We start from the raw sequence: 55,221 nt of genomic DNA, 5'->3' as shown, positions 1-55,221 counted from the left end.
CGACCTCGCGTACGAGTCGAGCGGTACCCGCACGTGGATCGGTCTCATCGGCCCCGTCGTCACGACCTTGGCCGAGGGCGGGGTGCTGTGCGTGGACGAACTCGACGCCCGGCTCCATCCGTATCTGGTCGATGCGCTGGTCGGCATGTTCCAGTCGGCCGAGACCAATACGACGGGCGCACAGTTGATCTTCAGCACGCATGAGGCGGCGCTGCTGGGGAGGAACGCCCGCACCGAACTGTTCCGGGACCAGATCTGGTTCACGGAGAAGGATGCTCGGACTCTGGCCACGCGGCTGTTCCCGCTGACCGAGTTCGCGGTGCGTCAGTCCGGCGACAACCTGGAGACGCGCTACCTGGGCGGGCGCTACGGAGCGGTCCCGCATCTGGACGACGACCTGCTGCGGGATGTCACCGCGGCGTTCCGGCACGGGGGTGGGCGTGAAGCGGGGAAAGTCGCTGAAGCGGACGAAGGGCGCGCGACCGGAGCAGCGTAGATTTCTCATCTACTGCGAAGGCGAGCGCACCGAGGACCTCTACTTCAAAGGGCTGCGCGCGGACTTGCGGAGCCTTCCCGTGGCCATCTGCCTGGGAGGCGAGCACGGGGAGCCCCAGTCCTTGATCAGGGCGGCGATCGAGCACCAGCGGCGTGCTCCGACGTCACCCCGGGACCGCCGGACCGCGTACGACGAGGTCTGGTGTGTGATCGACGTCGAAGCGCCCACGCCGCACCGGGGGCTGGACGAGGCGTTGGGCCTTGCCCGGAAGCACGGCGTGAGCGTCGCGCTCACCAATCCGTGCTTCGAGCTGTGGCTGATGCTCCATTTCACCGACGTCACGCGGTACAGCACCTCCGCCTCGGCGCAGAAGGACCTGGAGAAGCTCGGGATCTGCGGCTACACCGCGGCCCGGAAGCACGTGGAGTACGACGCCGTGCGTGCGGGTTACGACGAGGCCAGGAAGCGGGCGCAGGCGCTGCGGCAGGGGGCGGCGGAGGGGCACCGGCGGAATCCCTGGACCGATGTGGATGTGCTGATCGAGTCCTTGAGAGAGGCCAGGCGGGCCTGAGAGGGAAGACGCGGCGGACGTGCGCTCGACATGTCCGGCCGCGCTCCCCTCGGGCCCGGATCCCTAAGCCTCCTCCGCCAGTTCCGCCACGCCCGTGATCCGGTGCAGCGGGTAGGTGCGGATCTCGTCGGCCGTGTGGTCGTACGCCGTGACGAAGCCGCCCTCCACGCGGACCGGGGCGATCACGCGTTGGCTGGCCGCGCCCTCCGCGTTGACGTAGCCGATCCAGACCGTCGAGCCCGTCATCGCGGCCGCCTGGACCGTGGCCAGGGTCTCGGCGGGGGTGGTGCGGGGGAGGGCGCCGGAGGGGCCGGGCGACGACGGGGAGTCCGGGGTCTCCTTGCGGGCCACCGTGGCCGCCGTGTCGCCCGCGCGGATGGCCCGGACCGCCGCGCCGAGCAGGGTGTCGTCCGGGACCGGGGGGCCTTCGGGGACCGGGACGGGAGGGGTGCGGGGCGGGGTGCGGCGGGCGCCGGCGCGGGTGATCAGGACGTCGCCGTCGGCGGATTCGGCGGCCGGGGCGTACCCCATGTCGCGCAGCGCTTCGAGCAGCGGGCCGGGGTCGGCCTGGGAGGCCAGGACCGTGGGCGCGAGGCGGCGCAGCCGCAGGCCGGTGGAGCGGCGGTCGGCCAGGATCTCGTTGAGGACCGCCTCGTCGTCGCAGCGCACGTACGCGGAGGCCGCCCCGATCCGCAGGTGGCCGTGGCGGCGGGCCACGTCGTCGATCAGGTAGCTCAGCGGCTGCGGCACCGGCGTACGGCTGTGCGCGGCGAGGAACGCGTGCAGGTCGGTCGCCGCCCGCCCGGCGTCCAGGGCGCGGCGCACCGAGCCGGGCGTGAAGCGGTACACCGTCGCCCCGCCCTTCGACTCGACGTCGGCCAGGACCGAGAGCATGTCGGCCAGCGGGCGTTCCAGCGGGCCCGGCGCGACCGCCGTCAGGTCGGCCTGGAGCAGGACGTGGTCCAGGGGTTCGGGGAGGAGGGGTGCCAAAAAGGCCGCCGCCGCCTTCTCGCCCTCCTCCAGCAGGGCGCGGGCCTGCGCGGACAGGGCGCCCCGGCCCGTGATGCCCAGCAGCTCCGCCTCGTTGAGCGTCCACAGGGCGAGGCGCGAGCGCAGGTCCGTCCCCTCCGCGCCCCCTCCCGACGTGGTGCCTCCCGGTGACGGGGCGGCGGGCGCCGCCGGGGCCGGGCCGCCGCGCAACGGGCGTTCCCAGCGCAGCCGTCGCAGCAGCGTCTCCGGGTCCGGCGCGGTGCCCGGCGGCAGGCCGGCGAAGAGGGCCAGCACCCGGCGGCGTACGTCGGGGGCGGCCGAGCGGTCCAGCTCCGGGCCGAGCGCGGACAGCGCCCGCCCCTTGGCGTCCTGGCCGCCGACCAGCCCCGGTGTCCGGGTGGCGGCGAGCCAGGCCGTGGCCAGGTGCGTCCAGCGGTCCGCGGCGGGCAGATCGAGCCACTCGTCGGACGCGGGCGTCGGCGCGTACCGCTCGTCGGTCTCCCCGTCGGACGCCAGCAGCCCCGCACCGTAGGCCAGTTCGACCCAGAAGGCGGCGATCGGCTCCGGCACGTCCAGCGCGGTCGCGGTGCGCTTCAGCTCCCGTACGCTCAGGCCGCCCGCGCGCAGGATCGTGGGGCCGCCGCCGTTCCAGAGCTTCAGCAGCTCCTCGACCGTGGCCAGCGCCGTGAACGCCTGGCCCGCCGCCGCCCTGTCCACAGCCTGTGGATCGCGTTCGGCGACCGCCGCGAGGGCCGGGGGCACCGGCTCCGGTACGCGGTGGGCGCGCCCGGCCCGCAGGTGGAGGGCCGCCTCGCGCGGCAGCACCACCGTCCGCGTCGACACCGGCAGCAGCAGGCCCCGGTCGCGCAGCCACTTCACGGGCGGGGTCGGGTTCGGGGTGACCTCTCCGTACGGCGGCCCCCACACCAGCCGGTCCAGCACCGACAGCGCCTCCACCGGGGCGCTGTCCAGCAGTTCCGCCATCCGCGTCCGGTCGGTGAAGAGGGCGGAGAGCGAGGCCACCGCCGAGACCGGGTCGTGCGTGGCGGGCAGCCCGGTCGCCGTCAGGATCTCCTGGAGCCGGCCCGGCGACATGCCCGCCGTCGCCTCCGCCACCGTGGGGCCGAGGCCGGTGGGGGAGGGGTGCTGCGGGGACGGGGCGAGCAGTTCGCGGGCGGTGCGCACCAGCCGCAGCCGGTCGTCCTCGCCCCAGACCAGGGCCTGTTCGCGCAGCGTCGCCAGCGCGCCCGGCAGCGCGGCGGTGATCGCCGCCCCCGCGTCGTCGTGCTGCTCGCCGTCGTCGAGCCCGTCGCCGGTGAGGAGGGACAGGAGCGTCTCGTACGGGGCCGGGTCCGGGGCCACCGCCAACGCCTCGGCGGTCTGCAGCGCGAACCGGTCCAGGTGCTCCAGCGCCCGCACCACCGAGGCCCGGGTCCCGGCCCGGGTGGCGAGCTGGGTGATGTCGTTCGGCACCGGGTTCAGCAGGTCGGGGCGGGCGCGCAGCAGCCCGGCCAACGAGTCGTCGCCCCGGGCGCGCAGGGCTTCGGCGAGCGTGCGCGGTGGTGTGGTCGTCCCCATCCGTCCCACGGTAGCCGCTGGAACGCTACCGTCGGGGCAGGGCCGGTAGAGGGGATGCACCGCAGTGGGGATCGAGAGCGACCAGCTCGTCTACGACTACCTGAGCCGGGTCGGCGACCTGGCCCAGCGGCAACAGCTGTCCTCGGCCGCCCGGATGCGGCTCGTCTCGTCGCTCCGGGGCGAGATCGACCGGCAGCGCGGCACGGCGGGCGCGGACTCCCCGGCGACCGTGCGGCGCATCATCGGCAGGCTGGGGAGCCCGGACGAACTGGTCGCCGCGGCGGCGGAGTCCGGCGACGGCACGGTCCCGCTGCCCACCACCGGGCCGGGCACGGGGGCGGGCCCGGACGAGCCGCCGCGGCGCGGCCTTCCCCGGCCCCGGAGCGGACTGCTGCGCAAGGAGCCGTGGGGCCGGAAGGAGCCGGACGCGCCGGGGGAGCGGGGTGAGCGGCCGGAGGGCCGGGGCCCCGGGAAGCCGAAAGCCGGTTTCGGGTGGGGCGCGTCGCGCCGCGCCGCCGGGGACGCAGCGCAGGACGGCCGCCGCGCGGCGGGCGCGGATACGGAGGCGGAGGCCGGCCCCTCCGTGCCCCGGCCGGCGCCCGCCCGCGACGACGACGGAACCCCGGCCGACGGCGCCCGCGCCCCCGCCGGCCACTGGCCCGACCCCTCCGCCCCGCACATGCTCGGCCAGGACCAGCAGGGGGACGGCGGCGACGCGGCCGACTGGTGGCGGCTGGAGCCGGGGCCGTTCGACGAGGGGACGGCCATCCCCGGGTTCTTCGGCGGCATCGAGGCCCCGGAGCTGCTCGGCAGGCGGCCGAGGCCCGTCCAGACGGACAAGAAGGACGAGCGGGGAGAGAAGGGCGAGGGGGCGGACGCGGAGGACGGTCCGGAGGGCGCGGGCGACGGGAAGGGCACGCAGGCCGATGCGTCCGGGTCCGGCGAGGCCGCCGCCCGCCGCCGCGCCCTGCGCCTGGTCAGGCTCCGCCGCCGCAAGGCCGCCCCGGTCGTCGCCGAGCCCGCGGCCGTCGCGGCCGGACCGCGCGGCGGCTTCGCCCACCCGCTGCTGCTTCTGGCCGCCGTCCTGCTCGTCGCCGGGGTGGTCACCGGCTCCTGGCTGCCGCTGGCGGGCGGCTGGCTGATCGCGTACAGCTCGCGCACCCTCTCCCGTACGGAGGCGAAGTGGGCGGCGCTCGGCCTGCCGGGCGTGGTGGCGACTGGGGCGATCGTATGGATCTGGGGGCGGATGGAGGGGCGCTGGGGCGAGCCGATCCGCGAGGGCGCGATGCGGGACGTCTTGCTGGAGGCGTGGCCGGTGGTCGTCCGCGTCGCGGCCGTCGCCTCCGCGCTCTACCTGGTGTGGCGCGCACGGCGGAGGGCGTGACCGGAACCGGACGGGGCAACGGAACCGGCCCTGCCTCGGGCAGCGGAACGGGCCCTGCCTCGGGCTCCGGCATCGCGATCGGCCCCTGTCACGCCGACAGAACCAGAACCAGAACCGGAACCGGAACCGGAACCAGAACCGGAATCAGCTCCGCCTCAGCAACCAGAACCGGAATCAGCCTTGCCTCAGCAACCGGAAGCAGGGCCGGAAGCAGAGACGGAGGGGGAACGGGTCCGGTCTCCGGTGGGCCGGGAACAGGCTTCGGGGTCCGCCCTCACGCCGTGCGGCGGCACCCGGCGAGCAGGATGGCGACCATGCGCCGGGCGTCCTCCCGGTCGTAGTCGGGGCCGGTGATGCAGAGATTGCCGATGGCCCGCATCAACGTGTACGCGGTGATGCCGGGGTCGGTCTCCCCGGCGGCGGTACAGGCGTCGAGCAGGGCCGCGCAGGCCGGGACCAGGGTGTCGAGCATCAGGGCGTGCAGGTTCTCCAGCCCCGGGTCGCCGGACCCCAGCGCGGCGCCCAGGCCGTGCTTGGTGACCAGGAACTCCACGAACGCCTCCACCCACGCGGTCAGGGCGGTGAACGGGGACGCCGACTCCGCCAGGAGCCGGGGCGCGAGCGCGCCGCAGGTGTCGATCTGGTGCCGGTAGACCGCGGTGACCAGGTCCGCCCGGGTCGGGAAGTGGCGGTAGACCGTCCCGATGCCGACGTCGGCGCGTTCCGCGATGTCGCGGATCGGAGCCTGGACGCCCTGGTGCCCGAAGGCCGCGGCGGCGGCTGCCACCACCGTCTCGCGGGTGCGCTGCGCGCGCGCCTGGCGCACTCCGAGTGATTCCGGCACGGGGCCTCCCTTTACTCGCGGAACATTGTTCCGCTACTTTGGCGGAACGGCGTTCCGCCAAAGTATGGCAGTGCGCCCTCCGGAAGAAAGCGTGGCCCCCTCATGTCCGCATCCCTGCCCGCGTCCCCGTCCACACCCCTGTCCGCAGGCTCGTCCCCGTCCCCGCACGCCCCCTTGCCCGGCGCCCGGAACCCGGACCGGCCGGTCGTCGCGGTCAAGCCGATCACCGTCCCCGCCCCCGGCCGGGGCGTGGAACTCCAGGTGAAGGTCACCGCCCCGGTGACCGGCCGGAACCTTCCCGTCATCGTGTTCTCCCACGGCAACGCGTGGTCCATGGACGGGTACGAACCCCTCGTCGACCGGTGGGCCGCCGCCGGGTTCGTCGTGGTCCAGCCCACCCACCTGGACTCCCGTCGCAACGGCATCGGTTGGGACGATCCGCGCTTCCCCACCGTGTGGCGCGTGCGGATATCCGACCTCCACGCCGTGCTGGACGGCCTCGACGGCATCCTCGGCCGGGCGGCCGATGTGGGGGACCGCGCCGACCTCGGCCGGGTCGCGGTCGTCGGCCACTCCTGGGGCGCCCAGACCGCCGGCGCGCTCTTGGGCGCCCGGGTGCTCGACGCCGACGGGGCGCCGGGGGAGGACTTCACGCACCCCGCGGTCGCGGCCGGCGTCCTGATCGCCGCGACCGGCACGGGCGACTCCCTCACCCCGTTCGCGGTCGAGCACCTTCCGTTCATGCGGCCCGACTACACCACGATGACCACGCCGGCCCTGGTGGTCGCGGGCGGCCGGGACCGGTCCCAGCTCTCCACGCGCGGGCCGGACTGGTTCACCGACGCCTACCGGATCGCCCCGTCGCCGAAGAGCCTGCTCACCATCGAGGAGGGCGAGCACACCCTGGGCGGTCTCGCCGGGGAGAAGGTCGCGGAGACCACCGACGAGGACCCGGCCCGTGTCGCCCTCGTCGCCGACGCCGTCTCCGCGTACCTCCTCGAAGCCCTCGGGCTCGACGCCTCCGCGTGGGCGGCCTGGGAGAAGGCCGCCGCCGCGAACGACGCCTGGGACGTCACCGGAAAGTGAGCCGGGGCGTCACCGGCGCGTACGCGTACCGGATGCCCCGGAAGCCGGCCCGCCGGGAGCGGGGAGCGGGTCCGCCGGGAGGCAGGGAGTGGGAAGCGGGCCCGCCGGGAGAGTGAAGCGGTCCGCGCCCTCACCCCGCCGGGTCCCCACATCGCCAGGTCGCCGGGTCGCCGGGCCCCCACATCGCGTGGCCACCAGGTCGTCAGGTCTCCACATCGCGTGGTCACCTGGTCGTCAGCCCGTCAGCCCGTCAGCCCGTCAGTCCGTCAGTCCGTCAGCCCATCAGGCCGGCCCGCAGCTCGTCGAGGATCTTGTCGGCCGCCGTGTAGCCGATGCCCTGGATCCAGAGCTGGTCGTCGACCGGGAAGACCTTGCCGTTCTTCACCGCGTCCATGTTCTTCCACAGGCCGCCGCCCGTGGTCTCCGTCTCCTTGGCCTTCTTCGGGTCGCCGTACGTCGAGTGGAAGACCGCGTCCGCGTCCGCCAGGTCGATCTTCTCGGGGCTGACGTCGTACGAGAACCCGTCCTTGGCCTTGTCCACGATCGCGGGGCGGCCCAGCCCCACGTCGGCCAGGATCGTCGCGATGTAGTTCTTCCGGCCGTAGATCCGGATGTCCGCGCCCTCGACGAAGCGGACCATGTTGACCTCGGTCGCGGCGGCCTTCTCCTTGCCGCCGAGCGCCTTCGTCACGTCCGCCACGTGCTGCGCGTAGTCGGCGGTGACCTTCTTCGCCTCGGCCTGCTTGCCGAGGGCCTCGGCGTGGAGCCGGAAGTTCTCCTTCCAGGGGTAACCGGTGTTCTCCGTCATCACGGTCGGCGCGATCTTGGACAGTTCGGCGTACTTGTCGCCGTGCCGGACCTTGCTCGTGAGGATGAGGTCGGGCTTCAGGGCGGCGATGGCCTCCAGGTTCGGGGTCATCATCTGGCCGACGTCCTCGATGCCCGCGACCCGGTCCTTCGGCAGGTAGTCGAGGAAACCGGACGTCACGTCCGCGTGGGTCGAGCCGACCGGCTTCACGCCGAGGGTGAGGGCCGAGTCCAGCTCGGCGGTGTCCAGGACGACCACCCGCTCGGGCGCCTCCCGGACCTCCACGTCGCCCATCGCCGTCTTCACCGTACGGGTGGAGCCGGAGCCCGGAGCGGAGTCGGAACCGGAACCGGAACCGGAGTCGTCGGACGAGCCGCAGGCGGACAGCGAGAGCGCGGCGACCGTCGCCAGGGAGACGGCGGCCAGGGAGCGGGGGCGGAGACTGCGCAGGGTCATGGGTCAGAGGACCTTTCCGGTAGTCGGAGCTGAGGCGGAGTCGGAGCCGGAAGCAGAAGCAGAAGCAGAAGCGGGAACCGAGGTGGAGGAAGAGGCGGACGGCGCGGGCGACCACGGCGCGCCCGGGACGACGAGCGGCGAACCCGTCACCGGATCCGGCACGATCACCGCGTCCAGGCCGAAGACCTCGCGGACCAGTTCGGCGGTGACGATGTCCCCGGGCCGCCCCTCGGCGACGATCCGGCCCTCCTTCATCGCGACCAGACGGTCCGCGTACCGGGCGGCCTGGTTGAGGTCGTGCAGCACGGTGACGACGGTACGGCCCCGGGTGCCGTCAGCGGCAGGGGACGCCAACTGGCGTACCAGGTCGAGGACTTCCACCTGGTGGGCGATGTCGAGATACGTCGTCGGCTCGTCGAGCAGCAGCAGGTCGGTGTCCTGGGCCAGCGCCATCGCGATCCACACCCGCTGGCGCTGCCCGCCCGACAGCTCGTCCACCGCCCGGCCGGCCAGCGCCGTCACGTCCGTACGGGCCATGGCGTCGGTCACCGCCCGCTCGTCCTCGTCCGACCACTGCTGCCACCAGCTCTGGTGCGGCTGACGGCCCCGCGCGACCAGGTCGGAGACGGTGATCGCCTCCGGCGCGACCGGGGTCTGCGGGAGCAGCCCGATGGACCGGGCGATCTGCTTCGTCGGTATCCGCGCCAGCTCCGTGCCGTCCAGCAGGACCGCCCCGCCGCGCGGCTTCAGCAGCCGGCCGAGCGCCCGCAGCGTGGTGGACTTGCCGCAGGCGTTCGGGCCGACGATGACGGTGACCTGCCCGTCGGGCACCGTGAGGTCGAGTTCCCGGACCACGGTGCGGTCCTCGTACGCGAGGGTCAGGGCGCGGGCGGCGAGCCGGCCCTCGCCCGCCCCGGGCGCGGTGGCGGTGGCGGACGCGGGGCCTGCGGCCGCGTCGGACGTCGTCGGGCTCATGCGGTGCCTCCACTGCGGCCGCGGTGACCGCGGATGATCAGCCAGATCAGATACGGGGCGCCGACCGCCGCCGTGAGGACCCCCACGGGCAGTTCGGTCGGCGAGAACAGCCTGCGGGCGAGCAGATCGCCGCCGACGACGATCACCGCGCCCAGCAGCGCCGAGGACAACAGGGGGATCTGCGCGGTCCGGGTGGTGCGCCGGGCGATCTGCGGGGCCAGCAGCGCCACGAAGTCCACCGGGCCGGCCGTGCCCGTCGCCACGGAGGCCAGGACCACGCCGAGGGCGACGAGCCCGAGCCGTACGCGCCCCAGGCGTACGCCCAGCGCGGTGGCCGTGTCGTCGTCCATCGAGACGGTGCGCTGGGCGCGCGCCGCCCAGACGACCGCGGGCAGCAGGAGCAGCAGCGTCCAGCCGATCGGGGCGGCCTCGGGCCAGCCGCGCCCGTTCAGCGAACCGGTCATCCAGATCTGCGCCTGCTGGGCGACCAGGTAGTCGCCCTTGGTCAGGAACAGCGTGGTCACCGACCGCAGGGCGATGGCGAACCCGATGCCGATGAGGACGAAGCGCGTCGCATGCAGCCCGCCGCGCCACGCGAAGACGTACACGAGGGTCGCCGCCGCGATGCCGCCGACGACGGAGAAGTACGGCAGGAAGGTGTACGAGGTGACGCCGAAGGTCAGCGCGCCGACGGTGAGGGCGCTCGCGCCCTGGCTGACGCCGATGATGTCGGGGCTGGCCAGCGGGTTGCGGGCCACGGTCTGGATCAGCGCCCCGGCGATGCCGAACGCGACCCCGACCAGCAGCCCGACGACCATGCGCGGCAGCCGGAGCGTGCCCACGACCAGTTCGGCCGACGACGGCTGGCCGAGGATCACCTTCACGACCTCGCCGGGCGCGACGAAGCTCTCCCCGACGCAGAGGTAGGCGACGCAGACGGCGGCCAGCAGGAGCACCAGGGCCGCCGCGACGACGCAGGAACGCCGGTGCAGCAGGAACCGGCCGCGCGGGCCGGCCTTCAGGACGGCGTAACCGGAGGGCCGGACCCGTACGGGCTTCACAGGCTTCTCGGTCTTCTCGGGCGCGGTGGCGGGCGCGTCGGCCGTCATGCGGGCACCGCCTTCCGGCGGACGAGGGCGACCAGGAACGGCACCCCGATCAGGGCCGTCGTCACCCCGGCCGGGACCTCGCTCGGCGGGAACACGATCCGGCCGACGACGTCCGAGACCAGCAGCATCACGGGCCCGAGCAGCGCCGCCATGGGCAGCACCCAGCGGTGGTCGGCGCCGACGACGGCGCGGGCGATGTGCGGGACGGCGAGCCCGATGAAGGCGATCGGTCCGGCGGCGGCGACCCCGACCCCGGTCAGCACGGTCGCCCCGATCCCGCCGACGATCCGGACCGCGGCGACGTTCTGCCCGAGGCCCTTCGCCACGTCCTCGCCGAGCGCGAGCGCGTCCAGGCCGCGGGCGACGGAGAGCACGAGCACGGCCCCGACCAGGAGGAACGGCCACACCTGCTGGACCACGTCCGCCTCCCGGCCCGCGATCGAACCGACCTGCCAGAAGCGGAACTCGTCCAGTGCGGACGCCTTCGTCGTCAGCACGCCCATCGTGACCGACACCAGTAGCGCGTTGATCGCCGCGCCGCCGAGCGCGAGCTTCACCGGGGTCGCCCCGCCGCGCCCGCGCGCGGCGATGGCGTACACGGCGACCGAGGCGAGGGCCGCGCCGCCGAAGGCGAACCACACGTACCCGGTCAGCGTGTGCACCCCCGCGAACGCGATCGCCACCACGACCGCCACCGACGCCCCCTGGCTGATGCCGAGGATGCCGGGGTCGGCGATCGGGTTGCGGGTGATGCCCTGGAGCGCCGTGCCCGCGAGCGCCAGCGCCGCGCCGACCATCAGCCCGATGAGCGTGCGCGGTACCCGCATCGAGCGGATCACCTCGGCGGCGTCGGAGTTCCCGCCGTGCAGCAGGGCGTCGACCACCTCGCCCGGCGGGATGGAACGCGCGCCCACGGCGAGGCTCAGCAGGACCGCCAGCAGTAGGGCGACGACGGCGGCGGCCGTCGCGGCGGCGCGCCGCGAGAGGCGGGGCGCCGGGGACGGGCCGGGCGGCACCCCGGGTGGCGCGGCGGTCCGCACCGGCGCTGACGCTGACATCTGACCCCATCGAGAACGGCCCCGGGCACGGACGCGGCACGTGGGAGGACGGGACGGGCACGGGCCACGCGGGTAAGGCTTGGCTAAGTACGCGCCTCAGTCTAGGCGGCGGCTCCCCGCCACCGGCCCCCGGGCGGCTCGGGCCCGGTCGGCACAATGGCAGGCATGGCATCCACGGATCAGCACCCCGACCAGCACCCGCAGCGGCACCCCCTGACGGTCGGCTTCGACCTCGACATGACGCTCATCGACACCCGCCCCGGCATCGCCGCCGCCTTCCGGGTCCTGGCCGCGGAGACGGGGACGCCGATCGACGTGGACCTGGTGGTGAACCGGCTCGGCCCGCCGCTGGAGACGGAGCTGGCGCACTGGTTCCCGGCCGAGGCGGTCCCCGCCGTGGCCGCCCGCTACCGCGAGCTCTACCCCGACCACGCGATAACCCCGAGCACGGCCCTCGCCGGCGCGCGCGAGTCGGTGGCCGCCGTACGGGCGCTCGGGGGTCGCGCGATCGTCGTCACCGCGAAGTACGCGGAGCACGCGAAGCTCCATCTGGCCCACCTCGGCATCGAACCGGACGCCGTGATCGGCTGGCTGTGGGCGGAGGCCAAGGGCGAGGCCCTGCGCGAGCACGGCGCTCACGTGTACGTCGGCGACCACCTCGGGGACGTGCGCGGTGCGCGGGTGGCCGGAGCGCTGTCGGTCGCGGTGACGACCGGCCCCTGCGACGCGGCGGAGCTGCGGGCGGAGGGCGCGGACGTGGTGCTGGCCGACCTGACGGGCCTCCCGGCCTGGCTGGCGTCCTACGACGCGGACCGGGCGGCCCCCGAGGATCAGCCGACGGCGACGTCGGTGAGGACGGCCCCGGACTCCGCCAGCCGTTCGACCGCGTAGGCCGGGTCGAGCAGCGCCTCGGGGGTGTGCAGCCCCGGCGCGACGGCCGCACCGCGCAGCCCGACCAGCCGCTCGACGCCGAGGGCCACGCCCGTCGCGGTCACCGGACGCTGCCCCGACGGGTGGGTCAGACGGCGGAGCGTCCTCGTCGGCGTGCCCGCCCGGTCGGTCCCCTCGATCTCGATACCGGCCTCGAAGGACACGGGTCCGCCGAGCCGTCGCCCCGTGGATTCGCCGACGGCGAAGTCGAAACGGACGTCGGGCGCGTCCGTCGCGAGGGCGAGGCTCGGCACGTCGAGGACCGCGATGCTGCGGCCGGGCAGACCGGTGCCGTCGGCACGCCGCACCTCCGCCTCGGCGTCGGGGCCGTCGACCCAGGTGAAGACGCCGTCGCGGCGTACGAGCCCTGCCGTGGTCGCCGTGGACCACCGCTCCAGATCGGCCGCTCCCGCAGGCCCGCCGGTGTCCTGTTCGTCCAGTACGGCGCCGATGCGGACGGTGTCGATCCGGTCGAATTCCCGGGCCGCGTGCAGGGCCGCGAGGACGACGGCGCCGGCGCAGAAGTGGCTGGCCACCAGGATCGGCGCGGCCTCCGCCCGCTGGGCGCCCGCGACGATCTCCGGCGCGATGTCCACCAGACCGCTGGAGATGCTGAGGTAGGGCACCCCGCGCTCCTGTGCGTAGCGCAGCCCGTGCAGGCGGTCGTCCCAGAGCGCGGCGACCACCGCCGAGCAGGCGGTGGTGGCCGGGAGGCCGAGGCCGCGGCGTCGCAGGTCGACGGTGGCGGCCGTCGCGTGGCCGAGCTCGTCGGCCAGCCGCCGCGCGCGTTCCGGGTCGCGGCCCGCGATCGTCAGCGGCAGCGTCGGATGCCACCGGCGCAGGAGGGCGGCGGCCCCCGCGCCCGCCTGGCCCGTGCCGCCCAGAATCAGTACCGGTTCCCGCTGTCCCATGGTGGCGCCCCTCCACATCAACGAAGCTACATTTTGTAGCCTACGTTTTGTAGCTTAAATTGGGAGGAGACCGCAAGGGAGTGCCCATGGCGACCACACCGACCCGCCTGTCGAAGCAGGCCAGGCGGGAGCAACTGCTCGACACCGCCGTGGCGATCGTGCGCACCCGGGGCGCCGACGGCCTGACGCTGGTCACCCTCGCGGAGGAGGCCGGGGTGAGCAGGCCGGTCGTCTACGGCCACTTCGCCACCCGCCCCGGCCTGCTGCTCGCACTCCACCGGCGACTCGACGAACGCCACCGGGCCGCCGTCACCCGGGCCCTGCGGAGCGCCGCGACCGGCGCCGACGCGGTCGCCCGCGCCATCAGCACCGCCTACTTCGCCTGCGCCACCGACATGCCCGAGCTGGGCGCCGTCACCGCGGCGCTGAAGGGGAGCCCGGAGATGGAGGCGGTGCGGCACGATTCGGCCGACCGCTACGCGGAGCTGATGGCCACCGTGTTGCGCCCGTACTCCCCGCTCGCACCGAAGGACCTCGGGCTGCGGTGCGCCGGCGTACTGGGCGCGGCCGACGCGCTCGCGGCCGAGCTGAACCGGCGGCGGGCGACCGACGACGAGACGGTCGCCGCGCTAACCGGCCTGATCATGGGCAGTCTCGGGGGCGGGGCCGGGCGCGGGGCCGAGTCCGGTGCCGGGCCCGCCGAGACCGAGGCCGGGGCCGGGCCTGCCGAGGCCGAGACCGAGGCCGGGGCCGGGGCGTGAGGCCGGGGCCGCGAACTCCCGGCCAGCTCCGGCGTACGCCCGGCTAGGAGTTCGCTGCTCGTTTCGGCGAGTTCGCCCAGACCGAGCGCACCACGCCGGCCGCCGCGATCAGGAATCCGACGCCCATCAGCATGGAGACCGCGTACGCGATCGACGGGAACGGGTCGGTGCCCAGGAACAGAGGGGCGACCGTGACCAGCGTGGCCAGGGCGCCGACGAAAAAGACGATCGCGCCGACCTGAACCAGCCGATCGCCCGCGCCTGAAGGAGTAGTACTCACCCGACCAGGGTAGTTCCCAGCCCCGAGGAACTCTCCGGCGACGTCTTGTCACCGGACGCAGGGCCATTAGCCTGGGACCGAGCGGGTCACGGTGACCCGCTGTATTGCTATCCGGAGCCGTTGTCCTGCTGGAGGACCGGCTCTCCCGCGCACCGACGAGTACGAGGACGAGGACAGACGTGCCCACCGGCAAGGTCAAGTGGTTCAACAGCGAGAAGGGCTTCGGCTTTCTCTCCCGCGACGACGGCGGCGACGTCTTCGTCCACTCGTCGGTCCTCCCTGCCGGGGTCGACGCGCTCAAGCCCGGCCAGCGCGTGGAGTTCGGCGTGGTCGCGGGCCAGCGCGGCGACCAGGCGCTCTCCGTGGTGATCCTCGATCCCACGCCGTCCCTCGCGGCCGCGCAGCGCCGCAAGCCCGACGAGCTGGCGTCGATCGTCCAGGACCTGACGACGGTCCTGGAGAACATCACCCCGCAGCTGGAGCGCGGCCGCTACCCGGACAAGGCGGCCGGCGCGAAGATCGCGGGCCTGCTGAGGGCCGTCGCCGACCAGCTCGACGTGTAGCGGCGGGCCGCCCGAAGCGGATCGGCCAGGCGGCGGGACCGCCCGGCCCTCCTGCCCGGCGCCCGCCCACTCGCCGTCCGCCCGCTCGACGCCGTCCGGCAGACGTCCGCCCGCCCGCTCGGTGCTCCGCCCGCCCTCCGGCCGGCGGCAGCCGACGGTCCGGCTCGTCGTCACGCCTGGCTCTCCGCGAAGAGCCGGGTCGACCGTCCCAAGGCCGCGCGCACCGCGCCCGAGCGGGTCAGCGGCGCCCGGTCCACCCCGGCGAACAGCACGGCCAGGGAGATGTCGGCGGCCACGGCGCGGCCCGTCGTCCGGACCGTCAGCCGTTTGCCGCCGAACCCCGACAGCCTCGCCGTGAGGGTGACCCCGGCGTCCTCGTCGTCGGCCCGCCGGACCAGGACGAACCGCTTCCGGTTCACTGCCCGCAGCAGGTACTGGTCGCCGCCGTATTGGAAGCGCAGGGCGCGGGCCCGGTGCGTCAGGCCGAAGCGGTTGCGCCGCAGGTACACCATGGCGTCGCCGACCCGGAGCGTCGACCCGTTGAGCGTCGGCAGGTCGGTGGCCTCCGTGTGGATGCCGCGGGTCTCGAACACCGCCGTGGGTATCGAGGGGCCCCGCACCTCCGAGATCAGGCTGCCCGGCGTGTGCTCAAGGGGCAGCGGCGCGGTGAGCACGACCTCCCCGAACCCGGGCACCGTGCCCCGGAGCCCGGACCGCCGCTCGTGGGTGCGGCCTTCCTTCCAGAACTCCAGCGTGAACTCGCCGACCGCTGTGTGCACCGCCCGCATCCTCCCCCGTTGCTGACCGCTGACCCGCAGGCCCGATGACCCGCTGACCGCACCCCCGGAGCCCGGCCCCCGACCGTGACCCCGCGCCCGCTCCGTCCCGCCCGCTCCGTCCCGCCCGGCCCCTCGCTCAGGGAAACGCCAGCGCGTCCGGCGCCAGCGGCGGTACGAGTCCTTCCGCCGCCGCGCGGGTCAGCAGGCCGCGGATCGCCGCGTAGCCGTCCTCCCCGAGGTCGGCGGTGAACTCGTTCACGTACAGCCCGATGTGCTGGTCCGCGACGGCCGGGTCCATCTCCTGGGCGTGCTCCAGGACGTACGGCCGGGAGACCTCCGGGTGGTCCCAGGCGAAGCGGACCGAGTCGCGTACGGTGTCGGCCAGCCGACGCAGGGCCTCCTCGCCCAGCGAGCGCTTCGCGATGATCGCGCCGAGCGGGATCGGGAGGCCCGTGGTGTCCTCCCAGTGGCGGCCCATGTCGGCGAGGTTGTGCAGCCCGAAGTTCCGGTACGTGAAGCGGGCCTCGTGGATGACCAGGCCCGCGTCCACCTTGCCGTCCCGGACGGCCGGCATGATCTCGTCGAACGGCATCACGACGACCTCGCCGACCCCGCCGGGGACCAGGTCCGCGGCCCAGAGCCGGAACAGCAGGTAGGCCGTCGAGCGCTCGCTCGGCACGGCGACGGTCCGGCCGGTCAGATCGAGGCCCGGCTCCCTGGTGAGGACCAGCGGCCCGCAGCCCCGGCCCAGCGCCCCGCCGCACGGCAGCAGCGCGTACTCGTCGAGCACCCACGGCAGCACCGCGTACGACACCTTCAGGACGTCCAGCTCGCCCCGTTCGGCCATGCCGTTGGTGATGTCGATGTCGGCGAAGGTCACGTCCGGCGCGGGCGCGCCGGGCACCCGGCCGTGCGCCCAGGCCTCGAAGACGAACGTGTCGTTGGGGCAGGGCGAGAAGGCGATCCGGATCGCGTCCCCCGCCGGGGAGCCGCTAGGCGCGGTTTCGGTGGTCATGCCGGTTCCAACCTTCCAGTACGGGGGCGCTCTTCCCGAACGCGTCGGTGAGCGCCGCCAGTGCGTCGCCGATGCGCCAGGCGTCCCGGTCGCGGGGGCCGACGGCGTTGGAGACGGCCCGCAGTTCCAGTACGGGTACGGCTGCCCGCGCGGCGGCCTCCGCGACCCCGAACCCCTCCATCGCCTCGACCAGGGCGCCCGGATGCGCCGCGAGCAGAGCCCCGGCGCGCTCGGCGGAACCGGTCGCGGTGGAGACGGTGAGGACGGGCCCGGCGGCGGCGCCCGCGGCGGCGGCCACCTCCCGCACCAGCGCGGGCGGCGGGGCGAACCGGTCCCGGCCGAAACCGAGCGCGGTGACCGGGAGGAACCCCTCGGGGGACTCGGCGCCCAGATCGGCGGCGACGATGTCGCTCGCGACGACGGGTGAGCCCAGCGGGGTCAGCGGGGTGAACGCCCCGCCGATCCCGGCCGAGACGACGAGCCCGTACGGGGCGGGGGCGGACGCCAGGGCGAACGCGGTCGCCGCCGCCGCGGCGGCCGGACCGGCGCCGCCCGCCAGCACGTCGAACGCCCCGCGGCGGTGCACCTCGGCCCCCGGCACCGCCACCGTCTCCGGAGCGCCCCCGAACGCACGCGTGACCGCGTCCCGTTCGGCGGGGACAGCGGTCACGACGAGCACACGCACGGATGCAGCCTCAGGGTCGAGGACGGGGGAGGAGGACGCTCTGCGCCGGGCTCCGGGGCTCACGGGACCTCACGGCCCCGTGAGCCGGGCTTCGGCGGTCAGTCCTTCTTGAGCTCGAACTGCCAGATGCCCGTCAGCTTCTTGCCCTTGGTCTCCACGATGGAGATGTTGGTCTTCTCGGCGGGCTTGCCCGTCTGGCTGGCGAAGAAGGCGCTGCCGGGGATCGTCCGGTAGGTCTTGTCGTACGGCTCCTGCTCGGCCTGCTGGCCGTTGATGAAGAGCGTCCAGCCGTTCTCGGCGATCTCGGGGTCGACGCCGAAGCGGACCTTGTCGTCCATGGAGACCGTGATGCTCTTCTCGGCCTTCTTGTTCAGGCAGCCCTGGACCAGGGACTCCTTGATCGCTTCGCCGTCGTTGTAACAGGCGGCCTCGGTGTTCACCGAGTCGCTGCCGACCGTCACGGTGGCGAGCGGCGTCGGCTTGTCGCAGGCGGACAGGACAAGGAGTCCCGCGGACACGGCACCAAGAGCTACGCCGATTCGACGGCCCTTACCGGAGAAGAACGCAACGGTCATGGGCCGAAGGCTATCGGTCGCGTCCGTTCACGCCACGCGGGGGTGCGGCGTGCCGCGTCGCGCGGCCCCCAGGAGACCCCGTACGGAGGTCGCCGCGCCGAGCGCCAGGATGCCCGCGGCGACCGACATGCCGAGCACCGCGTTGAGCGGCAGGGCGATCCCGATGCCGCCGCCGACCACCCAGGCCATCTGGAGCAACGTCTCCGACCGGGCGAACGCCGACGTGCGGACCTCCTCCGGCACGTCCCGCTGGATCATCGCGTCGAGCGACAGCTTGGACAGGGCCTGGGTGAACCCGGCGACCGCGCCGAGCGCGGCGACCAGCACCGTGGAGAAGAAGACGGCGGCCAGGACCGCCGTGCCCAGCGCGAGCCCCAGCACCGTGGCCACGATGACCTCGGGGCCGCGCGCCCTGAGCCAGGAGCCCACCGCCGTACCGCAGGCGTTCCCGGCCCCCGCCGCCACGCCGACGATGCCGAGCGAGACCGCCGCGCTCTGCCCGGCCAGCGGGTGCTCGCGCAGCAGGAACGCCAGGAAGAAGATGAGGAAGCCCGAGAGCGCCCGGTGCGCGGCGTTGGCCTGGAGCCCGTGCAGGACGGAGCCGCCGACGGACCGCAGGCCGGGTGGCCGCTCCCTGGCCGGCTTCCGCCCGTTGCCGTTCCTGCGCAGGCCCGCCCGGGTGCTGCCCTTGCCCGGTACGGGGCGCGGGGCGGGCGGCTCGTGGTGCGGGACGATCAGCCGCGCCCGGCGTTCGCCCTTCGCGGAGTCGACCTTGGGCGGCAGGGTGAAGGCGAGGAAGGTGCCCGCCACGAAGATCGCGCACGCCCCGTAGAGCGGCCAGGCGGAGCCGACGGTCTGGAGCCCGGCCCCGATCGGGGCCGCCACCCCCGTGGCCAGCAGCCCCGCCAGGGTGACCCGGGAGTTCGCCTTCACCAGGGAGAACCCGGGTGGCAGCAGCCGCGGCACCACCGCGCTGCGCACCACGCCGTACGCCTTCGAGCAGACCAGGACGCCCAGCGCGGCCGGGTACAGCTCGAGCCCGCCCGTGGCGACCGCGCCCGACATGGTGATGGCGAGCAGCGCCCGCGCCAGCATCGCCCCGGCCATCGCGGCACGCCGGCCGTGCGGCAGCCGGTCCAGCAGCGGGCCGATCACCGGGGCGAGGAGGGTGAAGGGGGCCATCGTGATGGCGAGGTAGAGCGCGACCCGGCCGCGCGCCTCGTCCGTCGGCACGGAGAAGAAGACGGTGGAGGCGAGGGCGACCGTGATCATGACGTCGCCCGCGCCGTTGACGGCGTGCAGCTCGATCAGCTTGCCGAGGCCCGACTCGCCCGCGCCGTGGGCGTGCGTCGCCCTGCGGATGGAGCGCGCCGTGCCGGTGAACGGGGCGCGCAGGACACGACCCGTCGCCCGCCCCGTCCTGCGGAGCGGGCCGGGACCGTCGTGCGACCTGGCGGCAGCCACCTCGTCATAGTGCCCCAACCTCGGCGGGTATGAACGGTGATCAGCACGGACGCGCGCGGGAGACGCCGGGTGACGCCCTGTCGGGGGAGCGGAGCGGCGGCGTCCGCCGGTGAACGGATACGGCACGTTTGGGACGGGCAGGTGGGCGCGGGGCGGCGGAGAGGGTAGCGTGCGTAACGCGCCACCGGCGTTTGTTCTTGGCCGCGCGCCTCTCGGCGATCCCGCAGAATGGATGGCAGAAGGCACGCCCGAGGCAGGCACAACGGGTGTGGACGTCGACGCGGCCCCCAGGTCCGCTCCGCCTCCACCCGTCCCCGCCTGTCCGGCCGCAACGGCAAACCGTCCTGCAGCTGGCGCGCTCGTGAGACTGGCGTATGGAGAGAAGCGAAGACCTGTGAGTGCTGCGACGACGACGCGAAGCCGTACGGCCCGTACCCCCGCCCCCGACCGGCTGTGCGCCGAGGCGGTGGACCTCGCACGCGAGGCCGCCGAGGAGGCCGCAGCGCCCGGCGTGGTCGGGGAGCACGTCGGGGTGGTCTCCGAGGGGGACCGGGTCGTCACGCACTACTTCGAGGCCAAGGAGCCGGGGTACCGGGGCTGGCGCTGGGCGGTGACGGTCGCGCGGGCCTCCCGCGCGAAGAACGTCACGCTGGACGAAACGGTGCTGCTGCCGGGGGCGGACGCGCTCCTCGCGCCGGAGTGGGTGCCGTGGAGCGAGCGGCTGCGCCCCGGCGACATGGGCCCCGGCGACCTGCTGCCCACCGAGGCGGAGGACCTGCGGCTGGAGCCCGGCTGGAGCGGCGAGGACGAGCCGCCGCCGAACTCGCTGGTCTCCGAGGAGATGGCGCAGCTCGTCGACGCGGAGGACGCCGAGCTGACGGACCGGCCGGTGGCCGCGACCAGCCGGGGTTCCATCGCGGCGGTCGCCGAGGAGCTGGGCACGCGGCGGGCGCGGGTGCTGTCCCGGTACGGGCTGATGGAGGCCGCCGACCGGTGGGACGAGGCGTTCGGGCCGCGGACGCCGATGGCGCAGGCGGCACCGGCGACCTGTGTGAGCTGCGCGTTCCTGATCCCGATGGCGGGGTCGCTGAAGCAGGCGTTCGGCGTGTGCGCGAACGAGTTCGGTCCGGCGGACGGGCACGTGGTGTCGCTGGCGTACGGGTGCGGTGGGCACTCGGAGGCCGCGGTGATGCCGACGCCGCCGAAGCCGGCGCCGCACGCGCTGGACACGATGCGGGTGGACGCGTACGCGCTCCGGCCGGAGCGGGGCGAGGGCTCCGTACCGGCGGAGGCGGACGGGGCGTCGGAGGACCTCGGCCACTCCTGAGGCTCCTGGCCACTGGGGGTCCGGGCTTGCGGTGCGCGGGCATCGCGGGGTGCCGCGCGCTGCCCTCCGGGCCTTCCGGGGCCCCGGCCCCTGTTGTCGCACCGCCCACCTGGCTGAGGGTTCCGTCCTCAAGCGCCGGACGGGCTGGAGCGGATCGCCGGACGGGCTGAAACGGGTCGCGCCGGACGGGCTTGAGGTGTCGGGGCGACGGTGAGCGGCGGGCAGGCCGGTTCGGCCGGGTGTCCCGGGCGCCGGATGGGCGTCGGTCACTCGCGGGGCGGCGGGCGCGGTACCTTCGGGCGCACACTGGGCCGCAGGGGCACCCCGTCCCCCCCGCACCGAACGGAGTCGAGAGCGTGAGCATGAAGGCGACCGAGGGGGCCGATCCGTTCGGGACGGCACGGCTGCGGCGCGGCGTGCTCGACGCGTGGGACGCCGGGCCCGCCCGGTTCCGGGAGGACGCCAACGCCGAGGAGGACCTCGCGCTCGGCGGCTACCGCGACCGCCTCGTCGTCGAGCTGGCCCAGAACGCCGCCGACGCCGCCGCCCGTGCCCGCGTCCCCGGCCGGCTCCGGCTCACCCTGCACCCCGCGGCCCCCGGCGACCCCGACGCCCGCTGCGTCCTCGCCGCCGCCAACACCGGCGCCCCGCTCGACGCCACCGGCGTGGAGTCCCTGTCCACCCTGCGGGCCTCCGCCAAGCGCGAGGGCCACGAGTCCGCGGTCGGCCGGTTCGGCGTCGGGTTCGCCGCCGTCCTCGCGGTCAGCGACGAGCCCGCCGTCCTCGGCGTCCACGGCGGGGTCCGCTGGTCCCTGGCCGAGGCCCGCGAACTGGCCCGGCAGGCGGCCGTCGGCTCCCCGGGCCTCGGCGACGAACTGCGCCGCCGCGACGGACACGTACCGCTGCTGCGTCTGCCGCTGCCCGCCGAGGGCTCCGCGCCCCAGGGGTACGACACCGTCGTCGTGCTGCCCCTGCGCGACGGCACCGCCGAGGATCTGGCGGCGCGGCTGCTGGCCGGCGTGGACGACGCGCTGCTGCTCACCCTGCCCGGCCTGGACGAGGTCGTCATCGAGACCCCGGACGGGACGCGGACCCTGACCCGCACCGTCCACGGGCCGTACACGCACATCGACGACTCCGCTCGCGGCCTGAACCGGTGGCGCACCGTCCACCGCCACGGCCCCGTCGAGCCCGCCCTGCTCGCCGACCGGCCGGTCGAGGAGCGGCTGCGCCCGCACTGGTCGGTCACCTGGGCGGTCCCGGTCGACGAGGAGGGCGCCCCGCTCCACCCCCGTACGGCACCCGTCGTCCACGCGCCCACGCCCACCGACGAACCCCTCGGCATCCCCGCCCTGCTCATCGCCTCCCTCCCGCTGGACACCGCCCGCCGGCACCCCGCCCCGGGGCCGCTGACCGACTTCCTGGTCGAGCGGGCCGCCGACGCGTACGCCGAGCTGCTCGGCGACTGGCGGCCGGTGTCGACCGGGACCATCGACCTGGTGCCCGGCCGACTCGGCAAGGGCGCGCTCGACGGGGCGCTGCGCGAGGCGGTCCTGAACCGGCTGCCCCGGGTGGCGTTCCTGGAGCCCGCCGCGCCCCGCGACCCCGAGGCGGACCGGGAGGGCTGGGCGGACGACTGGGAGCGGGACGGGGACCGTACGGAGGGCGGCGGCTCCGCCCTGCGGCCGGTCGAGGCCGAGGTCGTCGAGGGCGTCGGCGCCGAGACCGTACGGGTGCTCGCCGAGGTGTTGCCCTGCCTGCTGCCCGCCGGCCTGGAGCGGCGCACCGAGCTGCGGACCCTCGGGGTGGCGCGCGTCCCGCTGACCGAGGCGATCGACCGCCTGGCCGGCCTGGAGCGCGACCCCGCCTGGTGGCACCGGCTCTACGACAGCCTCGCGGGCACCGATCCCGACCGGCTCACCGGCCTCCCCGTCCCCCTCGCGGGCGACCCGGAGGACGAGCGGGCGGGCCGCCCGCCGCGCACCACGATCGGGCCGCGCCAGATCCTGCTGCCGCTCCCGGACGCGCTCACCGGCCCCGTGCTCGCCCGGCTCTCCCGGCTCGGCCTCAAGGTCGCCCACCCGGACGCCGCGCACCCGCTGCTGGAGAAGCTCGGGGCGCTGCCCGCCACCCCGCGCGCCGTACTGACGACCCCTCAAGTGCGGGCCGCTGTCGCCGGATCGCTCGACGCGGGTGAGATCTGGGACGAGGACGCGCTCGACGCCGACGAACTGGCGGAGACCGTCCTCACCCTCGTGCGCGACGCCGAACTCGCCCCCGGCGACGAGCCCTGGCTCGGTGCGCTCGCCCTCCCCGACGAGGACGGCGAACCGGCCCCGGCGGGCGAACTGGTGCTCCCCGCGAGCCCGTTCGCGCAGATCATGCGCGAAGGGGAACTGGGCTTCGTCGAGCAGGAGTTGGCCGACCGCTGGGGCGAGGGCCCGCTCACCGCCTGCGGGGTGCTGGCCACCTTCGCCCTCGTACGCGCCACCGACGTCGTCCTCGATCCGGACGAACTGGAGCCCCGCGACGGCGACTTCGCCGAACCGGACGACGCCGGGCTGCTGGACGCCGTGGACGTCTGGTGCGAGGACCTGCTCGACGGGTTGGACGAGACCCCGGTGCCGCCGGTCGCCACCGAGATCGTCGCCGTACGGGACCTGGACCTGGTGGACGACGACGCCTGGCCGCAGGCGCTCGCGCTGCTGGCGCGGCCGCCGTTGCGCGACGCGCTGACCCAGCCGGTACGGGTGCTGATGCCGGACGGCACGACCCGGTCCGTGCGCCCGTACACCGCGTGGTGGCTGCGCGACCACCCCGTGCTGGAGGGCCGCCGCCCGGCCGGACTGCGCGCGGCGGGCGGCGACCCCCGGCTGGCCGGGCTGTACGACGCGGTGGACGCCACCGGCTTCGACGACACCGAGGTGCTGCGGGCCCTCGGCGTACGGACCTCGGTCGCCGCCCTCCTGGACGAGCCGGGCGGCGCGGCCGAACTGCTGGGCCGCCTCGCCGACGGGGACCGCCCGGTCACCCCCGTACAACTGCACGCCCTCTACACGGCGTTGGCCGATCTCGATCCGGACCGGGTGACCCTGCCGGACGAGCTGCGGGCGGTGGTGGACGGCGAGGTGGCGGTGGTCGACGCGGCCGAGGCCGTGATCGCGGACGCCCCCGACGTGCTGCCGCTCACCGAGGGCCTGCCCCTGCTCCCGGTCGCCCCGTCCCGCGCGGCCGACCTGGCCGAGTTGCTCCAGGTCCGGCGGCTCGGCGAGACCGTCGACGCGGACGTCACCAGCGAGGGCGAGGAGCACCGCGTACCGGACTCCGTCCGCGTCCTGCTCGGCCCCGGCACCCCGGACACGTACGTCGAGCACACCGAACTGCTCGCCGGCGGCGTCGAACTGGACTGGCGCCGCACCCCGGACGGCGTCGTCCACGCCGCCACCCTGGAGGGCGTCGCGGCCGGCCTGGCATGGGCGGCGGGCCAGTGGCCCCGCCGCTTCGAGGTCGCCGCCCTCCTGGAGGACCCGTCCCGGACGGAGGAGCTGGCCCGCGACCGCTGGTTCGACTGAGCGGCCTCCCGGACGAGGGCGACCGGGGGCACGCGTCAGGAGTCCGAAGCCCGGTCGTGGCAGGGGCGGTCGGGGCACGCGCCGGGGGGCCCCGGGGAACGATCGGGGCACGGCGTCGGCGATTTCACAGAAAAGTCACAGGACTGCACAACCGTTCACGTGGTTCGCCTGTCTGTTCCCATGAGCCAAGAGGCTCATGGACCAGATGGGTTCCGCCGGGCTGACGACACGAGCGCGCCCCGGGACCCCTTCTCCACTTGGGGACACATGCGTATTCGTGCCACCGTGGCCGCCGTCACCGGCGCCCTGGCCCTTTCCGCTTTCGCTGTGCCGGCCGTCCAGGCCGACGAGAAGCCCGACGCCGGCCTGAGCGTGCCCTCCGGAGCCGAGATCTTCGGCGACGCCGCCGGCGCGCCGGCCGCCAAGGCCCGCTCCGCCCGCACCGCCGAGGTGCCGGTCATCAAGAAGGTCGTCGTCAACGGCGGCAAGGACATCGTGGTGGGCACCACGGCCAAGAAGAAGTTCACCGTCGCGGTCACGGCCTCGTCGCCGTCCGGCATCGCCGACGCGTACGCCTTCCTGTGGCACGGCCACATCGACGAGGTCGACGGCGTCCTCGTTCCCGTCCAGGACCGCGGCAACTGCAAGGTGTCGTCCGACCGGACCACCTCCACCTGCACCGTCTCGATCACGGTCGACCCGCGCTCCGACGACCTCTACACGAGCAGCCTCGCCGGCACCTGGAACGTGGCCGCCGGAGCGCTCGCCGCCACCGGCAGTGAGACCGACTTCATCTGGCGGGAGCACCAGGCGAAGGCCCGCGTCCAGCGCGCCTCCCAGATCACCGTGAACGCGTCCCCCGAGCCTGTGAAGAAGGGCAAGACCCTCACCGTCACGGGCAAGCTCTCGCGGGCCAACTGGGACACCCACACCTACAAGGGCTACAGCGGCCAGCCCGTGAAGCTCCAGTTCCGGAAGAAGGGGTCCTCGACCTACACGACGGTGAAGACCGTCAAGACCAACTCCACCGGCAACCTGAAGACCACCGTCAAGGCGTCGGTCGACGGTTACTGGCGCTACAGCTTCGCCGGCACCTCCACCACCCCGGCCGCCACGGCCGCCGGTGACTTCGTCGACGTGAAGTAGTACCCCCGGGCACGGAGAAGCCCCCGGAAGGACGGTGACGTCCTTCCGGGGGCTTCTCCGTGCCGCCGCGGACCGGGTCGGGATCCGCCGGGCACGCCCTACGCCCGGAAGCGCCGCCCGACCCAGCGCCAGACGAACTCCAGCAGGACGGCCGCCGCCGCCGCGATGCCGACCGCCGCCCACGGCATCACCGTGCCCACCAGCTTCAGCGCGAAGAAGTCCTGGAGCCACGGCACCACGAGCACGATCAGGAAGCCGAGCCCCATCGCGGCCACCAGCGCGACGCGCCACCAGGTGTACGGGCGGGCGATGATCGCCAGGACGTACATCGAGACCAGGAACAGCGTCAGCGTCGCCGCGCTCGTCTCGGCCTCCAGCGCGCCCGCGCCGGAGTAGTGGTGGCGGGCCAGCAGGTACGTGACGAAGGTGGACGCCGCCGCGATGGCGCCCGACGGGATCGCGTACCGCATGACCCGGCGGACGAAGTTGGGCTGCGCGCGCTCCTTGTTCGGCGCCAGCGCCAGGAAGAACGCCGGGACGCCGATGGTCAGCGTCGACAGCAGGGTCAGGTGCCGCGGCAGGAACGGGTACTCCACCTGGGTGCAGACCACCAGGATCGCCAGCAGCACCGAGTAGACCGTCTTCGTCAGGAAGAGCGTCGCGACCCGGGTGATGTTGCCGATCACCCGGCGGCCCTCGGCCACCACCGAGGGCAGCGTCGCGAAGCTGTTGTTCAGCAGCACGATCTGCGCCACCGCACGGGTCGCCTCCGAGCCCGAGCCCATCGAGACGCCGATGTCGGCGTCCTTCAGCGCGAGGACGTCGTTCACGCCGTCACCGGTCATCGCGACGGTGTGGCCGCGCGACTGGAGGGCGGCCACCATGTCCCGCTTCTGCTGCGGGGTGACCCGGCCGAAGACCGCGTTCCGCTCCATGGCCGTGGCCATCTCGTCCGGGTCGCTCGGCAGCCGGCGGGCGTCCAGCGTGTTCTCCGCGCCCGCGAGGCCCAGCTTCCCGGCGACCGCGCCGACCGAGACCGCGTTGTCGCCGGAGATGACCTTGGTGGCCACGTTCTGGTCGGCGAAGTACGCGAGCGTGTCGCCCGCGTCCGGGCGCAGCCGCTGCTCCAACACGACCAGGGCGGTGGGGACGGCCTCGGCCGCCGCGCCGGGGGCGTCCAGCGCGCCGCCCGGGACCCGGGCCAGCAGCAGGACCCGCAGACCCTGCTCGTTGAGCCGCTCGATCTGCTTGAGGGCCGGGTCGCCCTCGGAGAGCAGGACGTCGGGGGCGCCGAGCAGCCAGGCGGAGGCCGTGCCGTCCGCCTCGGTGAACGCCGCGCCGCTGTACTTGCGCGCCGAGGAGAACGGCATCGCGTCGGTGACCGCCCAGCTCCCGGCGTCGCCGCCGTCCGTCCGGCCCGCGCCCGCCGTGTCGCCGCCGTCGCCGCCGTCCGCCGGGTAGGCGTCGATGATGGCCTGGAGGCTGGCGTTGGGCCGGGGGTCCGAGGAGCCGAAGGCCCGCAGCACCCGCTGGACGTACGCCTCGTCGCTCCCGTTCAGCGGCCGGACCTCGCTGACGTCCATGCCGCCCTCGGTGAGCGTGCCCGTCTTGTCCAGGCAGACCACGTCGACCCGGGCGAGCCCCTCGATGGCGGGCAGCTCCTGCACGAGGCACTGCTTGCGGCCGAGCCGGACGACCCCGATGGCGAACGCCACCGACGTCAGCAGGACCAGGCCCTCCGGGATCATCGGGACGATGCCGCCGACGGTCCGGGCGACGGACTCCTTGAAGTTGTTGTCCTTCACGACGAGCTGGCTGATGATCAGCCCGATCGCCGTCGGGACCATCATCCACGTGACGTACTTCAGGATCGTGCTGATGCCGCTGCGCAGCTCGGAGTGGACCAGCGTGAAGCGCGACGCCTCCTCGGCGAGCTGCGCCGCGTACGCCTCGCGGCCCACCTTGGTCGCGGTGAACGCCCCGCCGCCCGCGACGACGAAGCTGCCGGACATCACCTGGTCGCCGGCCCGCTTGATCACCGGGTCGGCCTCGCCGGTCAGCAGCGACTCGTCGATCTCCAGGCTGTCGGCCTCCGCGACCGTGCCGTCCACGACGACCTTGTCGCCCGGACCCAGCTCGACCAGATCGCCCAGGACGATCTCGGAGGTGGAGATCTCCGAGGCCGTCCCGTCCCGGCGCACGGTCGGCTTCGCCTCGCCGATCACCGCGAGGCTGTCCAGGGTCTTCTTGGCCCGCCACTCCTGGATGATGCCGATGCCGGTGTTGGCGACGATCACGAAGCCGAAGAGGCTGTCCTGGATCGGCGCGACGAACAGCATGATCACCCAGAGCACGCCGATGATCAGGTTGAACCGGGTGAAGACGTTGGCCCGGACGATCTCGACGACCGAGCGCGAGGACCGTACGGGTACGTCGTTGACCTCGCCGCGCGCGACCCGCTCGGCGACCTCGGCCGTGGTCAGCCCTTCCGGCCGGTGCGCCGGCGGTGGCGGGTCCACGGGGTGTACGGGATCGAGTTCCGCCCCCGCGTCGATCTTGGCCTGCCGGGGGTTTCCGGAGGTCCGGGAGTTTCCGGGGGGTTGCTCCCCGGGTCCGGGGGTCTGTCCCCCGGAGGAATCGAGTGCCCGCTGCGTCATGGGTCCGACGTTACGGGCGTCCGTGGGGAATCACCCACCGGGAGGGGTGAAGATCCGACCACGGGTGGAGGAAGTCGGGCCCGAGGTCGTACGGGGAGGGCCCCGACGCGTACGGAAGCGCGAAGGCGCCCCGGCCCGTACGGAGGCGCGGGTGGCCCGCACGGAAGCGCCGTGGCCGTAGGGGAGCGTCCTGCCCCGTACGCAAGCGCTTCGTCAGCCGCGTCCGTCGGTGCGGCCCGCGCGGTCGGCGCCCAGCGCGTTGCCCTCCGCCTCCGCCCCGGCGGCGTCCTTCGCCGCGGCCTGCGCGGCGTGCCGCTTGAGTGCGGCGTCCCGCCCGCGTACGTACCAGATGCCGATCAGGCCGAGTCCGGCCCCGGCCAGCGGGGTCCACACCCACCAGGTGTGGCCCCGGTCGGCGAACCAGCCGTAGAAGGGGAGCTGGGCGAGGAAGAGGACGAACCAGAGGATCGTGCCGCCGACGACGGTGGCGACGACGGGGCCCTCCAGGGGTTCGGGCGCCTCGTGCTTCGGTGTCCACTTCTCCATGTCCTCAGTGTATGGGGCAGGTCGGAAGGTCCCCTGGCGGGCGGTCACGGGGGACGTGAGCCGGCGATCCGGGGCGACGGGAGACGGCGGGAGCCAGGTGGCCGCAAGGGTCTACGCGCGGAGATAGCGATCTTCGCTTGATGTATTCATACTGAATCTGCTTTGGGCTGGCTCGAATTCTTCGTCTGAACGTCCAAATTCGATCACCTCGCGTCCCTTTGCTTCCCACCTGGTAGTGCCCCGCCTTACCTCCCTACGTACGACTGAGGTCACCCATGTCCCCCTCGGCCACCGCTCCGGTCGACTCCCCGCCCCCGTCGGCTCCGCAGCCCCAGGGCAGCCTGGACCGGTTCTTCAAGATCTCCGAGCGGGGGTCGACGGTCGCCCGCGAGTTCCGCGGCGGCTTCGCCACGTTCTTCGCGATGGCGTACATCATCGTGCTCAACCCGATCATCCTGGGCAGCGCGAAGGACATGTACGGTCACCAGCTCGACAACGGGCAGCTGGTCACCGCCACCGTGCTGTCCGCCGCCTTCTCGACGCTGCTGATGGGCGTCATCGGCAACGTGCCGATCGCGCTCGCCGCCGGTCTCGGCGTCAACACCGTCGTCGCGCTCCAGCTCGCCCCCCGGATGAGCTGGCCCGACGCGATGGGCATGGTCGTCCTCGCGGGCATCGTGGTGATGCTGCTGGTCGCCACCGGGCTGCGGGAACGCGTGATGAACGCCGTGCCGAAATCGCTCCGCAAGGGCATCGCGATCGGCATCGGCCTCTTCATCCTCCTGATCGGCCTCGTCGACTCGGGCTTCGTCTCGCGCATGCCCGACGCCGCGCACACCACCGTGCCGCTCCGGCTCGGCGGCGACGGCCACCTCAACGGCTGGCCGATCCTGGTCTTCGTGCTCGGCGCGCTGCTCACGCTCGCCCTCATCGTGCGCAAGGTGCCCGGCGCGATCCTCATCTCAATCGTCGCCATGACGGGCGTCGCCGTGGTCATCGACCTGGTCGCGGACCTGCCCGCCGGGGCGTGGGGCCTGACGACGCCCGCGTGGCCGGGCAGCCCGGTCTCCACACCGGACTTCGGGCTCCTCGGGGAGGTCAGCCTGTTCGGCGGCTTCGAGAAGGTCGGCATCCTCACGGGCGTCCTCTTCGTCTTCACCGTCCTGCTGTCCTGCTTCTTCGACGCGATGGGCACCATCCTCGGCGTCGGCGACGAGGCGAAGCTGATGGACCAGAACGGCAACTTCCCCGGCATCAACAAGGTGCTGCTCATCGACGGCGTCGCGGTCGCCGCGGGCGGTGCGAGCTCCTCCTCCGCCACCACGTGCTTCGTGGAGTCCACGGCGGGTGTCGGCGAGGGCGCCCGTACCGGGCTGGCGAGCGTCGTGACCGGTCTGCTCTTCTCGGTGGCGCTGTTCCTCACACCGCTGGCGACCATGGTCCCGTCGCAGGCGGCCACGCCCGCCCTGCTGGCGGTCGGCTTCCTGATCATCGCGGGGTCGGTGCGGGACATCGACTGGAGCGACTACACGCTCTCGATCCCGGCGTTCCTCGCGATGCTGATGATGCCGTTCACGTACTCGATCACCAACGGCATCGGCATCGGCTTCATCGCCTTCTCCGTGCTGCGGCTGGCGGCCGGCCGCGGCCGCGAGGTCCCGGTTGCCATGTACGCGGTGTCGGCGGTGTTCGTCTTCTACTACGCGATGCCGGCGCTCGGCCTCACGTGACGGGGCGCGTGAGCGTCCGTCCGGCCGGGGGCCCCGGTCGGTTCACGTGACGGGCGGCGTCAGGCCGCCTCTCAGGTGACCGGCGGCGTGAGGCTGTACCTCACGCCGCCGTCCGGGCCGGGCTCCTCCTCGGAGTCGCCGTAGAGCTTCTCCGTCTCCTCGGAGTCGCCGTAGAGCTTCTCCGTCTCCTCGGAGTCGCCGTAGAACTTCTCCGTCTCCTCGACGGCCGCGGTGAAGCGTTCGTCGAAGTCGTCGCGAATGAGCGTCCGGACCACGTAGTCCTGGACGCTCATTCCGCGTTTGGCGGCGTGCTGCCGGAGCCGGTCGAGCAGCTCACCGTCTATCCGTAGGCTGAGTACTGTCGATCCCATGCCCAGCAGGGTCCCCGCCCCGGCGCGTCTTTCGCGTCACTTTCCGCTCTGAACTCACTCGTTCGGGTGAGTAATGGTGCGCACGTGCACTACCGGGTGGTATTTAGGTTGGGTAATGAGTTACGCTAACAAACATGCCTGACCTGATCCACGACGGCGACAGTGCCGCCGCCGTGAGCTCCCTCCGCTCCGCCGTGATGCTGCTGGGCCGCCGCCTCAAGCACCAGCGGGTCGACGAGTCGCTGAGCCCCACCGAGATGTCGGTGCTCGGGACCCTCGCCCGCTGCGGCTCGGCCACCCCCGGTGAGCTGGCCCGCAAGGAGCACGTACAGCCTCCGTCGATGACCCGCATCGTCGCGTTGCTGGAGGCGAAGGGCCTGGTCAGGCTGGAACCGCACCCCGATGACCGTCGGCAGAAGAGGGTCAGCCAGACCGAGCAGGCCGAAGCCATGCTCGCGGAGAGCCGCACCAAGCGGAACGCCTGGCTGTCCCACCTCGCCGAGGGCCTGGACGAGGACGAGTGGGAGAAGCTTCGGGCCGCCGCGCCCGTGTTGGAGAAGCTCGCCCACCTGTGACCCCACGGGCGCGCCGACGGTGACCCGCCGCCGGACCTGACGTACACCGTCCGGTCCGCCCGGGCCGCCGACGGAGCGCCCGTCGTCACGTCCTCGTCGGACCGAACACCGCAGACGCCCGAGGAGATGAACCCTTTTGAGTACGGGATCCGGAGCAGACTCCGCCCCCGCACCGACTTCCACCCACGAGAGCACGACCGGCGGGACCTTCTCGTCGCTGAAGATCCGTAACTACCGCCTGTTCGCCACGGGCGCCGTGATCTCCAACACCGGTACCTGGATGTCCCGCATCACGCAGGACTGGCTCGTCCTGAGCCTGACGGGTTCCGCGACGGCCGTCGGCATCACCACGGCCCTCCAGTTCCTGCCCATGCTGCTCTTCGGCCTGTACGGCGGCGTCATAGCCGACCGGCTCCCGAAGCGGCAGATCCTGCTCGTCAGCCAGGCCCTGCTCGGCCTGTGCGGCATCGCGCTGGCCGCTCTGACCCTGACCGGGGTCGTCGAGGTCTGGCACGTCTACCTGGTCGCCTTCCTCCTCGGCATGGTGACCGTCGTCGACAACCCGGCCCGGCAGTCGTTCGTCTCCGAGATGGTCGGCCCCGCGCAGCTGCGCAACGCGGTCAGCCTGAACTCGGCGAACTTCCAGTCCGCCCGGCTCATCGGCCCCGCCGTCGCGGGTGTCCTGATCACCACGATCGGCAGCGGCTGGGCCTTCCTGCTCAACGGCCTGTCCTTCCTGGCCCCGCTCGTCGGCCTGCTGATGATGCGCACGAACGAACTGCACGCCTCGGTGACGGTGCCCCGCGCCAAGGGCCAGCTCCGCGAGGGCCTCGCCTACGTCCGGGGCCGCCCCGAGCTGGTCTGGCCGATCGTCCTGGTCGGCTTCGTCGGCACGTTCGGCTTCAACTTCCCGATCTGGCTGACCGCCTTCGCCGACGAGGTCTTCGACGGCGGCGCGGGCATGTACTCGTTCTTCAACATCCTCATGGCGGCCGGTTCGCTGGCCGGCGCGCTGCTCTCGGCCCGCCGCCGCTCCTCGCGGCTGCGGATGCTGGTGGCGGCGGGCACGGCGTTCGGACTGCTGGAGATCGCCGCGTCGCTCTCCCCGTACGTCTGGCTGTTCGCGCTCCTGCTGGTGCCGATCGGGATGCTGGGGCTGACGACGAACATCACCGCGAACACGAGCGTCCAGATGGCCGCCGACCCGGAGATGCGCGGCCGGGTGATGAGCCTGTACATGATGGTCTTCGCCGGGGGTACGCCGGTGGGCGCCCCGATCGTCGGCTGGATCAGCGACACCTACGGCGCGCGCGTCGGCTTCGCGGCCGGCGGCGCGATCTCGGTGATCGCCGCGCTGGCGGTCGGCTTCGCCCTCGCCCGCGTCGGCGGCCTCCGCCTGAGGGTGGACCTCAGGCCGGGCCGCCCGCACATCCGCTTCGTCCCGCGTGAGCAGCTGGCGACGGCTGCCTGAACCGTACGCAGCCGGAAACGGCCGCGTGACCCGTACGACGCCGGCGACGGGCTGTGTGACCCGTACGCGAAGAGGCGCCCTCCCCCGGAGCGGGGGAGGGCGCCTCTTCGCGTACGGGGACGCGGGAGGCCGGCGGGAAGCCGGCCGGGGTCCGGCGGAGGTCAGTCGCGGGGGAAGGCGTCGGTCTTCAGGACCAGGTCCAGGGAGGTGCCGGTGAGATCGACGTCGAGGCCGAAGTCGACGACGAGCTTCTTGTGGTACCCGCCGTCCTTCGGCTCCGAGTGGAGGAGGCAGCGGCCCGTGTACGGGTCGACGATGAGGAGGGCGGGGACCCCGGCGGTCGCGTACGCCTCCTTCTTGGGCCCGTAGTCCGAGGTGGCCGTGCCCTTGCAGATGACCTCGGCCACGAACTCCACGTGCTCCGGGAGCCAGCGGCCGCGGCCGTCCTTGCGCGCGCTGTCGAACAGCTTCACCACGTCGGGGGCGAAGCCGTTGCCCTCGCCGAAGTCGATGCGTACGTCCGAGAGCAACCGGTCATCCGCGAAGCGGGGCAGCAGCTGCTTGATGATGGCCAGAATGATGCGCCAGTGCGTGTCCCGCTGCGGCGACATGTGGGCGGTCCCCTCGACGATCTCGACCTTGAATCCCTCGGGGACGGGTTCGAGCCACGCGAACATCTCGTCCAGTGTGGGCTCGTCGCCGATGTCGGCCATGTCGATCCTGTCGGTGTCTACGACGGTCATCGTGCCGCTCCTCCCCGCCGCCGCACGGGCGTGCGGGCAGCCGCGTGGTCCAACGATAGGCCGGGCCCGCCGGACACGCCCGGGTCTGCGGACACCCCGCCCCGGAGGCCGGGCCCGGTGGCGGTCCGGGCCTGGTCGCGGGGGCCGCGGGCGGAGCCGTTACGCTCGAAGGGTGGACCCGAAGACCAGAAACCGCATCATGGCGGCCGTGCTCGTGCTGATGTTCGTCGTCGTCGCCGTGTCGGCCGCTTTCGGCGCCTGAGCCCGGGGAGGGCGCGGCGGCAGGCGGCCCTCCTCAGCGGCCCGTGGTGTTTCCCGCCCACACCGCGGGGATCCGGCCCGCCCACGGGCTCGCCTGTTCCACCTGGCCGGCGAGGCGGAAGAGGCGGCCTTCGAGGCCGTGTCCGGCGGCGAACTGCATGCCGATCGGAAGCCCCGTTCCGGCGTCGGCCGTCAACGGCACGGACATGGCGGGCGTGCCCGCCATGTTGAACGGCATGGTGAACGGCGCGCGGTCGAAGACCGTGTCGATCCAGCCGAGGCCGTCCAGCGTCCGCGCGCTCTCGGTATAGGCGCCGAGGGGCGTGGGAAGCTCCGGCGCGGTCGGGGTGAGCAGGATGTCGTAGGCGTCGAAGGACCGGGCCAGGCTGCGGGAGACCCGGTTGCGGACCGCCAGAGCCGCGACGAGCTGGGTGCCACCGACCCGCTGCCCGTAGTGGTAGCCGGCGAGGGTCGCCGGTTCGAGGGTGGAGGAGTCGACGGGGCGGCCGAAGGCGGCAGCCAGCTCGTCGACCGTGGCCGCGAGGTTCGCCGTGAACAGACGGGCGTTGGCCAGGACGTACTCCTCCCAGCCGACTCCGAGGCCGACCTCGGCCTCCTCCACCTGGTGGCCGAGGTCGGCGAGCAGAGTCGCGGTACGGGAGAGGGCGTCGGCCACCGGTGCGCTGGTGCGGCGTCCGCCCCACGCCTGGGCGAGGACACCGATCCGCAGCCGGCCCGGGGGGCGGGTGACTTCCTCCGCGTACGGCCGGGACGGCTGCTGGGCGGCGTAGGGGTCGCCCGGCTCCGGGCCGCGGATCTGGTCGAGCAGGGCCGCGCTGTCGCGCACCGTGCGGCTGACACCGCCGGGCACGGCCAGGCCGCTGAACAGCTCGTCGACGTCGGGGCCCAGGGAGACCCGGCCGCGCGTGGGCTTCAGTCCGAAGAGGCCGTTGTAGGCGGCGGGGAGGCGGAGCGAGCCGGCGGCGTCGGTGCCGTGGGCGAGCGGCACGACCCCGGCGGCCACGGCCGCGCCCGCGCCCCCGCTGGACCCGCCCGCGCTCCGCTCCGGGTCCCACGGGTTGCGGGTCGCGCCGTACAGCACGGGTTCCGTCGTGATGCTGTAGGCCATCTCCGACGTCGCGGTACGCCCGAACGTCACCAGCCCGGCGCGACGCAGGCGCAGCGCCAGGAACGAGTCGGCGCGCGCGACGTGGCCGGCCGCGAGGCGACTGCCCAGCTCCATGCGGCGCCCGGCCATGGCGGCTCCGATGTCCTTGACGAGGAAGGGGACCCCGGCCAGCGGGGTGCTGCCGGGCTGCGGCTCGTCCTCGTCCTCGGCCGGCCAGGTCTCCACGACGGCGTTGATCTGCGGATCGACCGCTCGCGTGGCATCGAGCGCGGCTGCTCGCAGTTCGGCGGCGGTCACCTCCTCTGCGGCCACCAGCTCCGCGAGTCCGACCGCGTCATAGGTCACGTACTCGGCAACTCTCACTTCTGCTCCTAGCGGGAAAGGCAATACCGTTGAGTCCCTGACGATACCCAACGGTATCGCATGGGTATGAGTGGTATCTTGGGGGCGATGGGGCGAGAGTCGGCCCCACGCCCGAGTGAACGTCACGGAGCAGCCATGGCAACGACCGCCGGCAGGCCGAGCAGGGTGGCGAAACTGCCGCCCCGCGAGCGCATCCTCGACGCGGCGGAAGAGCTCTTCCGGGACGAGGGAATCCGTCGGGTGAGCGTCCAGGCGATCGCCGAGAAGGCCGAGACCACCAAGATGGCGGTGTACCGGCACTTCGAGACCAAGGACGCGCTGGTCGCGGAGTGGATGCGGATCGTCGCCGCCGACTACCGGGCGGCCTTCGACCGCGTCCGGACGGAACACCCCGGCCGGCCCGGGGAGCAGATCATGGGCTTGGCGCGCTTCATCGCCGAAGGGCTGCCGGCCATCTCGCACCGGGGCTGCCCGTTCATCAACTCCCTGGCCGAACTGCCCGACCGCTCCCATCCCGCACGGCAGGTGATCGAGGAGCACAAGGCCCACCAGACCCGCAGGCTGGTGGGCCTGTGCGCCGAGGCCGGGCTGTCCGACCCCGAGCAGGCCGCGGCCGAGATCACCTTCGTACTCGAAGGCGCGCAGGTCAGCACGCAGAACGGAAGCATCGACCGGGCGGGGGACCGCCTGATGAGAATCGTCGAGGGCATCGTGGACCGGCACCGCCCCCCGCTCGACGCATCCCGGCCGACCACCGGCTGACAGCCCCGAACCCGCCTCCCCGGCACCGGCCGCCCGCCCGGAACCTCCGCGGCGGGCAGCGGGCGGCTCCTTGGCCGGGTCGGGGCCGGGGGTGCTTGCCTGGAGTGGACTCGAAGGAGTTGGCTGGGGAGCCATGGAGTACACACAGCTCGGACGTACGGGACTCAAGGTCAGCCGGATCGTGCTCGGGACGATGAACTTCGGCCCGCAGACCAACGAGTCGGACAGCCACGCGATCATGGACTCCGCGCTCGGCGCGGGTCTGAACTTCTTCGACACGGCCAACGTCTACGGCTGGGGCGAGAACAAGGGGCGCACCGAGGAGATCCTCGGCACCTGGTTCGCCCAGGGCGGCGGTCGGCGCGACAAGGTGGTCCTGGCCACCAAGATGTACGGGAACATGGGCGCCGACGGTGAGGCGTGGCCCAACCACGACAAGCTCTCCGCCGTGAACATCCGGCGGGCGGTCGACGCCTCGCTCAAGCGCCTCCAGACCGACCACATCGACCTGTACCAGTTCCACCACGTCGACCGGGACACCCCCTTCGACGAGATCTGGCAGGCGATCGACGTCCTGGTCCAGCAGGGCAAGATCCTCTACGCCGGTTCCTCGAACTTCGCCGGCTACAAGATCGCCCAGGCCAACGAGCAGGCCGCCCGGCGCGGCTCGCTCGGCCTGGTCAGCGAGCAGTGCATCTACAACCTCGTCGAACGCCGCGCCGAGATGGAGGTCATCCCGGCCGCGCAGGAGTACGGCCTCGGGGTCATCCCCTGGTCGCCGCTGCACGGCGGTCTGCTGGGCGGCGTCATCCGGAAGACCACCGAGGGCGGCCGCCGCGCCTCGGGCCGCGCCGCCGACGCCTTGGCCGACCCCGCCACCCGGGCGCAGCTCCAGGCGTACGAGGATCTGCTCGACCAGCACGGTCTGGAGCCCGGCGAGACGGCCCTGGCCTGGCTGCTGACCCGCCCCGGCGTCACCGGTCCGATCGTCGGACCGCGTACCGCCGACCAGCTCGACAGCGCCCTGCGCGCCCTGGAGCTGGACCTCCCGGAGGCCGTGCTCACGGGCCTGGACGAGATCTTCCCGGGGCCGGGCCCGTCACCGGAGGCGTTCGCCTGGTAGCGGCGCCCTCGCGGCCGTAGCGGAAGGGGCCCCCGTCGTCGTGACCGGGGGCCCCTTCGGCGTTCGTGCGTCACCGGGCCTTCTGTCTGCGGACCGGTGTGCGCGCGTCGTGCGGTCAGAACGGCATGTGGCTCCGGGCCCGGCGACCGGCCGAGCCGCTGCGGCCGACGGCCTTGGAGCTGCTGCGGAACGGCTTGCTGAAGAGGCGGCCGAGCACCCCGGGGGCCTTGCCGCCGGCGCGGGAGCCCAGGCCCAGGGTGCGCTGGGTGCCGCGCTCCGGGCGGCGGGAGAGGCGCGGTACGAAGAAGGCGAGTACGGCGAGAACGACGCAGACAGCGACGATTCCTACGACCATCATGGCGATTCCTTGTCCTGGTGCGGTGGCTTGCGGTTGTCGGCTTCGTGGGTCTCGGGTGTCGTCCGGTGTCGTCCGGCGGTGGTGCCTGCCACGTGTGCCCCGTGCCCGGCCGCTGAATCCGACGGACGTACGGGGTACGGTCCGGGACCGTACGGGCGGCGTTCCGTACGGGCCCGGGCGGGCCCACCCGGACGTGTGCGCGCGGGCCCGTCTGACCGGGGAATACCCGGGCAGGAGATGCTGCGCCGAGTGGCAGTCGACGAAAGGAGGCACCGATGACCCCGGTGACCGAACAGTGGGGCGAGACCCTCCGTACGCATCTGGCCCTCGGCGAGACGCGGTCGCCCGTGCGGGCCGCCGCCGCGTTCTCCGCCGAGGCGGGGTTCTTCGCCGTCGCGGGGCGCGGCGACGAGGACGGGTGGCCGTACTTCCGGGCCATGGCGGGCGGCCCGGGTGACGGGGACCCGGACGACGTCGAGGCCCTGTGCACGGTGTGCGAGGAGGCCGTCCACCCGAGGGGCCTGCGCATCGCGGGCGTCCCCTGGCAGCGCGAGAGCCGCGAGCTGATCTCCGACGCCGTCACCGGCAGCGAGCTGGAGCTGGCGCTGCTGCGGAACGGCGACCGCGCCATGTGGGTCGTCCGGGCGGCGCGGGACGTCTGCGTGTTCGTCCTGGTCGACGAGGAGGGCGAGGGCGGGGAGGCGAACGTCTCCGAGAGCCGCTCCCTGGCGCTGGACTTCGCGTCCTTCCTGGCGGGGCAGGGGTACTGACTGACGCGGACCGGTCTCCCTGGAGCGGTCTCCCGGGGGCGGCCTCCCCGGACCGGTCTCCCGGGACCGGTCTCCCGGGCGGCCTCCCGGGACCGGTCTCCCGGGACCGGCCTCCCGGGGTGATGGACCGCCCGGGGAGGCCCGGTGAGCCTCCCCGGGGCGATGGACCGTCCCCGCCGGTCAGGGGCGGGAGTCGCGGGGGCGGCCCGCCGGGCCGCCGTCCCTCGCCGCCCCTGTTTCCGTAGCCGCTCCTGACCCGGTCGCCGTTCCCGGCCCTGATCCCGCCTCCGGCTCGGGGTGGTCGTCGGCCAGTTCCGGTTCGAGCCCCTCCGCCACGTCCGTACGGGGGCGGCCCGTGTCCCGGCGCCACGCCGAGAAGGCCCAGCCGGTCAGGACGACGACCGCCCCGCCCAGCAGCCACCCGCCGATGACGTCGCTGAACCAGTGGACGCCGAGCGCGATCCTGGTGAACCCGACGCCCAGGACGGAGACCACCGCCGCCGCCCAGCACAGCCACCGCCACCCGCGCGGCACCAGCGGCAGCAGCACCAGCAGGAGGACGGCGCACGAGGTGACGCCCGTCATCGCGTGGCCCGAGGGGAACGAGTAGCCGGGCGCGTGCGCCACCGGGTCCGGGAGCGAGGGCCTGGCCCGCTCCACCACGACCTTCACGAGCACCCCGGTCAGCGCGCCCCCGATCGCGGTGGTCGCCGCCCAGGCCGCGAGCCGCCACGCCCGCCGGTACAGCAGCCATACGGTGAGCAGCGCGACCGCCGTCCGCAGCGTCGCGGGGTCCCACACCCAGTCCGACAGGACCCGCAGCGTCGTCGTCCACGCCGGATGGTCCAGCGCCACCGCGTGCAGCCGGTCGGCCGCCCCCGCGTCGAGGCGGCGCAGCGGCGGCCACGAGCCTTCCACGAGGAGCGCCAGCAGCGCGAACGGGACCGAGGCGGCGGCCCCCGCCGCGAGCGCCGCCGCCAGCCGTACGCCGAGCCGGCGGTCCGCGCGGCGGACGCGCGTGGAGCCGGTGGGGCGGGGGGACCCTGTGGGAGCGGGACCGACACCGGGGGCGGGGCCGGGGCCGGTGGGCCCGGGGCCCGGGGCGGGCGGTTCAGCGGGGGAACGTGGCACGTCAAGCTCCGGGGTCGGGGGTGATCGGTCCGGGCGTACGGGCCCGGGCGGCCTCCAGTTGGGCGGCGAAGGCGAGCCCGACGAAGAGGGCTATGGAGGTGAGGTAGGCCCACAGGAGCAGCGACATGAACGCGCTCAGGGGCCCGTAGACGGTGTCGAAGGAGCCGCTGATGCCCAGGTAGAGGCTCAGCAGCCAGGTGAGCACCGTCCACAGCACGAGGTAGACGGCCGCGCCGAACGCCAGCCAGGTGTAACCCGGTTGCTTGCGGCGCGGGGACCGGCGGAACACCGCGCTCGCCGAGATCAGCGCGAGCAGGAAGCCCAGCGGCCAGCGGAGCAGGTCCCCGGCCTCCCGGGCCGCGTCCCCCAGCCCGTACACGCTGGTGGCGGCCGCGACGAGTTCCCCGCCCGCCACCATCATCACGGTGCCGATGCCGAGCGGGATGCCCGCGCTCACGGCCATCACCAGGCCGCGCAGGTACTTGCGGTGGAAGACCCGGTCCCGCTCCACGCCGTAGATCCGGTTGGCGCCGCGCTCTATCTGGCACATCGCGGTGGTGACGTTGGCCAGGGAGAAGGCGAGGCCCAGCCAGAGGGCGATCTCGGGGCCGTCGCCGTCGCTCCGCTGGTGGCGGGTGAGGGCGTCGTCGACCACGTCGGCGCTCGGGCCCTCGCTGACACTGCGGATCGTGAGTTCGGCGAGGCGGCCCACGCTCTCGGTATGCAGTTCGGCCGACAGCCCGACGAAGGCGATCACCAGCGGGATCGCCGCCAGGATGGTCTGGAGGGCCAGCGCACGGGCGTGGCTGAAGCCGTCGGCGTACCGGAAGCGGACGAAGGCGTCCCGCATCAGCGGCCAGCGGCCGTACCGGCGCAGGGCCGCGAACGCCTCGTCCCCGGAGAGCTCGTCCCCGGTCATGTCATGGGTCACGGGGACCCGGGTCGCCGTCCCCATCAGCGTTCCCGCGCGGGCAGCATGACGGTCAGCGCGCCCGGCCGGACCTCGGCGGCGAGGCTCAGGCCGGGGCCCACCGGGTCCCCGTCGACCTCGCGCGGCTGCGGCCGGGTGAAGGACAGCTCGGCGCGGCGGAAGGTGTGGAACTCCACCGCCCGCCCCTCGCCCGCGCCCCGGCCGCCGCCCAGCAGCACGCCCGCCGCGCGCAGCCAGCCGCCGGCGCCGCGCGGGTCGAAGACCGCGAGGTCCAGTACGCCGTCGTCGGGCCGGGCGGCCGGCACCGGGGCCGCGCCCGCCTGGACGGCCCCGACGTTGGCGACGAGGACCATGCGGGCGGTGCGGTGCAGCTCCGGCCCGCCGTCCAGGCGGACGGTCAGCCGCATCCGTGGCGCGCGCAGCCCCTTGGCCCCGGCCAGGACGTACGCGGGCCAGCCCAGGACCGACTTGGCGCGGTCCGACGTCGCCTCCAGCATCGCCGCGTCCAGCCCCGCCCCGGCCATCGCCGTGAAGTGGACGGCGGGGAAGCCGTCGCCCTCGATCCGGCCCAGGTCCAGGGCGCGGGGCTCACCGGTCAGACCGGCCGCCAGCGCCTCGGCGGGGGAGAGCGGCAGGTCGAGGTTGCGGACCAGCAGGTTGCCGGTGCCGCACGGTACGAGGACCAGCGGGACGCCGGTGCCGGCCAGGGCGTCCGCGACCGCGCGGACCGTACCGTCGCCGCCGCAGACCACCACCAGCTCCGCCCCGGCGCGCAGGGCCTCGGCCGTCCGGCCGCCCCCGGGGTCCTGCGCGGTGGTCTCGACGAACGGGGCGTCCCTGTAACCGTGTTGGGCCAGGACCAGCCTCAGCCGTTCCCGGGTGGCGGTGTCGGTCACCGTCGGGTTGACGATGACGGTGGCGTGCTTCCGCGCGGGGGCGGGCCGCCGCGCGGCGGCGTCCACGGCGATGTCCACGGCGTCGGCGGGGGGCCGCGCCGCCCACGTGTGCCCGTCGAGCACCGCCCGCCCCACGACGAACAGGGAGAGCGCGCCGTTCGCCAGCCCGCCGGCCACGTCGGTGGGGTGGTGCATCCCCCGGTAGAGCCGCGCGAGCCCCACGAGCAGCGGGACGAGCAGCAGCAGCGCGGCCACCGGCTTGCGCCACGGGGCGCGTACCCGGGACAGGACGAGGACGGCGAGTCCGGCGTACAGGGCGGTGGCCGCCCCGGTGTGCCCGGAGGTGTAGCTGGAGGTCGGCGGGGAGGCGTCCAGGCGCTCCACGTCCGGGCGGGTCCGGTCCACGCAGGCGGTGATCAGGACGAACACCGCCGCCTGGAGCGACACGGCGGTGGCGAGGAAGACCGCCTCGCGCCACCGCGGCAGCCGGGGCGCCAGCACCAGGGCCAGGCAGACGAGGAAGGTGAGGCCGACCACGGTGGTGGTGTCCCCGAGGGCGGAGACGACGGCGGAGAGCGCGTCGAGCGTGCCGGTGCGCGCGTCTTCGAGGGCCTCGACGGCGGCGACCTCGGCCGTCACCGGCCACAGACCCCGGGCGGGCCCGGTGAGCAGCAGACCGGCGCCGACCATGAGGGCGGCCTGGCAGACGGCGAAGGCACCGACGCGGGCCGCCGCGCGGGCGGCGCCGCTGGAGAGGGCGGGGGAGCGGCCGGGGCGCGGGGGAGCGGACTGGGCGCTCCCCGCGGTCTGCGCAGTCTGCGCGGGCCCTGTGGCGTCTGCCTCTGCGGCCTCTGCCTCTGTGGTGCGGAGCGGCCCTCGGGTGCGTGGCGGCCTGCTGGTGCGCAGCGGCCCTCGCGTACGGTGCGCGGGCTCCGCCTCTCCGACCTCTCCGGTCTCTCTGGCCTCTCCGGCCTCTCTGGTCTCTCCGGCCTCTCTGGTCGGAATGGTGGCGTCCATCGGGTCCCCCCACGTCTGCTCCGCCGGGCGGCGGTTCGCGGGAGCCTGTTCTCCCTCGGCGCTTCGCCGTATGCCCTCTCGCGCGCGGGTCAGGCTTCCCGGCGGCGTACGGGTGTGCGGGCGTACGGGCGCGAGGGCCCGCAGGCCACCGGTGTACGGGCCCACGGACGTACGGGTTCTACCGGCGTCGGGGTGTGGGGGCGTACAGGAGGCGTACGCGGATCAGGGCCCGGAGAGCGGTACGGCCGCCGTGATGGCCCTGCCTCCTTCGGGCAGCTGCACGATGTCGACCTGGTCGGCGAGGTGGTGGACCAGCCACCAGCCGGTCCCCTCCAGCCCGCCGCGCCGTGGGTCCGGGGCGATGGGTGAGGCGGGGAGGACCTCGTCGCAGGGGTCGGTGACGCTGATGGTGATCTCACCGCAGTCGAGTGTGCAGACCAGGAAGCAGTCGCGGGACGCGTCCTCCCGGTGGTGCAGCACATGGCCGACCAGCTCCGAGGCCACCAGCACGGCGTCCCACACCCCGGCCTGATGAGCCGTCCGGTAGCGGTCGTCGGGCGCGCAGCGCAACGGGTAGAGGGCGAACTCCACCTCCTGGCGCGCCTCGGCGGCCGTCCTCGGCCGGCACACGGGGCTTCCCGTATCGGCTCCCTCGCTCCGCATGAGCCGACTCCTTTCGTACGGTACGGGTCAGAGTGTCCGCGGCTTCGGGATGGCCGGACGCGCGCCCGTCATGCGCTGGACGGGGATGCCCGCGGCCGCCTCCTCCTCGGCCGCCGCCTTCCGCAGGATCGAGTCGGCGGCGAGCAGGGCGTCGTGGACGGTACGGGTACCGGTGCTCACGCAGAGGGTGTACGTCACGTCCTCCAGGCTCCGCTGCAACTCGTAGTCGGAGTCCTGGGAATGGCGCAGCTGCAGCTCGTTGTAGCGGGCCAGCAGGGTCCGCATGACATCGGGGCTCGGGGTCAGCATCGTGTCCTCACCAGCCGTCGCAGAGGCAATGTGGCTCACCTTGTGCCCCGCGCACCTCGTGCTCATGCCCTCTCCGGGAGGACGTTTCCGGGGGAATGGTCCGTGCGGAGGACGAGAGGTTTGAAGGGGGCGAGGGCGGTCAAACGGTGGCTGATCGCACCTGCCGAACCACACCCCGAGGTGAGTGAACATGGCTGCTGACGAGAAGACCCAGGCCAAGACCGAGCAGGCCAAGGGCAAGATCAAGGAAGTCGCCGGACGCGCCGTCGGCAACGAGCGCCTCACCGCCGAGGGCCGCGCCGAACAGACCAAGGGCGACGCGCGCCAGGCCAAGGAGAAGGTCAAGGACGCCCTGAACGACTGACGCGTCCCCCACTTGCACGTACCTGTGGGCACCTTCCCCCACCTGTACGCACCTTGTGGCGCCGGGCCCCACGGAGTTCGCTCCGATGGGGCCCGGCGCCGTCCGCGTCCGGCCGGGGGCGACCGCGAGGGGCGGTGGCACGGACACCTACCCTTGGCCATGCCGTCACCGAAGGTGACAGGAGCAGCTCGGAGGGGGCGGACATGGGCACAGGGGCAGGGGCGGATACGGGGACGGCCACGGTGTTCCGGCGCCCCGCGTACTGGTGGTTCTCGGTGCTGGCAGGGGTCGCCTTCTACGGCATCGCGCTCGTGGTCGCGAGCCCGTCGGTAGGGGAGCCGACACCGGCGTTCGTGATCTCGGGTGTGGTGGTCTTCCTCTGGGCGCTCGGGTGGGACTCCTCTTTCCGTTGCACCGACAGCCACGTCTCCTCCGTGAACCTGCTGGTGACCACGACCGTCCCCTGGGCGGATGTCCAGAAGGTCACCCTGGACGGCGCGCTGGCCATCACGTTGAAGGACGGGGAAGAGCTGGGCTCGGTCGCGTTCGGCGGCTCGCTGCTGGGTGAGATGACCGGCTATCGGACGCACCGGCGCGCTTTCGAGGAGCTTCGGAGCACCCACCGCAAGGCCCGCGCCTCACGCAGGGGCGACCCGTACCGGGGGACGGTCCGGCGGAAGGTGACCTTCGCCTGGCGTCGGCTTCTGTGTGCCATCGCCGTCGTCTACGTCCCGCTCACGGTCGTCGCGGTCCTCTAGCGGATTCCGGCGCCGCCCATGACGTCCGGATTCCGGCGGGCCCGTGACGTCGTCTGATGCGGCGTCAGCGGTAGGAGCGGACCAGGCGGGCCAGGTGCGTTCCGGCGAGGTTGCCGCCAGGCTATGCGAGTCGTCCTTGTTCGGTCATGAACATATGCGGCTGCGGCTGCGTGTGCGCTATGGGCCCGGGGGCCACGAAGGGAAATATGCACGAGTTCATAGCTGTGGCCCGGACGTCTCACTCGGCGAGCTACGGGGAGCTGGCTGCCGGGCTCCTGTTGGCCGTCGGCGGTTCGCTTTTGGCTTTCAATGTGAAGGGTTGGGCTGAGGTCGTCTCCGACTTTCTGGGGAGTCGACTGTTTTCGGCCTTTTACCACAACGACCTGGCCCTGAGACTTCCGGCCGGGTTCTTTGCGGTTTTTGGAGCGATCTTGGCTTCGATCAACCTGAAGATTCTCTTCTTCGGGTTCTGACTCGGTGCCGCCGAGGTTACGGGCAGTGTGCGCGGAGATGCCCTCGATGATGGGCGTGTGAACTCAGAGGCTTGGAGGGTGGTGCACTCATCATGGCAGGTCTCGGCAAGCCGACCGACGGGGCACCAGTATTGAATACCTGGACGGGTGTTCAATCGCCCGTCACGGATTTCCGCTGAACTTCAAGCATAAAGCAGGGTGAAAATGCCGGAGAAGCAGCCCCTGATGGTCGAGCCTGTTGAGCGCGTTGATGCGCTCCCCTGGCCTGTGAAGAGAATTCTCCGCAGGTCGAATCGGCTCGGCAGGACGGGGCTGATCTTTCGGTGTGCAATGCGTGATTCCCATCGCAGTTGGACGCGTAAGTGGTCAATCGTTTCCATTGAATGCGAGGGAAGCGTTATCTGTCGAATGGATAACACGAGTCTTAAGCGTCCGGTTTTTGTTGACCTTCCGCCCGGGCGGCATGAATTGACTTTTCGTGTGATTCGCGCCAAGCGAAGTCGTTATACTGTGTTTCAGGAGGAAATATCCCTCCGAAATGGGGATGTCTTCTTGGTTCTGTGCGAGCCGATTCAGCCCGATGTCTTCTATAGGAATAGCCCGGCCGAAGGTGTCTGGAGAATCGGGCTGGCAGATTCTTGCAGATCGGTATAGTCGGGGCCGTGGGGAGCTATAAGCCGCCCGCGCTACTGACCCGTACGCCCGTACGCCCGTCTCCTCCTCAGCCTGCGAACCCGCCCAGCGCCCCCAGAACCGCACGCCGGGTTTCCGGGCCGCCCATGTGGCCGGCGTTGTCGATGACCGTCAGGCGGGCGTCGGGCCAGGCGCGGTCGAGTTCCCAGGCGGTCGTGAGAGGGCCCGCGAGGTCGAAGCGGCCGTGGACCAGGACGGCGGGGATACCGGCCAAACGGTGAGCGCGGGCGATGAGTTGGCCTTCCTCCAGCCAGGCTCCGTGGGCGAAGTAGTGGGAGCAGATCCGGACGAGGGCCAGTTGGTCGCGGCCGGGGCGGCCGCTGTACGGGGCCGGGCCTCCGGCCGCCTCCATCGAGACCACCGCGTCCTCCCAGGCGCACCAGTCCGCGGTGGCCTTCTCCCGTACGGCGGCGTCCTCGCTCTCCATGCGGCGGGCGTACGCCGCGACCAGGCCGGCGGGGTCGCTCGTCTCGGGGACGCCCGCGCGGAACGCGTCCCACGCCTCGGGGAAGAGCTGGCCGACGCCCCGGTAGAGCCAGTCGATCTCGCTGCGGCGGGTCGTCGTCACGGAGGGGATGACGATCTCGGTGACCCGCTCCGGGTGCTCCTCCGCGTACGCCAGAATCAGCGTGGAACCCCAAGAGCCGCCGTACAGCAGCCACTTGTCGACCGCCAGGTGTTCCCGCAGGCGCTCCATGTCGGCGATCAGGTGGGCCGTCGTGTTGTGCGCCATGTCCGCCGCCGGGTCGCTCGCGTGCGGGGTCGAACGCCCGCAACCGCGCTGGTCGAAGAGGACCACCCGGTACCGGTCCGGATCGAAGTACTGGCGGGAACGGGGCGTCGATCCCGAGCCGGGGCCGCCGTGCACCACGAGAGCCGGCTTGCCGTCCGGGTTGCCGCACACCTCCCAGTACACGAGGTTGCCGTCGCCCACCTCCAGCATGCCGCTCCCGTACGGTTCGATCGGCGGGTACAGGTCGTTCGGCTCGCGGTGCACGGCGGTGTTCCTTCCGGCAGGGTGGGCGTCGGGGCGGGGAATCACGTTACGCGGATGCGCTGTGCGGAGGCGTCCCGTACGGTCCTGGTCATGCCCGCACGCATCGATCTGACCCTGGACTGCACGGACGCCCAACTCCTGGCCGTCTTCTGGAAGTCGGCCCTGGGCTACGTCGACCTTCCTCCGCCGCCGCCCTTCGAGACCCGGGAGGAGTGGCTCGCCCAGTTCGACCTTCCGGAGGGCGAGACGGTGGACGACGGCGCCTGGCTCTGCGACCCCGAAGGCATCGGCCCCCATCTCGCCATCCTCAAGGTCCCCGAGCCGAAGACGGCGAAGAACCGGCTCCACATCGACGTACGGATCGCGGGCCACGGCACGACCGCCGAGCGGTGGTCCCGCGTCCTGGCGGAGGCCGCCCGCCTGGTGGCGGCCGGAGGGTCCGTACTCGCGGAGGTCGACGGGCACCACGTGGTGATGGCGGACCCGGAGGGCAACGAGTTCTGCGTGGCGGCGGCTGGCCCGCCTCCCCCGGACGCGTAGAGGCGCTGGGGGAGCAGGGCTCAAGCGGACCGGACCGTCCGCGCGATGTGGTGCGTACGCAGCGGGCCCCCGCAGGGCTCCTCCCACGGAGGCTCGTACCCACGTTGTCCGATGCGAGGGTGGCGTCACGCTGATGAGAAGGAGAAGAAGGCCCATGGGACAGATGGGGCGTGCGGTGCCGCCGCGTGTGCTGGCCGCGGAACGGGCCGCATCCGCGAGGGGCTTCACGAAGAGTTGCCTTCCCGAGGTGGGGAGGCTGCTCGCGCTGGCTGTTGCGGCGAAGCCCGGCGGGGTCGTCGCGGAGAGCGGCACCGGCGCGGGGGTGGGGACCGCCTGGCTGCACAGCGGACTCGGACCAGGGGCCCGCCTGTTCACGGTCGAACGCGATGAGGAGTTGGCCCGCCGGGTGGCCGACGACTACGCGGACGACGAGCGCGTGAGCGTACTCACCGGGGACTGGCGGCTGTTGGAGCGGCATGCACCCTTCGACGTCTTCTTCTGCGACGGCGGCGGCAAGCGCGACGACCCCCAAGCCGTCATCGACCTGCTTGCCCCCGGAGGGCTCCTCCTCCTGGACGACTTCACTCCGTCGCCCGAGTGGCCTCCCCGGTTCGAGGGTGAGGTGGATGAGCTGCGCGTGTTCTACCTGACGCACCCGGACCTCGACGCCACTGAAGTGCTCACGAGCCCGGCCGGCTCCGTGGTGATCGGGGCGCGACGCGCACGGCGGTGAGACGCGACGGCCGGGGACGGTCGCGGTTTGCGCAGGGCTCAGGGGTGCCATCTCCCGCGAGCTTCCCGCCGGATGCGGGGTGAGCGGCGAACAGCACGGCCGGGTTCGACTGCGGTCATGCGCAGGCGTGTTGGCGTGAAGTGGCGTGCTGTTCAGTGCGGGGCGTCGTGGTCGTCCTCGGGGTCGTCGGTGTCGCACCTGTGTGTGCGTTGGGCGTTGTGTCGGATGTGTGCGTGGTGGGCGTCGCGGAGGGGGTCGGTGATGTGGAAGCTGTGGTTGCCGGGGTGGTCCTCGTACAGTCCGCACCACTGCCGGTAGTCCTCGCGGAGGCGGTGGATGCGGTAGGGGCACAGGGCGAGGAGGACGAGCCGGTGGTGGACGCGGTGGCCTCCTGTGCTCAGCGTCCACAGGAACCACAGGCTCGCGGGCGGTTCGGTCTCGGCGGTCCACAGGCGGGCGGCGTGCTCGGTGGTCTCGTCGTGCTCGCCCAACTCGCACAGCATGTACGGCTTGTCGTCCAGGAGGTCTTCCGCGTCGTCGGGGCCGTCGTCCATGGAAAGCAGGGCAGGGAGTGCTTCGCCGGGCGGGAGATTGGTGATGGCGGTGCATTGCAGCACGGGGGCGAAGGTCCCTCTCGTGGAAGTCCGTGGAGGTCTGCGGAGGCCGGATCAGCTCGTGCGGAGTCCCGCCGGCAGGCGTACGTGGCGGGCGGGGCCGGCGCGCACGCTTCCGGCCGCCGTGACGGTCCGGTCAGGCGGAGCCCTCGGCGGGTCCGGCCTGGCGAGCCGGGATCGAGCAGAGCTGTTCCCGCATCTGCTCGAACTCCAACGCGAACGACTCAAGTTGGCCCGCCATGGCGTGGGTGTCGTCCACGGTCAGGACGCCCAAGCTGATGCGGTAGGCGTCCTTGACGTCGGTGCAGGAGCGGCAGACCTTGTCGGCCGAGATCTGCTCCAGGTTGACCCCGAACCGCAGCAGCACGTTGACGAGCCGCACACCGGCCCCCACGGCCACCTCACGGTCCGGATCGTCCAGGTAATCGGGGCCAACGGGGTCGCACACAACAAGGCCGCCCATCGGGTTGCGGTGAAGCATCACGCGATCCCTCTCTTTCTATGTGTTCATGACGCCCGCCCGGCGACGCGGCAACCTTCCACGCACCACCGGAGAGGCCCTGAGGCGGCCGGGCCCAGTCCCGACCTCGATACGGATCAGCCCGCGTGAGGCGGATACGCACAGGGCGAGTTCGGGCCGGTCACAGCACTTCGCCTCGGCTCCGGGCGTTCGCGCGGGCGGTCTGGGCGCGCAGACGCTCAGCGGCCGTCGCAGGTCGTACCTGCTCAGGCAGCGCCCCCCACTCGACACCACCGCACACCGGCCGCAGCGACCAGTACGGACCAGCAACCCCACGGAACACACCCACACGGCCGGCACGACCCGCGTCCACCACGAGCGCGCCGACCTTTGGCCATGGGCTCGCCTTTTGTCTCATGTCTCACCTTCGTGCGAACGTGCTCAATTGCATCGGTGCACCTCGTTCGTGCACGCTGAGCTAACCGCGCGAGCCGTGTTGCCCGGTACCGTTGAGAGGACGCCGGATCATAAGATCCATAAGCCCAAGGGGTTGGGATGGTCGCAGAGTCAGGTGCGCGGCGTAACCAAGAACTGTGCGCGCTGCTTGAGCAGGCCGGATACTCGGAGACCAAATTCGCCCACGCGGTGAATCGCGTGGGAGCGGAGGCTGGTCTGGCCCTGGCCTACAAGCAGCCCTCGGTGTCCCAGTGGAAGCAGGGAGCGCAGCCGAAGCAGCAGGTGAGAGCCGTGATTCTGGCGGTTCTCGAACGCCGGCTGGGGCGGCCGGTGACCTACGCGGAAGCTGGGCTGAACCCACCGGCCGGCGACCGGAGCAAATCTCGGCGTGACACCGTGGAGTCTCTGATCAACCTGGGGAAGGACGACATGAACCCCTCCCGCCGCAAACTCTTAACCACTGGTCTGTATTCCGCCGCCCTCACCATTCCGGCCTTTTCCGCTCTCGTTTCCACTGCGGAGGCCGATGATCGCGAACGTTTCACCCGGCCGACCGGCCGCATCGGACCCGGCGAAGTCGCGACCGTCCGCCGGATGACGGACAAGATCGCGGATATCCTGGATGAACTGGGCGGTGGGCATGCCCGGCCGATGGCAGCCGCGTTCATGGTGAATACGGTCGCGGGCTACTTGCGCGCCGCCGCCTCGGAGAAGGTTCACCGCGACATGCTCTCGGCCGCGTCCGACCTCACATACCTCACCGGCTGGATGGCGATGTACGAACGGGCCCACGGGCTCGGCCAGACCTACTACCTGCGAGCGCTGGACCTGGCCCAGGAGTCGGGCGACCAGCTCACCTACAGCCGCACCCTGCGCGGCATGAGCTTGCAGGCGTCCCACCTGCGGTACGGGCGGAAGGCACTGGACTACGCCGACTCAGCAGCCGAGGCGGCCCCGCAGGCGGGCCCGCGTCTCGTCGCGTTCCTGCGCGGACAGCAGGCTCACGCGTCTGCCATGGTCGGTGACCGCCACGGGGCGACCACACGGCTCAAAGAGGCGGAATCGGCCCTGGCCCAGGCGGACTCCCGGCGCGACGCCGTGGGTGGATACGACCAGGCCGCGTTCCTCTTCCATGTCTCCCACGTGCACTACGAATCGCGTGAACTCGCCGCCTCCATCAAGGCACTTCGGTCCTCCATCAGGATCATGTCCCCCCAGGAGCGCCAAGGCAGGCTTCACGCGCACGCGGTACTGGCCCAGCGGCAGCACGAGTACGGGCACGTGGAGGAGGCATGCACATCGTGGGGCCGCTTCCTCGATGACTACGAGGGCCTGTCGACAGCGCGAGGTGACGAGCACTTCGACAAGCTGCGCGCACTGAGCACGCAGCGACCCTCTGCCGCCGTACGCAAGCTCCAGGACCGCATCCAAGCGGTGGCCCTGCTCAAGGCTGCGTGACACGGGTCCGGAGGCGGAGGCGACCGCCGCAGCCTTCATAGCCTGGACCGGTGGCGCTGCCGTCCTGAGCGCGGGCGAGGGCGGGACTGGCCGAGGCCGGGTTCGAGCTTCGAGATCCGGGTTTCGGGCGTCGAGGGTGGTCGGGTCACTCGTTGGGGGTGCTCTGAGGCGGCTCGGGCCCGAAGCTTGGGTCCCGGGGCTCAGGTGCCGGGATGCGAGCGCCGAGGTTCGAGTTTCTTCTTTAACCGGGTGGCAATGCAGGGGGGTTGGGTGAATCCTCCCCGCCCTCCCTACCCCGTCACGGCCAGCAAGTATGACTAATGGTGACGGCTTGCGGCGGAGCGTGACGACTGTTTACGGTGCGAGCACAGACCAAAGCGACCCCGACACGGTGTTGGCGCACCGGGCCAGGGTCTCACCACAAGATCGACCCCAATGAAAGCGCGATCCCATGGCTACTCAGCACCTTAGTCCCGTCCCGCCCGCTCCTGTGATCTCACACGCCTACCCGATGGCCAACGCGGGTTACGGCAAGCGCAACGCCCCCGACCAAAGTCTTCCCGCGCGCGACGACTTCGCTCTGCTGCCCGCCCGTGAGCGGTACGTCGCCGGCTTCGTCGACCGGCTGCCGGAGGGTGCGGTGATGAGCGTGAAGCAACTGGCCAAGCACCTTCCCCTCTACGGCCAGCAGGCCATCTCGACCTCGCTGAACAGCCTCTCCGTCGCGGGCCACCTCCGCCGAATCCGCTCCAGGCGCATTGCGGGCACGGGTGCGGGTACGGGTGGCGAAGTCCGGTGGACCTTCCGTACGTTCTGGTCCCGCACCGCACGCGACAACGAGTGGTGGAACGCCTATCTGGCCACGGAGTGCGCCATGCAGGCCACCACCCTGGTCACCCCCTCCGTACCGGCACGGCCGTGTGCTCAGCCCGCGAACGCGCCAACATCGTGGGGCCCGGCCGAGGAGCCCCAGCAGCAGCCGCACGTCCAGCCGGTTGGCACCGTCTCGGGCCGGGCCCCCGACGTCGCCCCCGTCCCCCAGCAGCGCGCCCCGCTCCCCTCCCCGGACGCACCCCGGCAGCACCACGCCGAACAGCCCCGGCCGCCGCAGCGGGTGACACCTTCCGTGTCCCACCGAGGCGCGGGCCACGCTCCACCCGCCCGGCCCGCCGCTACCGACGCACCGGTGCCCTCGGGGTCCGCCCTGCCTCCAGTGCCTGCCCCGTCAGATGCCCCTGTCGAGATCCCGGCGGCACTCCGCCCCGCCCCTGAACCCGGCCTCTCCGACGCCTACTTGGCGCTGGCACGGCTGGGCCGCGACGACCATCGCCTCGCGCTCTCGGCTGCGGACTGCGCGATCCTGGAACCGCTCGCGTCCGCGTGGCTGGCGCGCGGCGTGAGCGTGGACTATCTGACCAGCGCCCTCACCGCGGGGCTCCCCGCCCGGATCGATTCCCCGGCCGGGCTCCTCCACCGACGCCTCACCGACAAGATCCCGCCCCGCCTCCCCGGGGCGGTGGAAGTCCGTTCGCCGGGCGCCAAGGAACCGATCTACGAAGCCCTCGTCGAATGCACCAACTGTCGCCGTCCAGGCCCCCCGCAAGCCCTGCCCGACGGCCTCTGCCGCCCCTGCCACCACGCACACACCACGGGCAGCGACGACACTGCCGCACCCACCCCGGACGAGGTCGCCGCCGTCAAAGCCCACATCACCAACCTCCGCAACCTCCTCAAGCCCGTCTGACTCCCCGACCACCACACCCTCGTCGGGCAGGTCGGGCATACCGCAGCCCCGGGGCCCACGCCTGCGAAAGTCCTGACCACAGCTCTTCCACCGAAGCCGGGCCGATGAGACCGGCGGCGGGCAGAATGGCATCAGCCGAACCACACGTGACCACACTGCGGCAGAAGGCGAGATATGTCGGCTTCTCAAGAAGTAAGCAAAACCCGCCTTCCCACCACCTAAACCCCCAGGTCACGAAGGGTGGTCCCCGCGTACGCGGGGGTGGTCCCATCGGGTTGCGCAGCATCCGGGTAATGACAGCGTGGTCCCCGCGTACGCGGGGGTGGTCCCGTCACCCGGCCGCGCCGGGCCCACATCCGGTAGTGGTCCCCGCGCACGCGGGGGTGGTCCCGCGCCGTTCTCCTCCTTGAGGGTTCCGGCGATGTGGTCCCCGCTGGCGCGGGGGTGGTTCCAGCAGGGGCAGGAAGTCCAGGACTGCGGCGCCGTGGTCCCCGCGTAGCCTGGGGCTGTGAATGCCGCTCCTCAGGTTCTTGCCGTGCTCACCGACATCCTTGCCGCCGTCGAGGACGGTGAGCGGGGGGCCTTGTGGAATCTCTCCGAAGGCGGGCGGGAGTTGGACGCCAATCTGGTGTGGCTGCCCGCCGGGGCCGAGGTCGGGGAGCATCAGGAGGACGTGCTCGACGTGTTCCTCGTCGTTCTGGAGGGTGGGGGCACGGTGAAGGCGGCGGGCGGCCGTGAGCTGGGGCTGGAGGCCGGGGCCGTGCTCTGGTTGCCGCGTACGTCCCGGCGCGCGCTGGCCGCCGGGCCGGACGGGCTCGGGTATCTCACCGTCCACCGCCGCCGCCCCGGCCTCGCGATCTCCGCGCCGAGTGCGGCGTACGAGGGTGGCGAGGGGCCCTGCATGCTGGACCGGGTCTGCCCCGAGTGCGGGCGGCTGTCGCAGGACCCCGCCCCGGTCTTCTGCAGCCGGTGCGGGGAGCGATTCCCCGAGAGGTGAGCCCGGCGGTGAGCCGAGCGGCGGGCCCTGGGGAGAAACGCGCGGAGAGTTGGGGAGTCGGGGAGTTCCCCGAGTTCCCGGAGGTGCCGGGCCCGATGCCGGGCCCGGCACCGCGCCCTTCTGCCCCCGCCCGGCGGCCCCGAGCGCCGCTCAGCGGCCCTCGCACTCCGTCAAGTCCGGTCGGCCCGGCGGGTTTTCGTTGCCCACCAGGCCCGCCAGGTTCTCCTTGTACATGTCCTCCCAGATCCTTCCGGCCAGGATCGTCCGCAGCGCCGAGCACACCTCGTCCTTGAGCAGCGGCGACTTCGGCCGCATCGCCACCCCGTAACCCTCCGCGCCCTGGATGTTCTCCAGCCGCCGCACCTTGCCCGGGTTGGCCTTGACGTACCCGGCGAGGATGATGTCGTCCGAGGCCACCGCGTACACGTCCGACTCGGGGTCCAACAGCTTGTCCAGGCAGTCCTGGTAGGTGTTGGGCTGCGACTTGGCCATGGTGAAGCCCTGTTTCGGCAGCGCCTTCTCGTACGTCGACTCCCGCGCCGTGCACACCTCCACGCCCAGGTCCCGCAGGTCGCTGGAGTCGTTGATCGTGTACTTCGCCGACTTCTGCCGGACCAGGAAGCCCCGGCTCGCCTCGTAGTACGGGCCCGCGAAGTCGACGCTGTAGCCGTCCGGACCGGCCGTCTTGCGGTCGTCGGTGATGCTGTACGAGGCGATCACCAGGTCCACCTGCTTGGTTTTGAGCGCCGTGCTCCGGTAGTCCGTGGCGACCGTGGTGAAGGAGACCGCGCCCCTGCCGTAGCCCATGCTCTCGGCGATGGCGTAGGCCAGGTCGATGTCGTAACCCCGGTACGTACGCGTCGACCGGTCGAAGATGCTCAGCCCCGGCTGGTCGTCCTTGACGCCGATCTTCAGCGTCGGGTGGGTGTCCTTCCACCGCTCCTCGGTGCCCCGGTCGACCGGCTTCTCGCCCTCGCCGTCTCCCCCGGCCCGGCTGCCGGTCGAGCCGGTCTTCCCGTTGCCGTCGCCATCCGCGATCAGCCAGCCCGCGCCCGCCAGCAGCGCCGCGCACACGACCGCGACCGCCACCTTCATGCCACGCTGCCGGCCCCGTCCGTCGCCGGTCCCCGCCGACGCGGGGGTCGGGCCGGGCGGCGGGGGCGGCACGGCCGGGGCGGGAGGCGCCGAGGCCGAAGGGGCCGACGAGACCGACGAGGCCGAAGGGGCCGACGAGGCGGAAGGGGCCGAAGAGGCGGAAGGGGTGGAAGGAGCTGAGGAGGACGACAGGGGCGAGGGGGGCGGCGGCGTCGGCCGGGCCGAACCGTTCGGCGTCGAGACCGCCGTCGGCGGGTGCGTCGCCGGGCCCGCCGCACCGGCGTGCGGGGCCTCCGGGTCTCCGAGGATCTCGCGGAACATCGCCTCGGCCGTGGCGGCGTCGAGCCGCTCGCGCGGATCGGTGATCAACAGCCCCTGGATGACCGGGGCGAGGGGGCCCGCGTACCGGACGGCCGGATCGGGGGACTGCCGGATGTTCTCCTGGACCTCCCACACCTCGCGCCCCGCGAAAGGCACGTGGCCCTCCACCATCTCGTACAGCGTCACGCCGAGCGCCCAGAGGTCGGACGCGGGCGTGGGGCCGGGCGACGTGGGCGCGAACAGTTCGGGCGCCAGATAGGGCGGGGTGCCGATGACGCTGCCGGTACGGGTCACCCGGTCCGCGCCCTCGAAGGTGGCGATGCCGAAGTCCACCAGGATCGCGAGGCCG

At 72.9% G+C, this 55,221-nt stretch carries 53 protein-coding genes (2 of these 53 only partly in view); 24 read left to right on the top strand and 29 right to left on the bottom strand.

Going from position 1 to position 55,221, the window contains the following annotated elements:
• Both IF19_RS0108200 and IF19_RS0108195 read left to right on the top strand, forming a co-directional pair.
• Nucleotides 1-496 carry the 3' portion of an AAA family ATPase gene (locus IF19_RS0108200; protein ID WP_030115800.1) on the top strand. Its footprint begins 869 nt before the window's first position, so only the last 496 of its 1,365 coding nucleotides appear in the window; its start codon lies beyond the left edge, outside the window; it ends in the stop codon at nucleotides 494-496.
• Nucleotides 441-1,067 (top strand): RloB family protein, encoded by a 627-nt coding sequence (locus IF19_RS0108195; protein WP_030115799.1) that lies wholly within the window; start codon nucleotides 441-443, stop codon nucleotides 1,065-1,067. Before IF19_RS0108200 ends, IF19_RS0108195 begins: the two co-directional genes overlap by 56 nt.
• Before the next feature lie 63 nt (nucleotides 1,068-1,130).
• Here IF19_RS0108195 and IF19_RS0108190 read toward each other — a convergent pair whose 3' ends face one another.
• On the bottom strand, nucleotides 1,131-3,635 hold the full coding sequence (locus tag IF19_RS0108190; RefSeq protein WP_030115798.1) for a helicase C-terminal domain-containing protein: 2,505 nt from the start codon (nucleotides 3,633-3,635) through the stop codon (nucleotides 1,131-1,133).
• A gap of 64 nt (nucleotides 3,636-3,699) precedes the next feature.
• On the opposite strand from IF19_RS0108190, the gene IF19_RS0108185 reads away from it, so the two are divergent.
• On the top strand, nucleotides 3,700-5,019 hold the full coding sequence (locus IF19_RS0108185; protein ID WP_030115797.1) for a hypothetical protein: 1,320 nt from the start codon (nucleotides 3,700-3,702) through the stop codon (nucleotides 5,017-5,019).
• A 274-nt stretch (nucleotides 5,020-5,293) separates the two neighbouring features.
• Here the strand turns inward: IF19_RS0108185 and IF19_RS0108180 are convergent, their stop codons facing one another.
• On the bottom strand, nucleotides 5,294-5,863 hold the full coding sequence (locus IF19_RS0108180) for a TetR/AcrR family transcriptional regulator (protein ID WP_030115796.1): 570 nt from the start codon (nucleotides 5,861-5,863) through the stop codon (nucleotides 5,294-5,296).
• A 102-nt stretch (nucleotides 5,864-5,965) separates the two neighbouring features.
• Here IF19_RS0108180 and IF19_RS0108175 point away from each other — a divergent pair, with 102 nt between their 5' ends.
• Nucleotides 5,966-6,949, top strand: a complete 984-nt coding sequence (locus IF19_RS0108175; RefSeq protein WP_078580502.1) for an alpha/beta hydrolase family protein — start codon at nucleotides 5,966-5,968, stop codon at nucleotides 6,947-6,949.
• 274 nt (nucleotides 6,950-7,223) lie between these two features.
• Here the strand turns inward: IF19_RS0108175 and IF19_RS0108170 are convergent, their stop codons facing one another.
• The 4 genes from IF19_RS0108170 to IF19_RS0108155 are packed head-to-tail and all read right to left on the bottom strand — an operon-like array spanning nucleotide 7,224 to nucleotide 11,355.
• Nucleotides 7,224-8,213 carry an ABC transporter substrate-binding protein gene (locus IF19_RS0108170; RefSeq protein ID WP_030115794.1) on the bottom strand — a complete coding sequence of 330 codons (990 nt, stop codon included), beginning with the start codon at nucleotides 8,211-8,213 and terminating at the stop codon, nucleotides 7,224-7,226.
• Nucleotides 8,214-8,216: 3 nt separating this feature from the next.
• Complete coding sequence (locus tag IF19_RS0108165; protein ID WP_050493721.1) at nucleotides 8,217-9,188, bottom strand: ABC transporter ATP-binding protein; 972 nt, start codon at nucleotides 9,186-9,188, stop codon at nucleotides 8,217-8,219.
• The gene (locus tag IF19_RS0108160; RefSeq protein WP_050493720.1) at nucleotides 9,185-10,297 is read right to left on the bottom strand and encodes a FecCD family ABC transporter permease; all 1,113 of its coding nucleotides are present in this window, start codon (nucleotides 10,295-10,297) and stop codon (nucleotides 9,185-9,187) included. Before IF19_RS0108160 ends, IF19_RS0108165 begins: the two co-directional genes overlap by 4 nt.
• Nucleotides 10,294-11,355 carry a FecCD family ABC transporter permease gene (locus IF19_RS0108155; RefSeq protein ID WP_030115791.1) on the bottom strand — a complete coding sequence of 354 codons (1,062 nt, stop codon included), beginning with the start codon at nucleotides 11,353-11,355 and terminating at the stop codon, nucleotides 10,294-10,296. Before IF19_RS0108155 ends, IF19_RS0108160 begins: the two co-directional genes overlap by 4 nt.
• Nucleotides 11,356-11,520: 165 nt before the next feature.
• Here IF19_RS0108155 and IF19_RS0108150 point away from each other — a divergent pair, with 165 nt between their 5' ends.
• Complete coding sequence (locus tag IF19_RS0108150) at nucleotides 11,521-12,246, top strand: HAD family hydrolase (RefSeq protein WP_078580501.1); 726 nt, start codon at nucleotides 11,521-11,523, stop codon at nucleotides 12,244-12,246.
• Here IF19_RS0108150 and IF19_RS0108145 read toward each other — a convergent pair.
• The gene (locus tag IF19_RS0108145; protein ID WP_030276255.1) at nucleotides 12,186-13,196 is read right to left on the bottom strand and encodes a saccharopine dehydrogenase family protein; all 1,011 of its coding nucleotides are present in this window, start codon (nucleotides 13,194-13,196) and stop codon (nucleotides 12,186-12,188) included. The genes IF19_RS0108150 and IF19_RS0108145 overlap by 61 nt on opposite strands.
• 86 nt (nucleotides 13,197-13,282) lie before the next feature.
• On the opposite strand from IF19_RS0108145, the gene IF19_RS0108140 reads away from it, so the two are divergent.
• Nucleotides 13,283-13,957, top strand: coding sequence for a TetR/AcrR family transcriptional regulator (locus IF19_RS0108140; RefSeq protein WP_078580500.1), 675 nt, complete (start codon nucleotides 13,283-13,285; stop codon nucleotides 13,955-13,957).
• A gap of 43 nt (nucleotides 13,958-14,000) precedes the next feature.
• Here IF19_RS0108140 and IF19_RS0108135 read toward each other — a convergent pair whose 3' ends face one another.
• Nucleotides 14,001-14,237, bottom strand: a complete 237-nt coding sequence (locus IF19_RS0108135) for a hypothetical protein (protein WP_030115787.1) — start codon at nucleotides 14,235-14,237, stop codon at nucleotides 14,001-14,003.
• 179 nt (nucleotides 14,238-14,416) lie between these two features.
• On the opposite strand from IF19_RS0108135, the gene IF19_RS1000000138655 reads away from it, so the two are divergent.
• A complete protein-coding gene (locus IF19_RS1000000138655) occupies nucleotides 14,417-14,800 on the top strand; it encodes a cold-shock protein (RefSeq protein WP_030115786.1) in 384 nt (127 codons plus the stop codon).
• A gap of 170 nt (nucleotides 14,801-14,970) precedes the next feature.
• On the opposite strand, the gene IF19_RS0108125 is transcribed toward IF19_RS1000000138655, so the two are convergent.
• From IF19_RS0108125 to IF19_RS0108105, 5 genes are all read right to left on the bottom strand, one after another.
• Nucleotides 14,971-15,579, bottom strand: a complete 609-nt coding sequence (locus IF19_RS0108125; RefSeq protein WP_030115785.1) for a hypothetical protein — start codon at nucleotides 15,577-15,579, stop codon at nucleotides 14,971-14,973.
• 136 nt (nucleotides 15,580-15,715) lie between these two features.
• The gene (locus IF19_RS0108120) at nucleotides 15,716-16,594 is read right to left on the bottom strand and encodes a 1,4-dihydroxy-6-naphtoate synthase (RefSeq protein WP_030115784.1); all 879 of its coding nucleotides are present in this window, start codon (nucleotides 16,592-16,594) and stop codon (nucleotides 15,716-15,718) included.
• The gene (locus tag IF19_RS0108115) at nucleotides 16,572-17,279 is read right to left on the bottom strand and encodes a futalosine hydrolase (protein WP_030115783.1); all 708 of its coding nucleotides are present in this window, start codon (nucleotides 17,277-17,279) and stop codon (nucleotides 16,572-16,574) included. Before IF19_RS0108115 ends, IF19_RS0108120 begins: the two co-directional genes overlap by 23 nt.
• Nucleotides 17,280-17,377: 98 nt before the next feature.
• Nucleotides 17,378-17,854, bottom strand: a complete 477-nt coding sequence (locus tag IF19_RS0108110; RefSeq protein ID WP_030115782.1) for a hypothetical protein — start codon at nucleotides 17,852-17,854, stop codon at nucleotides 17,378-17,380.
• 27 nt (nucleotides 17,855-17,881) lie between these two features.
• A complete protein-coding gene (locus tag IF19_RS0108105; protein WP_030115781.1) occupies nucleotides 17,882-19,318 on the bottom strand; it encodes an MFS transporter in 1,437 nt (478 codons plus the stop codon).
• A gap of 451 nt (nucleotides 19,319-19,769) precedes the next feature.
• On the opposite strand from IF19_RS0108105, the gene IF19_RS0108100 reads away from it, so the two are divergent.
• The 3 genes from IF19_RS0108100 to IF19_RS0108090 all read left to right on the top strand — a co-directional run bounded on the left by IF19_RS0108100 (nucleotide 19,770) and on the right by IF19_RS0108090 (nucleotide 25,363).
• Entirely contained in the window at nucleotides 19,770-20,645 is an 876-nt protein-coding gene (locus IF19_RS0108100) for a DUF3027 domain-containing protein (protein ID WP_032747463.1), read from the top strand.
• Between the two features lie 362 nt (nucleotides 20,646-21,007).
• Nucleotides 21,008-24,217: a sacsin N-terminal ATP-binding-like domain-containing protein gene (locus IF19_RS0108095; protein WP_030276254.1), complete on the top strand. Its 3,210-nt coding sequence runs from the start codon at nucleotides 21,008-21,010 to the stop codon at nucleotides 24,215-24,217.
• Between the two features lie 267 nt (nucleotides 24,218-24,484).
• Nucleotides 24,485-25,363, top strand: a complete 879-nt coding sequence (locus IF19_RS0108090) for a hypothetical protein (RefSeq protein ID WP_030115776.1) — start codon at nucleotides 24,485-24,487, stop codon at nucleotides 25,361-25,363.
• Nucleotides 25,364-25,461: 98 nt separating this feature from the next.
• Here IF19_RS0108090 and IF19_RS0108085 read toward each other — a convergent pair whose 3' ends face one another.
• On the bottom strand, nucleotides 25,462-28,020 hold the full coding sequence (locus tag IF19_RS0108085) for an HAD-IC family P-type ATPase (RefSeq protein WP_030115775.1): 2,559 nt from the start codon (nucleotides 28,018-28,020) through the stop codon (nucleotides 25,462-25,464).
• Between the two features lie 213 nt (nucleotides 28,021-28,233).
• On the bottom strand, nucleotides 28,234-28,566 hold the full coding sequence (locus IF19_RS0108080; RefSeq protein ID WP_030115774.1) for a DUF2530 domain-containing protein: 333 nt from the start codon (nucleotides 28,564-28,566) through the stop codon (nucleotides 28,234-28,236).
• A gap of 275 nt (nucleotides 28,567-28,841) precedes the next feature.
• On the opposite strand from IF19_RS0108080, the gene IF19_RS0108075 reads away from it, so the two are divergent.
• Entirely contained in the window at nucleotides 28,842-30,296 is a 1,455-nt protein-coding gene (locus tag IF19_RS0108075) for an NCS2 family permease (RefSeq protein WP_030115773.1), read from the top strand.
• Nucleotides 30,297-30,367: 71 nt separating this feature from the next.
• Here IF19_RS0108075 and IF19_RS1000000136865 read toward each other — a convergent pair whose 3' ends face one another.
• Nucleotides 30,368-30,667, bottom strand: a complete 300-nt coding sequence (locus IF19_RS1000000136865) for a hypothetical protein (protein WP_106973601.1) — start codon at nucleotides 30,665-30,667, stop codon at nucleotides 30,368-30,370.
• 134 nt (nucleotides 30,668-30,801) lie between these two features.
• Between IF19_RS1000000136865 and IF19_RS0108065 the strand changes: the two genes are divergently transcribed.
• Nucleotides 30,802-31,242, top strand: a complete 441-nt coding sequence (locus tag IF19_RS0108065; RefSeq protein WP_030115771.1) for a MarR family winged helix-turn-helix transcriptional regulator — start codon at nucleotides 30,802-30,804, stop codon at nucleotides 31,240-31,242.
• A 136-nt stretch (nucleotides 31,243-31,378) separates the two neighbouring features.
• Nucleotides 31,379-32,713 carry an MFS transporter gene (locus IF19_RS0108060; protein ID WP_030276250.1) on the top strand — a complete coding sequence of 445 codons (1,335 nt, stop codon included), beginning with the start codon at nucleotides 31,379-31,381 and terminating at the stop codon, nucleotides 32,711-32,713.
• Between the two features lie 161 nt (nucleotides 32,714-32,874).
• Here IF19_RS0108060 and IF19_RS0108055 read toward each other — a convergent pair whose 3' ends face one another.
• Together IF19_RS0108055 and IF19_RS0108045 are read right to left on the bottom strand one after the other, a co-directional pair.
• Nucleotides 32,875-33,456: a Uma2 family endonuclease gene (locus IF19_RS0108055; protein ID WP_030115768.1), complete on the bottom strand. Its 582-nt coding sequence runs from the start codon at nucleotides 33,454-33,456 to the stop codon at nucleotides 32,875-32,877.
• Between the two features lie 295 nt (nucleotides 33,457-33,751).
• Complete coding sequence (locus IF19_RS0108045; RefSeq protein ID WP_030115767.1) at nucleotides 33,752-35,209, bottom strand: amidase; 1,458 nt, start codon at nucleotides 35,207-35,209, stop codon at nucleotides 33,752-33,754.
• A gap of 135 nt (nucleotides 35,210-35,344) precedes the next feature.
• Between IF19_RS0108045 and IF19_RS0108040 the strand changes: the two genes are divergently transcribed.
• Nucleotides 35,345-35,971, top strand: a complete 627-nt coding sequence (locus IF19_RS0108040) for a TetR/AcrR family transcriptional regulator (protein WP_030115766.1) — start codon at nucleotides 35,345-35,347, stop codon at nucleotides 35,969-35,971.
• Nucleotides 35,972-36,104: 133 nt separating this feature from the next.
• The gene (locus tag IF19_RS0108035; RefSeq protein ID WP_030115765.1) at nucleotides 36,105-37,094 is read left to right on the top strand and encodes an aldo/keto reductase; all 990 of its coding nucleotides are present in this window, start codon (nucleotides 36,105-36,107) and stop codon (nucleotides 37,092-37,094) included.
• Nucleotides 37,095-37,209: 115 nt separating this feature from the next.
• Here IF19_RS0108035 and IF19_RS0108030 read toward each other — a convergent pair whose 3' ends face one another.
• Nucleotides 37,210-37,452, bottom strand: a complete 243-nt coding sequence (locus IF19_RS0108030; protein WP_030120761.1) for a DUF6411 family protein — start codon at nucleotides 37,450-37,452, stop codon at nucleotides 37,210-37,212.
• Between the two features lie 275 nt (nucleotides 37,453-37,727).
• On the opposite strand from IF19_RS0108030, the gene IF19_RS0108025 reads away from it, so the two are divergent.
• Complete coding sequence (locus IF19_RS0108025; protein WP_030115763.1) at nucleotides 37,728-38,222, top strand: hypothetical protein; 495 nt, start codon at nucleotides 37,728-37,730, stop codon at nucleotides 38,220-38,222.
• A gap of 180 nt (nucleotides 38,223-38,402) precedes the next feature.
• Here the strand turns inward: IF19_RS0108025 and IF19_RS0108020 are convergent, their stop codons facing one another.
• From IF19_RS0108020 to IF19_RS01000000134585, 5 genes are all read right to left on the bottom strand, one after another.
• Complete coding sequence (locus tag IF19_RS0108020) at nucleotides 38,403-39,203, bottom strand: phosphatase PAP2 family protein (RefSeq protein ID WP_234310360.1); 801 nt, start codon at nucleotides 39,201-39,203, stop codon at nucleotides 38,403-38,405.
• Between the two features lie 151 nt (nucleotides 39,204-39,354).
• Nucleotides 39,355-40,308 (bottom strand): YihY/virulence factor BrkB family protein, encoded by a 954-nt coding sequence (locus IF19_RS0108015; RefSeq protein WP_030115761.1) that lies wholly within the window; start codon nucleotides 40,306-40,308, stop codon nucleotides 39,355-39,357.
• A complete protein-coding gene (locus IF19_RS0108010; protein ID WP_050493719.1) occupies nucleotides 40,308-41,870 on the bottom strand; it encodes a bifunctional phosphatase PAP2/diacylglycerol kinase family protein in 1,563 nt (520 codons plus the stop codon). Before IF19_RS0108010 ends, IF19_RS0108015 begins: the two co-directional genes overlap by 1 nt.
• A gap of 549 nt (nucleotides 41,871-42,419) precedes the next feature.
• Nucleotides 42,420-42,860 carry an ATP-binding protein gene (locus IF19_RS0108005; RefSeq protein ID WP_030115759.1) on the bottom strand — a complete coding sequence of 147 codons (441 nt, stop codon included), beginning with the start codon at nucleotides 42,858-42,860 and terminating at the stop codon, nucleotides 42,420-42,422.
• 27 nt (nucleotides 42,861-42,887) lie between these two features.
• Nucleotides 42,888-43,169 carry a DUF5133 domain-containing protein gene (locus tag IF19_RS01000000134585; RefSeq protein ID WP_032747427.1) on the bottom strand — a complete coding sequence of 94 codons (282 nt, stop codon included), beginning with the start codon at nucleotides 43,167-43,169 and terminating at the stop codon, nucleotides 42,888-42,890.
• Between the two features lie 190 nt (nucleotides 43,170-43,359).
• Between IF19_RS01000000134585 and IF19_RS1000000135965 the strand changes: the two genes are divergently transcribed.
• From IF19_RS1000000135965 to IF19_RS0107985, 3 genes are all read left to right on the top strand, one after another.
• Entirely contained in the window at nucleotides 43,360-43,533 is a 174-nt protein-coding gene (locus IF19_RS1000000135965; protein ID WP_078580498.1) for a CsbD family protein, read from the top strand.
• A gap of 203 nt (nucleotides 43,534-43,736) precedes the next feature.
• A complete protein-coding gene (locus IF19_RS0107990) occupies nucleotides 43,737-44,291 on the top strand; it encodes a hypothetical protein (RefSeq protein ID WP_128647637.1) in 555 nt (184 codons plus the stop codon).
• 206 nt (nucleotides 44,292-44,497) lie between these two features.
• On the top strand, nucleotides 44,498-44,764 hold the full coding sequence (locus tag IF19_RS0107985; protein ID WP_030115756.1) for a hypothetical protein: 267 nt from the start codon (nucleotides 44,498-44,500) through the stop codon (nucleotides 44,762-44,764).
• A gap of 721 nt (nucleotides 44,765-45,485) precedes the next feature.
• On the opposite strand, the gene pip is transcribed toward IF19_RS0107985, so the two are convergent.
• Nucleotides 45,486-46,454 (bottom strand): prolyl aminopeptidase, encoded by a 969-nt coding sequence (gene pip, locus IF19_RS0107980; RefSeq protein WP_030115755.1) that lies wholly within the window; start codon nucleotides 46,452-46,454, stop codon nucleotides 45,486-45,488.
• Between the two features lie 90 nt (nucleotides 46,455-46,544).
• Here pip and IF19_RS0107975 point away from each other — a divergent pair, with 90 nt between their 5' ends.
• Nucleotides 46,545-46,994: a VOC family protein gene (locus IF19_RS0107975; protein ID WP_030115754.1), complete on the top strand. Its 450-nt coding sequence runs from the start codon at nucleotides 46,545-46,547 to the stop codon at nucleotides 46,992-46,994.
• A gap of 154 nt (nucleotides 46,995-47,148) precedes the next feature.
• Nucleotides 47,149-47,727, top strand: a complete 579-nt coding sequence (locus IF19_RS0107970; RefSeq protein ID WP_030120765.1) for an O-methyltransferase — start codon at nucleotides 47,149-47,151, stop codon at nucleotides 47,725-47,727.
• A 152-nt stretch (nucleotides 47,728-47,879) separates the two neighbouring features.
• On the opposite strand, the gene IF19_RS0107965 is transcribed toward IF19_RS0107970, so the two are convergent.
• The 3 genes from IF19_RS0107965 to IF19_RS1000000138150 all read right to left on the bottom strand — a co-directional run bounded on the left by IF19_RS0107965 (nucleotide 47,880) and on the right by IF19_RS1000000138150 (nucleotide 49,219).
• Nucleotides 47,880-48,281, bottom strand: a complete 402-nt coding sequence (locus IF19_RS0107965) for a hypothetical protein (RefSeq protein ID WP_078580497.1) — start codon at nucleotides 48,279-48,281, stop codon at nucleotides 47,880-47,882.
• Nucleotides 48,282-48,477: 196 nt separating this feature from the next.
• A complete protein-coding gene (locus IF19_RS0107960) occupies nucleotides 48,478-48,822 on the bottom strand; it encodes a hypothetical protein (protein WP_128647638.1) in 345 nt (114 codons plus the stop codon).
• A 160-nt stretch (nucleotides 48,823-48,982) separates the two neighbouring features.
• Nucleotides 48,983-49,219, bottom strand: coding sequence for a hypothetical protein (locus tag IF19_RS1000000138150; protein ID WP_030115750.1), 237 nt, complete (start codon nucleotides 49,217-49,219; stop codon nucleotides 48,983-48,985).
• 137 nt (nucleotides 49,220-49,356) lie between these two features.
• On the opposite strand from IF19_RS1000000138150, the gene IF19_RS0107950 reads away from it, so the two are divergent.
• From IF19_RS0107950 to IF19_RS0107940, 3 genes are all read left to right on the top strand, one after another.
• A complete protein-coding gene (locus tag IF19_RS0107950) occupies nucleotides 49,357-50,715 on the top strand; it encodes an NsdA family TPR-like regulatory protein (RefSeq protein ID WP_030115749.1) in 1,359 nt (452 codons plus the stop codon).
• A 451-nt stretch (nucleotides 50,716-51,166) separates the two neighbouring features.
• Entirely contained in the window at nucleotides 51,167-52,459 is a 1,293-nt protein-coding gene (locus IF19_RS0107945) for a hypothetical protein (RefSeq protein WP_030276245.1), read from the top strand.
• Between the two features lie 508 nt (nucleotides 52,460-52,967).
• On the top strand, nucleotides 52,968-53,456 hold the full coding sequence (locus IF19_RS0107940; protein WP_030115747.1) for a cupin domain-containing protein: 489 nt from the start codon (nucleotides 52,968-52,970) through the stop codon (nucleotides 53,454-53,456).
• 150 nt (nucleotides 53,457-53,606) lie between these two features.
• Here the strand turns inward: IF19_RS0107940 and IF19_RS0107935 are convergent, their stop codons facing one another.
• Nucleotides 53,607-55,221, bottom strand: partial view of a serine/threonine-protein kinase gene (locus tag IF19_RS0107935; protein WP_050493732.1) — the 3' portion only. It continues 461 nt past the right edge of the window; only the last 1,615 of its 2,076 coding nucleotides appear in the window; its start codon lies beyond the right edge, outside the window; its stop codon occupies nucleotides 53,607-53,609.

Source organism: Streptomyces californicus (assembly GCF_000717645.1).
Lineage (GTDB): Bacteria > Actinomycetota > Actinomycetes > Streptomycetales > Streptomycetaceae > Streptomyces > Streptomyces californicus.
The sequence above is the reverse complement of the archived record's forward strand: the minus strand, read 5'-3'. Positions and strand labels throughout refer to the sequence as shown.

Excerpts from the sequence above, each read along its gene's own strand:
- IF19_RS0107945 (WP_030276245.1), top strand. The coding sequence starts at position 51,167 with ATGGCTACTCAGCACCTTAGTCCCGTCCCGCCCGCTCCTGTGATCTCA.
- IF19_RS0107950 (WP_030115749.1), top strand. The coding sequence starts at position 49,357 with ATGGTCGCAGAGTCAGGTGCGCGGCGTAACCAAGAACTGTGCGCGCTG.
- IF19_RS0108030 (WP_030120761.1), bottom strand. The coding sequence starts at position 37,452 with ATGATGGTCGTAGGAATCGTCGCTGTCTGCGTCGTTCTCGCCGTACTC.
- IF19_RS0108055 (WP_030115768.1), bottom strand. The coding sequence starts at position 33,456 with ATGACCGTCGTAGACACCGACAGGATCGACATGGCCGACATCGGCGAC.
- IF19_RS0107960 (WP_128647638.1), bottom strand. The coding sequence starts at position 48,822 with ATGCTTCACCGCAACCCGATGGGCGGCCTTGTTGTGTGCGACCCCGTT.
- IF19_RS0107985 (WP_030115756.1), top strand. The coding sequence starts at position 44,498 with ATGCACGAGTTCATAGCTGTGGCCCGGACGTCTCACTCGGCGAGCTAC.
- IF19_RS0107965 (WP_078580497.1), bottom strand. The coding sequence starts at position 48,281 with ATGGACGACGGCCCCGACGACGCGGAAGACCTCCTGGACGACAAGCCG.
- IF19_RS1000000138150 (WP_030115750.1), bottom strand. The coding sequence starts at position 49,219 with ATGAGACAAAAGGCGAGCCCATGGCCAAAGGTCGGCGCGCTCGTGGTG.
- IF19_RS0108010 (WP_050493719.1), bottom strand. The coding sequence starts at position 41,870 with ATGGTCGGCGCCGGTCTGCTGCTCACCGGGCCCGCCCGGGGTCTGTGG.
- IF19_RS0108065 (WP_030115771.1), top strand. The coding sequence starts at position 30,802 with ATGCCTGACCTGATCCACGACGGCGACAGTGCCGCCGCCGTGAGCTCC.
- IF19_RS0108175 (WP_078580502.1), top strand. The coding sequence starts at position 5,966 with ATGTCCGCATCCCTGCCCGCGTCCCCGTCCACACCCCTGTCCGCAGGC.
- IF19_RS0108085 (WP_030115775.1), bottom strand. The coding sequence starts at position 28,020 with ATGACGCAGCGGGCACTCGATTCCTCCGGGGGACAGACCCCCGGACCC.
- IF19_RS0108015 (WP_030115761.1), bottom strand. The coding sequence starts at position 40,308 with ATGGGGACGGCGACCCGGGTCCCCGTGACCCATGACATGACCGGGGAC.
- IF19_RS0108165 (WP_050493721.1), bottom strand. The coding sequence starts at position 9,188 with ATGAGCCCGACGACGTCCGACGCGGCCGCAGGCCCCGCGTCCGCCACC.
- IF19_RS0107990 (WP_128647637.1), top strand. The coding sequence starts at position 43,737 with ATGGGCACAGGGGCAGGGGCGGATACGGGGACGGCCACGGTGTTCCGG.
- IF19_RS0107975 (WP_030115754.1), top strand. The coding sequence starts at position 46,545 with ATGCCCGCACGCATCGATCTGACCCTGGACTGCACGGACGCCCAACTC.
- IF19_RS0108025 (WP_030115763.1), top strand. The coding sequence starts at position 37,728 with ATGACCCCGGTGACCGAACAGTGGGGCGAGACCCTCCGTACGCATCTG.
- IF19_RS0107970 (WP_030120765.1), top strand. The coding sequence starts at position 47,149 with ATGGGACAGATGGGGCGTGCGGTGCCGCCGCGTGTGCTGGCCGCGGAA.
- IF19_RS0108140 (WP_078580500.1), top strand. The coding sequence starts at position 13,283 with ATGGCGACCACACCGACCCGCCTGTCGAAGCAGGCCAGGCGGGAGCAA.
- IF19_RS0108040 (WP_030115766.1), top strand. The coding sequence starts at position 35,345 with ATGGCAACGACCGCCGGCAGGCCGAGCAGGGTGGCGAAACTGCCGCCC.
- IF19_RS0108145 (WP_030276255.1), bottom strand. The coding sequence starts at position 13,196 with ATGGGACAGCGGGAACCGGTACTGATTCTGGGCGGCACGGGCCAGGCG.
- IF19_RS0108110 (WP_030115782.1), bottom strand. The coding sequence starts at position 17,854 with ATGACCGTTGCGTTCTTCTCCGGTAAGGGCCGTCGAATCGGCGTAGCT.
- IF19_RS0108120 (WP_030115784.1), bottom strand. The coding sequence starts at position 16,594 with ATGACCACCGAAACCGCGCCTAGCGGCTCCCCGGCGGGGGACGCGATC.
- IF19_RS0108190 (WP_030115798.1), bottom strand. The coding sequence starts at position 3,635 with ATGGGGACGACCACACCACCGCGCACGCTCGCCGAAGCCCTGCGCGCC.
- IF19_RS01000000134585 (WP_032747427.1), bottom strand. The coding sequence starts at position 43,169 with ATGCTGACCCCGAGCCCCGATGTCATGCGGACCCTGCTGGCCCGCTAC.
- IF19_RS0108075 (WP_030115773.1), top strand. The coding sequence starts at position 28,842 with ATGTCCCCCTCGGCCACCGCTCCGGTCGACTCCCCGCCCCCGTCGGCT.
- IF19_RS0108005 (WP_030115759.1), bottom strand. The coding sequence starts at position 42,860 with ATGCGGAGCGAGGGAGCCGATACGGGAAGCCCCGTGTGCCGGCCGAGG.
- IF19_RS0108155 (WP_030115791.1), bottom strand. The coding sequence starts at position 11,355 with ATGTCAGCGTCAGCGCCGGTGCGGACCGCCGCGCCACCCGGGGTGCCG.
- IF19_RS0108160 (WP_050493720.1), bottom strand. The coding sequence starts at position 10,297 with ATGACGGCCGACGCGCCCGCCACCGCGCCCGAGAAGACCGAGAAGCCT.
- IF19_RS0108170 (WP_030115794.1), bottom strand. The coding sequence starts at position 8,213 with ATGACCCTGCGCAGTCTCCGCCCCCGCTCCCTGGCCGCCGTCTCCCTG.
- IF19_RS0108080 (WP_030115774.1), bottom strand. The coding sequence starts at position 28,566 with ATGGAGAAGTGGACACCGAAGCACGAGGCGCCCGAACCCCTGGAGGGC.
- IF19_RS0108035 (WP_030115765.1), top strand. The coding sequence starts at position 36,105 with ATGGAGTACACACAGCTCGGACGTACGGGACTCAAGGTCAGCCGGATC.
- IF19_RS1000000135965 (WP_078580498.1), top strand. The coding sequence starts at position 43,360 with ATGGCTGCTGACGAGAAGACCCAGGCCAAGACCGAGCAGGCCAAGGGC.
- IF19_RS0108095 (WP_030276254.1), top strand. The coding sequence starts at position 21,008 with ATGAAGGCGACCGAGGGGGCCGATCCGTTCGGGACGGCACGGCTGCGG.
- IF19_RS0108150 (WP_078580501.1), top strand. The coding sequence starts at position 11,521 with ATGGCATCCACGGATCAGCACCCCGACCAGCACCCGCAGCGGCACCCC.
- IF19_RS1000000136865 (WP_106973601.1), bottom strand. The coding sequence starts at position 30,667 with ATGGGATCGACAGTACTCAGCCTACGGATAGACGGTGAGCTGCTCGAC.
- IF19_RS0108090 (WP_030115776.1), top strand. The coding sequence starts at position 24,485 with ATGCGTATTCGTGCCACCGTGGCCGCCGTCACCGGCGCCCTGGCCCTT.